50 protein-coding genes, 1 tRNA gene and 2 riboswitches (1 of these 53 running past the window's edge) are annotated in these 57,671 nt (G+C 39.0%); of the genes, 33 read left to right on the top strand and 18 right to left on the bottom strand.

The window, feature by feature from the left end:
- Positions 1-135: 135 nt before the first annotated feature.
- Positions 136-612, bottom strand: a complete 477-nt coding sequence (locus tag PHT93_RS00005) for an Lrp/AsnC ligand binding domain-containing protein (protein ID WP_300238082.1) — start codon at positions 610-612, stop codon at positions 136-138.
- Positions 613-745: 133 nt separating this feature from the next.
- Here PHT93_RS00005 and PHT93_RS00010 point away from each other — a divergent pair, with 133 nt between their 5' ends.
- Positions 746-1,303, top strand: a complete 558-nt coding sequence (locus PHT93_RS00010; protein WP_300238083.1) for a GNAT family N-acetyltransferase — start codon at positions 746-748, stop codon at positions 1,301-1,303.
- Positions 1,304-1,346: 43 nt separating this feature from the next.
- Here the strand turns inward: PHT93_RS00010 and pfkA are convergent, their stop codons facing one another.
- From pfkA to porQ, 4 genes are all read right to left on the bottom strand, one after another.
- The gene (gene pfkA, locus PHT93_RS00015) at positions 1,347-2,327 is read right to left on the bottom strand and encodes a 6-phosphofructokinase (RefSeq protein ID WP_300238084.1); all 981 of its coding nucleotides are present in this window, start codon (positions 2,325-2,327) and stop codon (positions 1,347-1,349) included.
- Between the two features lie 97 nt (positions 2,328-2,424).
- Complete coding sequence (locus tag PHT93_RS00020; RefSeq protein ID WP_300238085.1) at positions 2,425-3,300, bottom strand: 4-hydroxy-3-methylbut-2-enyl diphosphate reductase; 876 nt, start codon at positions 3,298-3,300, stop codon at positions 2,425-2,427.
- A 52-nt stretch (positions 3,301-3,352) separates the two neighbouring features.
- Positions 3,353-4,042 carry a (d)CMP kinase gene (gene cmk, locus PHT93_RS00025; RefSeq protein ID WP_300238086.1) on the bottom strand — a complete coding sequence of 230 codons (690 nt, stop codon included), beginning with the start codon at positions 4,040-4,042 and terminating at the stop codon, positions 3,353-3,355.
- A gap of 400 nt (positions 4,043-4,442) precedes the next feature.
- On the bottom strand, positions 4,443-5,435 hold the full coding sequence (porQ, locus tag PHT93_RS00030; protein WP_300238087.1) for a type IX secretion system protein PorQ: 993 nt from the start codon (positions 5,433-5,435) through the stop codon (positions 4,443-4,445).
- A gap of 226 nt (positions 5,436-5,661) precedes the next feature.
- Here porQ and PHT93_RS00035 point away from each other — a divergent pair, with 226 nt between their 5' ends.
- The 9 genes from PHT93_RS00035 to mnmD all read left to right on the top strand — a co-directional run bounded on the left by PHT93_RS00035 (position 5,662) and on the right by mnmD (position 11,524).
- Positions 5,662-6,354 (top strand): energy transducer TonB, encoded by a 693-nt coding sequence (locus PHT93_RS00035; protein WP_300238088.1) that lies wholly within the window; start codon positions 5,662-5,664, stop codon positions 6,352-6,354.
- Between the two features lie 64 nt (positions 6,355-6,418).
- Positions 6,419-7,393: a polyprenyl synthetase family protein gene (locus PHT93_RS00040; protein ID WP_300238089.1), complete on the top strand. Its 975-nt coding sequence runs from the start codon at positions 6,419-6,421 to the stop codon at positions 7,391-7,393.
- A 3-nt stretch (positions 7,394-7,396) separates the two neighbouring features.
- Positions 7,397-8,185 carry a TatD family hydrolase gene (locus PHT93_RS00045; RefSeq protein WP_300238090.1) on the top strand — a complete coding sequence of 263 codons (789 nt, stop codon included), beginning with the start codon at positions 7,397-7,399 and terminating at the stop codon, positions 8,183-8,185.
- Between the two features lie 123 nt (positions 8,186-8,308).
- Positions 8,309-8,396: transfer RNA gene (locus tag PHT93_RS00050), tRNA-Ser, on the top strand.
- Between the two features lie 67 nt (positions 8,397-8,463).
- A complete protein-coding gene (locus PHT93_RS00055) occupies positions 8,464-9,192 on the top strand; it encodes a MotA/TolQ/ExbB proton channel family protein (RefSeq protein WP_300238091.1) in 729 nt (242 codons plus the stop codon).
- Positions 9,193-9,203: 11 nt separating this feature from the next.
- Positions 9,204-9,680, top strand: coding sequence for a hypothetical protein (locus PHT93_RS00060; protein ID WP_300238092.1), 477 nt, complete (start codon positions 9,204-9,206; stop codon positions 9,678-9,680).
- 13 nt (positions 9,681-9,693) lie between these two features.
- On the top strand, positions 9,694-10,281 hold the full coding sequence (locus PHT93_RS00065) for a biopolymer transporter ExbD (protein WP_300238093.1): 588 nt from the start codon (positions 9,694-9,696) through the stop codon (positions 10,279-10,281).
- A complete protein-coding gene (locus PHT93_RS00070; protein WP_300238094.1) occupies positions 10,281-10,748 on the top strand; it encodes a biopolymer transporter ExbD in 468 nt (155 codons plus the stop codon). Before PHT93_RS00065 ends, PHT93_RS00070 begins: the two co-directional genes overlap by 1 nt.
- A gap of 104 nt (positions 10,749-10,852) precedes the next feature.
- Positions 10,853-11,524, top strand: a complete 672-nt coding sequence (mnmD, locus tag PHT93_RS00075; RefSeq protein WP_300238095.1) for a tRNA (5-methylaminomethyl-2-thiouridine)(34)-methyltransferase MnmD — start codon at positions 10,853-10,855, stop codon at positions 11,522-11,524.
- Positions 11,525-11,532: 8 nt separating this feature from the next.
- Here the strand turns inward: mnmD and trxA are convergent, their stop codons facing one another.
- On the bottom strand, positions 11,533-11,847 hold the full coding sequence (gene trxA / locus PHT93_RS00080; protein ID WP_300238096.1) for a thioredoxin: 315 nt from the start codon (positions 11,845-11,847) through the stop codon (positions 11,533-11,535).
- A 76-nt stretch (positions 11,848-11,923) separates the two neighbouring features.
- On the bottom strand, positions 11,924-15,568 hold the full coding sequence (dnaE, locus tag PHT93_RS00085) for a DNA polymerase III subunit alpha (protein ID WP_300238097.1): 3,645 nt from the start codon (positions 15,566-15,568) through the stop codon (positions 11,924-11,926).
- Positions 15,569-15,667: 99 nt separating this feature from the next.
- Between dnaE and PHT93_RS00090 the strand changes: the two genes are divergently transcribed.
- The 6 genes from PHT93_RS00090 (at position 15,668) to PHT93_RS00115 (ending at position 22,725) form a co-directional block, all read left to right on the top strand.
- Complete coding sequence (locus tag PHT93_RS00090; protein WP_300238098.1) at positions 15,668-16,300, top strand: porin family protein; 633 nt, start codon at positions 15,668-15,670, stop codon at positions 16,298-16,300.
- A gap of 172 nt (positions 16,301-16,472) precedes the next feature.
- Positions 16,473-17,486 (top strand): AraC family transcriptional regulator, encoded by a 1,014-nt coding sequence (locus PHT93_RS00095; protein WP_300238099.1) that lies wholly within the window; start codon positions 16,473-16,475, stop codon positions 17,484-17,486.
- Between the two features lie 99 nt (positions 17,487-17,585).
- The gene (locus tag PHT93_RS00100; RefSeq protein ID WP_300238100.1) at positions 17,586-18,434 is read left to right on the top strand and encodes a ferric reductase-like transmembrane domain-containing protein; all 849 of its coding nucleotides are present in this window, start codon (positions 17,586-17,588) and stop codon (positions 18,432-18,434) included.
- Positions 18,435-18,479: 45 nt separating this feature from the next.
- The gene (locus PHT93_RS00105) at positions 18,480-20,906 is read left to right on the top strand and encodes a TonB-dependent receptor (protein WP_300238101.1); all 2,427 of its coding nucleotides are present in this window, start codon (positions 18,480-18,482) and stop codon (positions 20,904-20,906) included.
- Between the two features lie 62 nt (positions 20,907-20,968).
- Entirely contained in the window at positions 20,969-22,210 is a 1,242-nt protein-coding gene (locus PHT93_RS00110) for a hypothetical protein (protein ID WP_300238102.1), read from the top strand.
- A gap of 101 nt (positions 22,211-22,311) precedes the next feature.
- Positions 22,312-22,725: a hypothetical protein gene (locus PHT93_RS00115; RefSeq protein WP_300238103.1), complete on the top strand. Its 414-nt coding sequence runs from the start codon at positions 22,312-22,314 to the stop codon at positions 22,723-22,725.
- Between the two features lie 27 nt (positions 22,726-22,752).
- Here the strand turns inward: PHT93_RS00115 and PHT93_RS00120 are convergent, their stop codons facing one another.
- Together PHT93_RS00120 and PHT93_RS00125 are read right to left on the bottom strand one after the other, a co-directional pair.
- A complete protein-coding gene (locus tag PHT93_RS00120; protein ID WP_300238104.1) occupies positions 22,753-23,841 on the bottom strand; it encodes a hypothetical protein in 1,089 nt (362 codons plus the stop codon).
- Positions 23,842-23,844: 3 nt separating this feature from the next.
- Positions 23,845-24,957 carry an SPFH domain-containing protein gene (locus PHT93_RS00125; protein ID WP_300238105.1) on the bottom strand — a complete coding sequence of 371 codons (1,113 nt, stop codon included), beginning with the start codon at positions 24,955-24,957 and terminating at the stop codon, positions 23,845-23,847.
- 158 nt (positions 24,958-25,115) lie between these two features.
- Between PHT93_RS00125 and PHT93_RS00130 the strand changes: the two genes are divergently transcribed.
- The 6 genes from PHT93_RS00130 to PHT93_RS00155 all read left to right on the top strand — a co-directional run bounded on the left by PHT93_RS00130 (position 25,116) and on the right by PHT93_RS00155 (position 31,152).
- Positions 25,116-25,253 carry a hypothetical protein gene (locus PHT93_RS00130; RefSeq protein WP_300238106.1) on the top strand — a complete coding sequence of 46 codons (138 nt, stop codon included), beginning with the start codon at positions 25,116-25,118 and terminating at the stop codon, positions 25,251-25,253.
- Positions 25,254-25,703, top strand: a complete 450-nt coding sequence (locus PHT93_RS00135) for a transposase (RefSeq protein WP_300238107.1) — start codon at positions 25,254-25,256, stop codon at positions 25,701-25,703.
- A 54-nt stretch (positions 25,704-25,757) separates the two neighbouring features.
- Positions 25,758-25,873: riboswitch (TPP riboswitch) on the top strand.
- An 84-nt stretch (positions 25,874-25,957) separates the two neighbouring features.
- Positions 25,958-28,156 (top strand): TonB-dependent receptor plug domain-containing protein, encoded by a 2,199-nt coding sequence (locus PHT93_RS00140; RefSeq protein WP_300238108.1) that lies wholly within the window; start codon positions 25,958-25,960, stop codon positions 28,154-28,156.
- 287 nt (positions 28,157-28,443) lie between these two features.
- The gene (locus PHT93_RS00145) at positions 28,444-29,679 is read left to right on the top strand and encodes a DUF4934 domain-containing protein (RefSeq protein WP_300238109.1); all 1,236 of its coding nucleotides are present in this window, start codon (positions 28,444-28,446) and stop codon (positions 29,677-29,679) included.
- A 66-nt stretch (positions 29,680-29,745) separates the two neighbouring features.
- Positions 29,746-29,866: riboswitch (TPP riboswitch) on the top strand.
- A 51-nt stretch (positions 29,867-29,917) separates the two neighbouring features.
- A complete protein-coding gene (gene pnuC, locus PHT93_RS00150) occupies positions 29,918-30,508 on the top strand; it encodes a nicotinamide riboside transporter PnuC (RefSeq protein WP_300238110.1) in 591 nt (196 codons plus the stop codon).
- Complete coding sequence (locus PHT93_RS00155) at positions 30,505-31,152, top strand: thiamine diphosphokinase (RefSeq protein ID WP_300238111.1); 648 nt, start codon at positions 30,505-30,507, stop codon at positions 31,150-31,152. The genes pnuC and PHT93_RS00155 overlap by 4 nt, the downstream gene beginning before the upstream one ends.
- Before the next feature lie 3 nt (positions 31,153-31,155).
- Here PHT93_RS00155 and PHT93_RS00160 read toward each other — a convergent pair whose 3' ends face one another.
- Both PHT93_RS00160 and fldA read right to left on the bottom strand, forming a co-directional pair.
- Complete coding sequence (locus PHT93_RS00160) at positions 31,156-31,464, bottom strand: hypothetical protein (RefSeq protein ID WP_300238112.1); 309 nt, start codon at positions 31,462-31,464, stop codon at positions 31,156-31,158.
- A gap of 151 nt (positions 31,465-31,615) precedes the next feature.
- Entirely contained in the window at positions 31,616-32,122 is a 507-nt protein-coding gene (gene fldA / locus PHT93_RS00165; protein WP_300238113.1) for a flavodoxin FldA, read from the bottom strand.
- A 262-nt stretch (positions 32,123-32,384) separates the two neighbouring features.
- Between fldA and PHT93_RS00170 the strand changes: the two genes are divergently transcribed.
- Genes PHT93_RS00170 through nagA form a run of 6 tightly spaced genes read left to right on the top strand, consistent with a single transcriptional unit; the run spans position 32,385 to position 41,829 of the window.
- Positions 32,385-35,489 carry a SusC/RagA family TonB-linked outer membrane protein gene (locus PHT93_RS00170; RefSeq protein WP_300238114.1) on the top strand — a complete coding sequence of 1,035 codons (3,105 nt, stop codon included), beginning with the start codon at positions 32,385-32,387 and terminating at the stop codon, positions 35,487-35,489.
- 10 nt (positions 35,490-35,499) lie between these two features.
- The gene (locus PHT93_RS00175) at positions 35,500-37,044 is read left to right on the top strand and encodes a SusD/RagB family nutrient-binding outer membrane lipoprotein (RefSeq protein WP_300238115.1); all 1,545 of its coding nucleotides are present in this window, start codon (positions 35,500-35,502) and stop codon (positions 37,042-37,044) included.
- Positions 37,045-37,058: 14 nt separating this feature from the next.
- Positions 37,059-38,510, top strand: coding sequence for a Gfo/Idh/MocA family oxidoreductase (locus PHT93_RS00180; protein ID WP_300238116.1), 1,452 nt, complete (start codon positions 37,059-37,061; stop codon positions 38,508-38,510).
- A 37-nt stretch (positions 38,511-38,547) separates the two neighbouring features.
- Positions 38,548-39,294, top strand: a complete 747-nt coding sequence (locus PHT93_RS00185) for a glucosamine-6-phosphate deaminase (RefSeq protein ID WP_300238117.1) — start codon at positions 38,548-38,550, stop codon at positions 39,292-39,294.
- A 10-nt stretch (positions 39,295-39,304) separates the two neighbouring features.
- Positions 39,305-40,642 carry a sugar MFS transporter gene (locus tag PHT93_RS00190; protein ID WP_300238118.1) on the top strand — a complete coding sequence of 446 codons (1,338 nt, stop codon included), beginning with the start codon at positions 39,305-39,307 and terminating at the stop codon, positions 40,640-40,642.
- Entirely contained in the window at positions 40,642-41,829 is a 1,188-nt protein-coding gene (nagA, locus tag PHT93_RS00195; protein ID WP_300238119.1) for an N-acetylglucosamine-6-phosphate deacetylase, read from the top strand. Before PHT93_RS00190 ends, nagA begins: the two co-directional genes overlap by 1 nt.
- Before the next feature lie 248 nt (positions 41,830-42,077).
- On the opposite strand, the gene PHT93_RS00200 is transcribed toward nagA, so the two are convergent.
- Positions 42,078-43,100: a LacI family DNA-binding transcriptional regulator gene (locus PHT93_RS00200; RefSeq protein WP_300238120.1), complete on the bottom strand. Its 1,023-nt coding sequence runs from the start codon at positions 43,098-43,100 to the stop codon at positions 42,078-42,080.
- Positions 43,101-43,172: 72 nt separating this feature from the next.
- On the opposite strand from PHT93_RS00200, the gene PHT93_RS00205 reads away from it, so the two are divergent.
- Positions 43,173-44,603, top strand: coding sequence for a tagaturonate reductase (locus PHT93_RS00205; RefSeq protein WP_300238121.1), 1,431 nt, complete (start codon positions 43,173-43,175; stop codon positions 44,601-44,603).
- Positions 44,604-44,610: 7 nt separating this feature from the next.
- A complete protein-coding gene (locus tag PHT93_RS00210; protein WP_300238239.1) occupies positions 44,611-46,098 on the top strand; it encodes an altronate dehydratase family protein in 1,488 nt (495 codons plus the stop codon).
- Between the two features lie 3 nt (positions 46,099-46,101).
- Here PHT93_RS00210 and PHT93_RS00215 read toward each other — a convergent pair whose 3' ends face one another.
- From PHT93_RS00215 to rplM, 6 genes are all read right to left on the bottom strand, one after another.
- Positions 46,102-47,298, bottom strand: coding sequence for a hypothetical protein (locus tag PHT93_RS00215; protein WP_300238122.1), 1,197 nt, complete (start codon positions 47,296-47,298; stop codon positions 46,102-46,104).
- Between the two features lie 69 nt (positions 47,299-47,367).
- Positions 47,368-49,239 carry a DUF349 domain-containing protein gene (locus PHT93_RS00220; RefSeq protein ID WP_300238123.1) on the bottom strand — a complete coding sequence of 624 codons (1,872 nt, stop codon included), beginning with the start codon at positions 49,237-49,239 and terminating at the stop codon, positions 47,368-47,370.
- A gap of 512 nt (positions 49,240-49,751) precedes the next feature.
- Entirely contained in the window at positions 49,752-50,576 is an 825-nt protein-coding gene (gene tsf, locus PHT93_RS00225; RefSeq protein WP_300238124.1) for a translation elongation factor Ts, read from the bottom strand.
- 129 nt (positions 50,577-50,705) lie between these two features.
- Positions 50,706-51,545, bottom strand: coding sequence for a 30S ribosomal protein S2 (gene rpsB / locus PHT93_RS00230; RefSeq protein ID WP_300238125.1), 840 nt, complete (start codon positions 51,543-51,545; stop codon positions 50,706-50,708).
- A 137-nt stretch (positions 51,546-51,682) separates the two neighbouring features.
- Positions 51,683-52,069 (bottom strand): 30S ribosomal protein S9, encoded by a 387-nt coding sequence (gene rpsI / locus PHT93_RS00235; RefSeq protein WP_300238126.1) that lies wholly within the window; start codon positions 52,067-52,069, stop codon positions 51,683-51,685.
- A gap of 5 nt (positions 52,070-52,074) precedes the next feature.
- The gene (gene rplM, locus PHT93_RS00240) at positions 52,075-52,530 is read right to left on the bottom strand and encodes a 50S ribosomal protein L13 (protein WP_300238127.1); all 456 of its coding nucleotides are present in this window, start codon (positions 52,528-52,530) and stop codon (positions 52,075-52,077) included.
- A 323-nt stretch (positions 52,531-52,853) separates the two neighbouring features.
- Between rplM and PHT93_RS00245 the strand changes: the two genes are divergently transcribed.
- From PHT93_RS00245 to PHT93_RS00255, 3 genes are all read left to right on the top strand, one after another.
- On the top strand, positions 52,854-55,685 hold the full coding sequence (locus PHT93_RS00245) for a hypothetical protein (RefSeq protein WP_300238128.1): 2,832 nt from the start codon (positions 52,854-52,856) through the stop codon (positions 55,683-55,685).
- 560 nt (positions 55,686-56,245) lie between these two features.
- On the top strand, positions 56,246-56,788 hold the full coding sequence (locus PHT93_RS00250; RefSeq protein ID WP_300238129.1) for an RNA polymerase sigma-70 factor: 543 nt from the start codon (positions 56,246-56,248) through the stop codon (positions 56,786-56,788).
- 68 nt (positions 56,789-56,856) lie between these two features.
- Positions 56,857-57,671 carry the 5' portion of a FecR domain-containing protein gene (locus PHT93_RS00255; RefSeq protein ID WP_300238130.1) on the top strand. Its footprint extends 160 nt past the window's final position, so only the first 815 of its 975 coding nucleotides appear in the window; the start codon lies at positions 56,857-56,859; the stop codon falls past the right edge of the window.

Below are 57,671 nucleotides of genomic sequence, written 5' to 3' on the forward strand. Positions count from 1 at the left end.
AAGTTAAGCCCAATCACGCCGATGGTACTGCGTAAAAGTGGGAGAGTAGGTAGTTGCCGTTTTAAGAAGAGAGCCGGTTCAGTATTAAACTGAATCGGCTCTGCTTGTTTATGGGAGGAAACATGAATATTATTATTATTCTTCATGTTCTTCTAAGTCAATAGGTATTTGTCGCTTAAACGCTTCTTTGAAGGAAATTAGAGATTCAGTTCTTGCTAATCCTAATGGTTGTAATTTGTGGTGAATTACGTTTAGAAGGTGCTGATTATTTTTTGCGTATATTTTAATAAACAAGTCGTATTGACCTGTCGTATAGTGACACTCTACTACTTCAGGAATGTTTTTTAATGCTTCCGTTACTGCAGGGAATTGTCCAGGTGATTTCAAGTACAGTCCTATGTAAGCGCATGTTTCGTACCCGACTTTAGTATTGTCTATTATAAACTCAGAGCCCTTTATAACGCCCATATTCGTGAGCTTTTGGATACGTTGATGTATCGCTGCTCCTGAAACATTACACTCTCGGGCTACTTCCAAAAAAGGCATTCTTGCATTTCCAATAATAAGCTTTAGGATTTTTTCGTCAAGTGCATCTAACTGGTGATGTGCCATAATTATCTATATTTGTATATTAAAATTGTATTTCACACTTCTGCTTGAGGCAAAAGTAATTATAATTCTATGATTTAAATGCGATTTTGATGTTGTTTTGTTATAAATTGAAACTTTTAATAGCGGTTTGTCGATGAATTTATGTGATAGTGTGGCTATATCAATGAGTCTTGACTCACAGAAATATTATTTAGCAAAAGTGCAGAATACGTATATTTCTTCTTTTCCTCAAGTTGAAAGGAGAGACTTTCTGCTTTTTTGTGAACTGTTAGAAAATGAACCATTGTTTAAGCTGTTTGTCATATTAAGAAATGAACAATATTCAGGCTTTATTACTTGCTGGGAATTTCCTGAATTTGTATATGTTGAACATTTTGCGATAGATGAGAGTCAGCGTAGCGGTGGTATAGGCTCAATAGCCATGATGCAATTTCTTGAATTGATTGATAAACCTGTTGTCTTGGAGGTTGAAAAAGTTATAGATGATCTGACTGCGAGGAGAGTGCGGTTTTATGAAGCATTAGGCTTTACAATGCATCCAGACTTATACAAACAACCTCCTTACAGAGGGGGGGATTCCTGGTTTGATATGAAGCTAATGAGTATTGGATCTTTCGATTTATCAAGCAAATATGAATCTGTCAAAGATTGTATCTATACACATGTATATAATGTAAAAAAGCTTGACTGATACATACCAATCAAGCTTTTTTCCCTTTGTTAAAGGCGTATTTTTAGATAGACGAAACCCGAAGGGTATTTAATAATTCCCTGTTAATCGGTTTGTCATTTTTTATTGCTTTGGCAAATGGAACATAGATAATCTGATCATTCTGGATACCGATCATAACATTTCTTTGATCATCCAATAGAGCATCAATAGCTGCCACTCCCATTCTTGTTGCCAATATACGATCTTGTGCACTTGGCGAACCTCCACGTTGTAAATGGCCAAGGATCGTTACTCGAACATCAAATTGAGGATATTCCTTCTTTGTCCGTTCGGCAATGCCGATAGCACCTCCTGTAATTTCACTTTCGGCAACCAGCACAATACTACTGTTTTTTGACTTGCGAAATCCATTTTCGATCATTTCAGCCAACTGATCCTTCTCTAAGGATGTTTCCGGAATGATTGCAGCTTCTGCTCCTGAAGCAATAGCACCGTTTAACGCAAGAAAACCCGCATCGCGCCCCATTACTTCGATAAAGAAAAGACGATCGTGCGACGTAGCCGTATCTCTTATCTTATCCACACACTCCATGATCGTATTTAATGCGGTATCATATCCGATTGTAATATCAGTACCGTATAAATCATTGTCGATAGTGCCCGGTAAACCAACTATCGGATAATTAAATTCCTTAGCAAAAATACGAGCACCAGTCAGCGTTCCGTCCCCACCAATAACAATTAAAGCATCAACGTTCTCTTCCAGAAGCTTATCATAAGCCTGTTTTCGCCCTTCCGGTGTCTTAAATTCCATGCAGCGGGCTGTCTTTAATATTGTTCCCCCGCGTTGTATGATGTTACTTACATTTTGAGTCTTGAACTCTTGGATCTCTCCTGTAATAAGGCCTTTATATCCCCTGTAAATTCCTTTTACCTGTATGCCATTGTAAATGGCTGAGCGAGTGACCGCACGAATGGCGGCATTCATTCCGGGTGCATCTCCACCCGATGTCAAAATACCAACACATTTAACCGTAGACATTCTGTTATTCTTTATGATTAGTTAATATTAGTGACAAAAATAGCATTATTTACTGAATCTGCTTACTCATTCCGCGAATCTTATGCAGAGTTTTATCTCATTGTAACATGTTTAACTTACGAACCCTGTCGGCTACAGCTTCCATTTGCCATTTAGGAGTGGACGTAGCTCCACAAACGCCTACACGTTTTATTCCCGGAGGCAGCGGGTCTTTAATTTCATCAGCATCCGAGACAAACAAGGTGTTTGGATTTGCCCTTTTGCATTCTTCAAATAATACTTTTCCGTTTGAACTTTTTTTTCCGGCAACAAAGTATATCCAATCGTGATCAGAGGCAAACTGCTTAATGTTCGGCATACGATTGGTTACCTGTCTGCATATTGTATCGTAAAAAGTGAATTTTGCTTCGTCTGAAATAGTAGAACGGATTCGTTCGATGATTCCATGAAAACCGTCCAACGGTTTCGTCGTTTGGGAGAATAAATAAATATCCCGGTTGAAATCTAAGGTTGAAATGTCCTCAATCTTTTCAACAACAATAGCGCTTCCTTCCGTCTGCCCCACTAACCCGTTTACTTCGGCATGCCCCTTTTTCCCATAAATGACTATTTGAGCATTCTGCGTTCGGGTTTCTATATAGCATTTGTGGATTCGTTGTTGTAACCGTAAAACAACCGGACAGGTGGCGTCAATAATCGTAATATTATTTTCCTTCGCTATCTGGTATGTTGATGGAGGCTCACCGTGAGCACGCAGTAAAACCTTCTTACCCTGAAGTTTGCTTAGATCCTCATGTATAATAGAATGCAAACCATCGGCTTTTAATCTTTCAACCTCTTGGTTGTTGTGGACAATGTCCCCTAAACAATATAAATTATCTTTTGTTTTCTCCAGTTCCTTCTCTGCACTTTTTATCGCATTAACTACACCAAAACAAAAACCGGAACCGCTGTCTATCTCTACTTCTATCATAATTTCCTTTTCTTAGTTCAGTCCGGAAAAAGATAAAATGAAAAAATCTATTTTACTCACCGACTGCTTTTTTATATTGAACAAGTAGCCAGGCCTTTTGTTCAGCTATTGTCATCTCCGAATTATCCAGCACGATAGCATCGGGAGCTTGTTTCAACGGACTTTCCTTGCGTGTAGAATCTATATGATCTCTCGTTTTGACATTTTCTAACACTTCTTCAAAAGAAACCTTTTCTCCTTTCGATTTAAGTTCGTCCACCCTTCGTTGAGCTCTTATTTCCGGACTGGCTGTTACAAAAATTTTCAGTTCGGCATTTGGGAATACAACAGTTCCAATGTCTCGTCCATCCATAACGATCCCTTTTTCTTTTCCCATTTTTTGCTGAAGAGCTACTAATGCATGTCGTACGAATCCGATTGTGGCAATTGGACTTACCCAATTAGCGACTTCCATCTTCCTTATTTCAGTCTCAACATTTATTTCGTTCAGATAAGTTTCCGGCTTGCCGGTATTCGGATTATTCTTAAAGCCAATTTTTATTTTATCAATTTCCGACTTTAGTCGTTCCCCATCAATTTTATTGTCGGCGATTATTCCATTTTCGAGACTATATAAAGTTACCGCCCGATACATTGCTCCAGTATCTATATATGTATAACCAATTTCTTTGGCCAGATCTTTAGCCATTGTACTTTTCCCACAAGACGAGAAACCATCGATAGCAATTACAATTTTTTTCATTATATCTGAATTATTCGTAAAAAAGAGGAATTTTGAGGCTTATTTAACCCGTCAAAAACGTCTTTTTTTATCGTTTGAAAATCAATGTAAAAAACAACGCAAAAATATAAAGGATATATTTCCAAAAATATCCTTTATTTTTCTAATTATATCCTTTATATTTTTTTATTCATTCTAATGATTCAAAATTAAGAGCCTGTTTAAATTTTTATAGGATATTTCTTGAGGGCTTGTTTCGGTCTTCTTTCGTCTTCTTTTTTGCTTATCTGCATCTCCGCATTCAATCACATAGCCCGCTATGCTCATTCATGCGGATATACAACTAAACAAAAAATAAAACGAAATAAGCCACGAATAAAAATTTAAACAGGCTCTTAGCTTTTTGCCAATGACTTTTGTACTATTTAAAGTCATCAAGCGTAGTCGAAACACTCACCATGAGCGAAGTTGCTGATGGATGATAACGGGCAACTGATGCAGATACGTCAAACTTATTGATCTTGACTCCTCCCCCAAAAGAGAAACCTCCCAGTTTGTTTCCACTTTCTAAAGACATGTCTTGATTTGTCTTAGGATTAAATCCAATACCTAACCAGAAATTATCGGAAGGAACATAATCAACACCAAAGACAAAATGTCGGGTCAATGTCTTAAAGAAAGAATCCTTATTGTCCGTGTTTACTTTATCAATATAGTCAATCTCCCACTTGTTTAAATACATGGCCGTAACAGATAGACGAAGCGGAGCATTCTGCATCTTTTTTGAGAAACCGAGTTGAATATCCCAGGGAAGACTTTCTCGCTCTTCGTTGTAACTCTTAAGTTGTGCCCCCATGTTTTTTAAAGCAAAGCCAAACGAAAATCCTTTGTCAAAATCATAATAACTAAGTCCCGCATCCGCACATAACGCAAATGCAGAGTAACGTTCAAAAGTCGAATAAAGAAACTTAATTGCAATACCTCCACGCCATTTGTCGGATAAATCATGAGCATATAAACCTGTGATATTGATATCTTTTGCAGAAAAAGTTCCTTCATCTGTATTCTCCGTTGATTTTTGCTTAAAATTCCCGTAACTGATGAAACTGGCTCCGATTCCCCACGCCCCTTTATCTCCCTTTGCTTTTGTGTAGGCAACACTACCTATATTAATATCTGAAATATAGTTCATATAATTAAGATTCAGCATCCCATCCATTTCGCTGCCTAAAAGACCCGGATTATGAAAGATCAAGGAGGGGTCTCTTTCAATAAGAGAAACCGTATTTCCTCCTAAAGCATTCGCTCTGGATGACGTTGGATAATGTAAAAAGCTGAAGACTTCTTCCCCCTGCTGAGCTGAAATAGGGAGCGAAAGTGAAGTAAGTATTAATACAAATAAAATATGTTTCATAATTTCTGAAAAGCTATGCAAATATACATATTATAATATAAGGTATAATTTATGCCCTATCCAGTAAACGGGGAAAATGCTAAAAAGTTGTTGTAGATAAAGCATTAAAAAGAGGGGAAGCTCCTTAAAAAAACAAAATTGTGCAATATTTTATCCATTTATTAAGGTTGGAATGAAATAAGTTGTATTTTTGTCATATTGGAAAACACATAAAACATTATACTGTATGGAAATAAAAAAATCGAAAAAAGCAAGCCTGGAAGGAAGTAAAGGAATCGGACTTCTCATGGGTATAATTGTAGGCCTAGCTGCAATGTTTGTCGGTTTTGAATGGGGGACCAGCGATATTGATGTCGTGAAGGTCGAAGGAATTACCGACGTGATTGCAGAAGAAATGGTCGAAATTACCAGACCGGAAGAAACCCCTCCCCCTCCTCCTCCCCCCCCCCCTGCTCCGGTTGCATCTGAAGTTTTGGAAGTTGTTGAAGACGACGTTGAGTTAGAACAACAAGATATTCTAACAACCGAAGATGATGCGAGTCAGGCTCAGGTGCAAACATATGTTGCTCCTGCAGTAGTTGAGGAGGAAGAAGAGTCTTCGCAGCAAATCTTTACAGTAGTGGAAGATATGCCAAAATTCCCAGGTGGTGATGCCGAATTACTTCAGTTCTTAGCAAAGGGTATCAAATATCCGGTTATTGCTCAGGAAAACGGAATTCAAGGAAGAGTAATCTGCTCATTCGTGGTGAATCGTGACGGTTCTGTTGTTGACGCAGAAGTTGTAAGAGGTGTTGACCCATCTTTGGATAAAGAGGCTTTGCGTGTGATTAATACCATGCCGAAATGGACTCCGGGAAAACAAAGAGGTAAGCCTGTACGTGTGAAATATACTGTGCCGGTGACGTTTAGATTACAATAGTAAAATGATATAAAAGGCTGCTTTAAGCAGCCTTTTTTGTTTGTTCCTTTTTTATTTGAAAAGAATGAAGTCCTTAGATTTTATATTAAAGAAAACAGAAGAAGAATTAGCTTCAATAGCTTTTACGGGAACTCCGGAGTCTTTATTTAAACCAATAGAATATATTCTTTCATTAGGAGGAAAAAGAATTAGACCTGCACTTGCGTTTGTGGGGTGTAATATTTATTCCGATAATATAGACTCTGTAATCAAACCGGCTCTCGGGATAGAGGTGTTTCATAACTTTACCTTGCTTCATGATGATTTGATGGATGAAGCCGATAAACGAAGAAACAAACCAACTGTGCATAAGCGTTGGAATCCGAACACGGCTATCTTGTCAGGTGATGCCATGTTGATAGCATCCTATAAATTGATAGGAGAGACAGATCCTGTTTATTTGCCGGATGTATTGTCTTTATTTACCGAAACGGCTTTAGCTATTTGCGGAGGACAACAATATGATATGGAGTTTGAAGAACGTCTTGATGTTACTGAAGAAGAATACATTCGGATGATCGAAATGAAAACCGGAGTTCTGCTTGCTTGTGCATTAAAGACCGGAGCACTAATTGGTGGTGCTTCCCAAGAAGATGCTGATGCATTATATGAATATGGTATAGATCTTGGCGTTGCATTTCAACTACAGGACGATCTGTTAGATGTTTACGGAGACGTAGAAACATTTGGTAAAAATATCGGAGGAGATATCATTTGTAATAAAAAAACATTCCTTTTAATAAATGCTCTTTCCTTAGCTAATGAGGATCAGAAAACTGAAATCTTAGACTGGTTGCAAATGAAAGATTGCGATCATAAGAAAAAAATAGTTTATTTTACTTCTCTTTATGAAGAGTTGGGCGTGAAAGCTCTTACTGAGCAACGGATTGCTTACTACTATGAAAAAGCAAAAACCTCTCTTCTTGGTCTAAGCGCACCAAATGAAAGGCTTGTGATTCTGAAAGAAATAAGTGATAAACTCATGAGTAGAAAAGTCTGACCCATGCTGATAGATACACATTGCCATATATATCTGGAAGAGTTTGATGAAGATCGTGATTCTTTGATCGAAGCTTCCCGTGAATCAGGGATTAAGGCTTTGTTATTGCCCAATATCGACTGTTCGTCCGTAGATCGCCTTCGACAAGTTGTTGAGAAATATCCCGAATTCTGCTATCCGATGATGGGGTTGCATCCGACCAGTGTTGGCTCAGATTATGTGGCAGAACTAAATTCGATCCAATCATTTTTATCTAAAAACCAGTACTGTGGAATAGGAGAAATCGGCATTGATCTATATTGGGATAAAACCTTTGTAAAAGAACAGATTGAGGCTTTTGAAGAACAATTACGTTGGAGTGCAGACTGTTCACTGCCGGTTTCTATTCATACTCGCAATGCTTTTCCTGAAGTGTTTGAGAGCATTCATAAGGTTGGTTACGAAAAATTGAAAGGGGTTTTTCATAGCTTCTCCGGTTCGGAAGAAGACGCAAAAGAAATACGCTCTTTTAAGAGTTTCAAATTGGGTATAAACGGAATGGTGACTTACAAAAACTCGTCTTTACCGGATGTGTTGCGAAATGCGACAACCATAGATGATATAGTCTTGGAAACGGATGCCCCTTATTTACCTCCGGTACCTTATAGAGGGAAGCGGAATTTGCCGGTATATATACGTGAAACAGCATTAAAAGTGGCTGAAATATATGATCTTCCGATGGAGGAATTAGAAATAAAAATTAAAAAAAACACAGAACAATTGTTTTCTGTAATTCTGGATAAAACAAAATGAGTAGTAAAGAGGGCTAACTACAAATTAATTTAAACAGAATAGTGTATATATGGAGCAAAAACCATAGATTTGTGGTCTGAAAAATTTGGAAGTGGTTTTTTTTTCGTATTTTGCGCTCGTTTTGGAGAGGTGCTCGAGTGGTTGAAGAGGCACGCCTGGAAAGCGTGTATACGCCTAAAGCGTATCGCGGGTTCGAATCCCGCTTTCTCCGCGATAATATTGAATAATTATTAAAAACTGAAAAAATAAAAATTATTAATCTTAAAATTAAACACACAATGAGAAATTTATTTGCAAAAGCATTCTTGGCTTTATGCGCCTTAGGAACTTCTACTGTAGCATTTGCGCAAGAAGCGGCTGTTGAGGGTGGTATGCATCAAGCTCTTAAAGTTAAGTTTATTGAAGGTAGTGCGGACTTTATGAGTTTAGTTGCTATCACATTAGTATTAGGTTTGGCTTTCTGTTTGGAAAGAATTATCTATCTGAACCTGTCTGATACAAATTCCGATAAACTATTACAAGGGATTGAAGATGCTCTTGACAAGGGAGATGTTGAAGGAGCAAAAGCTATTGCTCGTGACACAAGAGGTCCTATTGCTTCAATTGCATACCAAGGTTTGATGAGAATTGATCAAGGTATTGATGTAGTTGAAAAATCAATTGTCTCTTATGGTGGTGTTCAAGGTGGTTTGTTGGAGAAAAATCTTTCTTGGATTACTCTTTTCATCGCTATGGCTCCTTCTTTGGGATTCTTGGGAACAGTAGTAGGTATGGTTATGGCATTTGATAAAATTGAACAAGTAGGTGATATCAGCCCGACGGTTGTTGCCGGTGGTATGAAAGTGGCTTTGATTACTACTATCTTTGGTCTTATTGTTGCTTTGATTCTTCAAGTATTCTATAACTATTTGTTGAGTAAACTGGAAGGTATCCTGAACAAGATGGAAGATGCTTCAATCACATTAATAGACTTAGTTCTTAAATACAACTTAAAAACAAAAAAATAACAAAGACTATTATGGCTGTTACTAAAATTAGAAAAATATCTAGCTGGTCTTTGTTGGCTTGTACCGTTATCACTTTGGTGGTATTAGGTATGTTCTTCTTCGGTGGAAGTGATGAGCCGTACAAAGGTGAGTATTGGGCTCCTACCTATCTCGGAATGTTCCTTAATTGGATGTATATTCTGTTTGGAGTTTGCGCTGTCTCTACTTTGTTATTTGGTATCTGGCAGTTTTCGACAAGCTTTAAAGCAAATCCAAAAGGTGGGCTGATGGGCTTGGTTGTTATCGTATTGTTTTTCGGACTATTATTTATAACATACACAATGGGTAGCGATACTCCTGTAAATGTTTTAAACTCAGAAGCTCAGGCGTATAATGTTCCTTTCTGGTTAAAACTTACAGATATGTGGTTGTACACAACTTACACATTGGTCGCATTGGTAGTTCTTTCCATTTTTTCTGGTAGTTTGAAAAAAGTATTTAATAAATAAAAGAGATAAGATAATGGCAAAGAAAAGAAAAACACCAGGTATTAATGGTACTTCTTCGGCCGATATCGCATTCATGTTGCTTTTATTCTTCTTGTTGACGTCTTCGATGGATACAGACAAAGGGTTGCCCAGGCTACTCCCTCCACCTGTTCCAAAGGATCAAGTCGATGATGATGTGAAAATTAAGAAGAGAAATATTTTGGTTGTACTTATTAATAGTCAGAATCAAATTCTCTGTAATAATGAGTTTATTGATATTAAGCAACTGAAAGATAAGGTGAAAGACTTCGTTTTGAATCCGTATAATGATGAACATAAACCGGAAAAGGTTGAGATTGATGTTCCATTCTTCGGTAATATGATGGTTACAAAGAACCACGTTATTTCTTTACAGAATGACCGTGGAACGCAGTATCAATCATATATTGACGTTCAAAATGAATTGGCTGCGGCATATAATGAATTGAGAAATGATTTATCTCAAAAGAAGTTTGGAAAGCTTTTTATGGACTTAGACGACGAACAGAAAAAAGCTGTTCAAAAAGTTTATCCTCAAAAGATTTCAGAAGCTGAACCTAAAAATTATGGAGGTGCTAAATAATGGGAAAATTTAATAAAGCAGGTGGTAGAGAAATGCCCGAACTGAATACTTCGTCATTACCTGACTTGGTATTTGCTTTCTTGTTCTTCATTATGATGGTAACTACCATGAGAGAAGTAACTTTGAAAGTGCAATTTAGAGCTCCTCAAGCAACAGAACTTCAAAAACTGGAAAAGAAATCACTTATTACATTCCTGTATGTAGGTGAGCCTATGCCAGAATTTCGTGAACAGATGGGTACTGCTACCCGTCTTCAGTTGAATGATCAATTCGCTGAGATATCAGAAATTAAAGATTATATTGCGCAGGAGAAATCTAGTATGAAAGAGGAAGATGCTCCATTTATGACTGTTTCTATCAAAGCTGATAAGGAGACGGAGATGGGTGTGATTACAGATGTGAAGCAAGCTCTTCGTGAGGCTTATGCTTTAAAGATCAGTTACTCTGCCTCTCAGAAAGTGAATTAATGGATATATCCTTTTGTAAGAAATAGTATATTTCTATAAATATTGGAAAGATCGTTTCGAGGTTAAGCTTGAAACGATCTTTTTTCTTAATACAAAACGGTGAGATGAACAGGGGAGATAATATACGAAGAGAGTTGCAAATAACAGCAGATGGAAGCCATACGCTTTTTCTGCCTGAAATGAACGAACATTATCATTCGATAAATGGTGCAGTTCAGGAATCGTTGCATGTGTTTATTGAAGCAGGTCTCCGACATCTTAAAAAGAATAGTATTCGAATTCTTGAGATAGGTTTTGGAACCGGACTAAACGCTTTTCTTACGTTGCAAGAAACGTTTGCTAATTCTTCTCTTAAAATAGATTATTACTCTATTGAGCGTTTTCCCCTTGATGAAGAGCTTGTTAAGCAGTTAAATTATGCGGAGTCTCAAACTGATTTGTTCCTGAGTCTGCACGATGCTAAGTGGGGTGTGCTGGAAGAAATAACCGACCGTTTTTCATTGTTTAAAATACAAGGTGATAGCAATAGTTGTGAACTTCCGGACGGTATTGATTTGGTCTATTTTGATGCCTTTGCACCGGATAAACAACCGGAGATGTGGAATCAGGATATTTTCAATAAATTGTATTCTAAAACAAACGGGAATGGGCTTCTAGCTACTTATTGCGCTAAAGGAACTGTAAGGCGTATGATAAAAGAGGCCGGATATTCTGTTGAAAGAATACCCGGCCCTCCAGGAAAGCGCGAAATGCTCCGTGCTCAAAAAATATCGTAAGCGGTTACTTATAACAAAGCGTCTATTTTTTTCGCTAAAGCTGCCTTGTTTGTTGCACCGACTTGTTTATCTACTACTTCGCCGTTCTTAATGAAAAGAATCGTTGGGATATTTCTAATTCCGAATTTGGAAACCACATCGTCATTGCTGTCAACGTCCATTTTTCCAATCGTTACCTTGCCTTCATATTCGCTTGCCAACTCTTCAATGATTGGACCTACCATACGACAAGGGCCACACCATTCTGCCCAAAAATCAATTACTACCGGCTTTCCTTCACTTACTAACTGGTCAAAATTTGCATCTGTGATTTCTAGTGCCATACCTTTTCTCTTTAATTTTAAATTAGTTTATTTTTATTTGAATCAAAAGTACAAAATTGTTTTACGCCGGACAATGCTAATCGTTAATTTTAAAATCAATATTATCATTGTTTGCAAGAAAATCAATCAGTTCTCGGGTGACAGATAAACGAACATTCTGAGAGAATAAACTGAGGTTAATATTGTTCTCGCCATCTACAACTTTAAAGTATAACATACTTTGTCCGGGATTGTTTTTTATTAATACGGCAAGCTCATTAATAATCTCCTCATTTAGATCATGAATTGGCAGAGTTATGCTGATTTTCTCGATTAATTTGTCCTTTTCATCCTGTAATAAACGTATCGTTCCAATCCTGAAATCTAATACGGATTCATTGAATTTCCGCGATTCAACACGTCCGGTGATCAAAAGATACATGCCAATACGAGCATATTTGCTATACTCAATATAGTCGTTTCCAAATAGCGGTATTTCACCGCTTCCCGTGAAGTCTTCAATTTTCAGGATGCCATATGACTTACCGGTTTTAGTTAACCCCTCACGGAATCCGGTAACGATACCTCCTAATAATATCTCACGCCCTTTCAGACTGTCTTTTTCATTTAGTTCAGAAGCTCCTGTGTTGCATACGTAGGTCAGGATAATGCGATATTCATCCAAAGGATGAGCAGACAAATAAATACCTACTAATTCTTTTTCCTTGTTTAGGCGTTCCAGGTCGCTCCATGATTCTGCTTGTGGTACATCGGGCTTCGCTATTTCGACAGAATTGTCATCGCCAAATAATGAGTTGGCAGTAGCCATTTTGTCAATTTGGAATTTGTTTCCGTAACGAACTAAGATGTCAAGAAAAGTTTCATCTTTTGAGTTCGCAAAGAATTGCTCCCTTCGAATACCGAAATTGTCAAAGGCTCCCCCAAGCGCAAGACCTTCCATGTTTTTCTTATTACATGCCGTCAGGTTAACGCGTTCAACAAAATCATAAATGTTTTTGTAGGCACCATTCTTTTTGCGCTCGTCTATTATGTTCATCACAGCGGCTTCCCCAACTCCTTTGATCGCACCTAAACCAAATCGAATATCTCCATTTTTGTTGACGCTGAATTTCAGAATAGATTCATTTACATCAGGACCGAGTACCTGAATGCTCATCGCACGACATTCGTCCATGAATTTGGTGATGTCCGTGATGTTCGAAAGACTTCGACTCAAAACGGCAGCCATGTATTCTGACGGATAATTAGCCTTCAGGAAAGCTGTTTGGTAGGCAACCCAGGAATAACAAGTAGCATGACTTTTATTGAATGCATAGGATGCAAATTTTTCCCAGTCAGACCATATCTTTTCCAATGTTTTTTCATCGTGACCATTGGCTTTACCTCCGGAAAGGAACTTGGCTTTCAATTCATTCATTTTGTCGATCAACTTTTTTCCCATCGCTTTACGTAAAGCATCACTTTCACCACGGGTAAAGTTGGCTAACAAACGAGAAAGAAGCATGACCTGTTCCTGATAGACCGTAATGCCATATGTGTCTTTCAGATACCGCTCCATGATTGGAATGTCGTATTTTATCTCTTCTTTTCCATGCTTACGGGCAACAAAAGAAGGAATATAATCCATAGGTCCCGGACGATAAAGGGCGTTCATTGCAATCAGGTCTTCGAATTTTGATGGCTGAAGCTCCCGCAAATACTTTTGCATACCGGCAGACTCGAATTGGAATGTTCCGGTTGTTTTACCCAGACAATATAGCTCAAATGTTTTCGTATCTTCAAGACTTATCTTGTCAATATTTATAGACTCTCCACGAGTCAGACGGATGTTTTCAACCGCTTCTTTTATAATAGAAAGCGTTTTTAATCCAAGAAAATCCATCTTGATCAGTCCTGTTTCTTCAATAACAGAGCCTTCGTATTGAGTAACCAACATTTCCTCACCAGTATCCTTATCCTTAGCCGTACTGACCGGTACTACATCCGAAATATCGTATTTCCCAATGATAACACCACAAGCATGCACCCCTGTGTTTCTGACATTACCTTCCAGCATCTGAGCGTATTTTAAGGTGTCACGTGCTAATGGATCATGCCCTGTAGCTGCATCTTTCAGCTCGGGAACATACTGGATTGCATCTTTCAGTTTAAACTTCTTCATATCCGGAATCTTATCCGGTACTAACTTGGCTAAACGGTTTGATTCGGATAGTGGTAATTTTTGTACACGAGCCACGTCCTTAATCGCTGATTTAGTCGCCATCGTACCATACGTAATGATATGAGCTACTTTCTCCTTACCATATTTTTCCGTTACCCAACGTAGCACTTCACCGCGCCCGTCATCATCAAAGTCCGTGTCGATATCAGGCAGTGAAATACGATCCGGGTTCAGAAAACGTTCGAACAGGAGGTCGTATTTTATCGGGTCGATATCCGTAATATCCAGACAATATGCAACAGCAGAACCTGCAGCAGAACCACGCCCAGGTCCGACTGATACCCCCATCTCTTTAGCCGCACGAATAAAGTCTTGTACAATTAAGAAATAGCCGGGAAATCCCATTCCCTTAACTGTTCCTAACTCAAAATCCAAACGCTCTATAACCTCTTCAGATAACGGCTCCCCATATTTTCGTTTAGCCCCTTCGTAGGTGAGATGACGCAAATATTCGTCTTCGTTGTGAAATCCTTCAGGAAGGGGAAAGTCGGGCATTAATGGATCATTGTCTATAGAATAGAATTCAACCTTATCCGCTATTTCTATCGTATTACGCAAAGCTTCAGGAATATCTGCAAATATGGTGTTCATTTCAGATGTGGACTTCATCCATTCCTGTTTTGAATACATCATACGTGTCGGATCATCCAGATCCTTACCTGTGCTTAAACAGATCAAACGGTCATGCGCTTCTGCATCCTCTTCATTGGCAAAGTGAACATCATTAGTTGCGATCAGTTTAACATCGAGCTTCTTGCCGAGTTCAATTAAAACTTTATTCACTTCTTGTTGTTTGGGAAATGTCGTTTGATCTGCATTGGCTGCATGCGTTTCATGACGCTGCATCTCTAAATAATAATCCTCGCCAAAAAGTTTTTTGAACCACAATATAGATTCTTCAGCCTTATCTAACCTGTCCTTCATGATATGTTGAGGAATCTCACCTCCCAGACAGGCAGAGCTGATTATTAGTCCTTCATGGTACTTCTCTAACAGCTCTTTGTCGATGCGTGGACGACCATAAAAACCTTCTGTCCAGGATATGGAAACCATCTTGATCAGGTTTTTATACCCTTTTAGATTCTTTGCCAGCACAATAAGATGCCATCCGCTAAGATCCTCTTTTGTGTTTTTGTTATGTCGTCCGTTTCTCGCACAATAACATTCGCAACCAATAATCGGTTTGAATAATTGCGCTTTATGTTCTTTAATTTCTTCCTCTAATTTTTTAATCTCAGCTAATGTTTCATCAGACGGATTCTCTTGTTCACGTAAAGCGGTAATTTTCTTTTGACACGACTTAATCGTTCCCTGCGTCTTGCTGTTCTTCTTTTTTACTTTGTTGTAAAACTCTTTTATTCCAAACATGTTGCCATGATCGGTTACGGCAATAGCCGGCATTTTGTCTTTTATCGCTTTATCTAAAAGCGTATCGATAGAAGTCTGTCCGTCTAACAGAGAGTATTGAGTATGAAGATGTAAATGTACGAATGGTTCCATTATTAAATAGAAATAATATGTAAATTGCTTATAAAGGTACGAAAAAGCTTAAATGTCCGGACGAAAAACGTATATTTGTCTCACATAAAAATGCAATCTATGAGTTTAATACGCAAGATATTTACTCTGGTATTTCTTCTTTTGTTGGTCATACCGGCCTTTTCGCAAATCACTTACGGCGTGCGTGGTGGTTTGTCTTATTCTGCCTTAATTCAAAAAATAGAACACGAGAATAAAGCCGGAACTAAAGCCGGATTCAGTATAGGAGGATTTGCAGATATTCCCTTTTATCGTCGCTTTTCGTTTCGTCCGGAACTCTCTTTCGTTAATCAAGGAGGTTCATTTTATTCACGTATTGACAATGAAATAGCAACGATTAAAAATAAGTACAACTATTATTCCATACAGATGCCACTTAATATTGCTTATAATATCCCTATTTCAGGAGTGAAAATGGCGGTGATGATGGGACCAACAGTTGATTATTCTTTGTTTGGCACGCATTCGGCTGAGGGGGTAAGAAAAGACCTTGTTTTCGGTAAAGATGAAATCGGCGAACTGAAAAAATGGGATATAGGAGTTAATATGGGCTTGGTCGTAAAGTACGAACAAGTGCTTTTCTCCATTAATGCTGTTTGTGGAACCTTTGATCGTCGTGCAGTTAAACGTGAAGGAGAGTCTCGCCTGTTCCAGAATAATGTAACATTCTCATTCGGATACATATTCCCTTAATTTGTTTTTCTCCAGTCTATACGATAGATTTTATAAATATCAGTAAAAGTAGGTAACCCAATAACCTATTTATCCCTATTTCTCGGGATTGTATCGTCTTGTTAAGCACTATAATTTTGTTGTTTTAATTCCACAGTCATACAAAAGGTGTGTCTTTATACATCTTAAGAAAATGGCTATTGGTATAATTAACTCAACACAAAAGATGTGTAATACTAACTATATAAATACAGACTATTTGAGTAAATCAGCTTTTACACAGAGATATGTAAAAGAAGAAATTATGCTGGTAAACAAATTAAATGCAAATGGGGAGATAAAAAGAAATTCAATAGATGGAATCTCTGTGAGTTTCTCCCAACTGAATCAGAAGGAGGTTGTGGACTATCAGGTTCATGCAGAAGAAGAACATTTAGAGATATTTTTCGAGTTAAACGGTTCAAAAAGTTATGAAGCAAATGATAGGCGTGAAAGAGGACTTGAAACTTTAAATGGACGATATAGTTTCTTTTATTATCCTGTAATTGACGGAACTTTAACATTTGTTCCCCAGAAACAACAATTCAAAGCTGTGGATATTGACTTAACAATAAGCTTTATCAACCGATTGTTTTGCGGAGATTTAGAGATAATGGGGCATTTCGGAAAGAATATAATTAACAAAAAGGATAGTGTTTTTGCCAGAAATGAGACGATTACCCCCAGAATGATGTTAATATTACAAGAACTTTCCGAAAATGAACTTACAGGGATATTGAAAAAAGCATATATCGAATCGAAGACTATCGAGTTATTGCTTTTAATAATCAAACAACAAGAGGACAATTCGTGTGATTATTCTTTACCGTTTCTGTCCAAGGAGGATGTAGAAAAACTTTATTATGCCCGTGAAATAATTTCCGATAATATAGAAAATCCCTACTCGATAAGGGAATTAGCTCGAATAACAGGGCTTAACGAGTTTAAACTGAAGAAAGGATTCCGGGAGAAGTTCAATACAACGGTGTTCAATTATCTTTTTGAGATAAGAATGAATCATGGAAAAAGTATCATTTTGGATGAGGATAAGAGTATAGGTGAAGTTGCACTTATTGTAGGATATAAGAACCCGGCACATTTTACAACTGCATTTAGACGGTATTTCGGCTTTTCACCAAGTGAATTGAGGAAAGGCAAGATATCGTAGTAAAGAAATCCTTTTAGCGTAATTAGTAATCCTTCACGCGTAATTCCGATTCTGTTATTACGAATAGCTTTGCCGAGCTAATTCAGTAAGTAAAGGATTATGATAAAATTATTATTAGAACTCATCGACTATATCTCCCAGGGGTTGCATTTCGTTTTTGACTATGCCGAATTTTTGAGTTGTCTGGCTGTATGGACTCTCGTTTTTGTCTTGCTGTCCAAATCAATAAAGAAACATGCAAAGTCTTATTACTGGTTTTTCGGTACAATCGCTTTTCTCAGTTTGTTTCAGTCACTAAACTGGATCTTTCATTTTACCGAATATAATTTATTCACAACACCGGTTCTTGGAAAAGTATTAGTATCCAATATCCATTTAGTTGAATTCGGATTCCCCTTGTTAGTCATTATTATGTATGTCGGCGCATTATCTCCCAAGCAAGCTTGGGTCAAAAAATTGTTAAGCATACGAAAAGAAATGTCTATCATTTCCGGCTTTCCAGTACTGTTACATTCATTAGTCAGGATAACAGCTAATTTCACGGATGCGATAAGATTCTTCTCGGATAAAGCTGCTTATATGGAGAAAAACGAATGGGCAATAAACGAAACCGGACTCAGTATTACTAATTCGGGGTATTTGTTGGGTATTGTGATGTTTGTGCTGTTCCTGATCTTATGGATTACCTCGTTTGGTTCCGTTCATAAAAAACTCGGAGCGCGCAAATGGAAACAAATCCAAAAATGGTCTTATTTGTTGTACGGTCTTCTTTTCTTGCACTCCATCCTGCTCCATACCGGTTGGTTAATAAACCCGCTCAGAGGAGGAGGCAATAATGAGTATATAATCAAAGAAGTGATTGCTATTTGTTCAACGATTCTTGTGTTTGGTTCTTATCTGTTTCTCCGTATAAGAAAAGCCAGGAAATCGCGCCTGAGTCGTCAATAACTTTGCTTCAAATGCTACTAACTCAACCATAAACTTTAAAAGAAGATGACTCATATTTTTAAAATAACATTCGGGATATTCATCGTGTTGATTGGAATACCGGTATTCGCATATGCCCAAAACGGTTCGACTCTCATCACGGGTAACTTAAAGAATAAGGAAGGCGCTGCTATTGAATATGCCAGTATCTCTGTAGAAGGAACAAATATTTTCTCTTATTCAGATAATCAAGGTGCCTTCGAATTAAGCCTTGAGGAAGGAAGTTATACTATTCAGATTCAATGTCTCGGTTACTCTACATTAGAAAAGAAGATTACTGTTTCTAAAAGAAAAAAAATCCCGTTGGGTGATGTTATTCTCGAAACTTCGGCTGTTTCTTTGGATGAGGTTGTTGTTTCAGGTAACTCCGTTGCCCATAATATAAGCGTTGCTCCGATAAAAGCGACAGTGATAGAGACAAAAGAGATCAAACAAAGGCCTGTAACCATAACTGAAATGTTGAATCGTACAACAGGAATCCGGGTAAGACAATCCGGAGGATTAGGTTCTTTCACAAATGTCATGATGAACGGTTTTCAGGGAAATTCTGTAAGGATTTTTAAGGACGGCATCCCCTTAGACTATCTTCAGGGTGGAATCGGGTTAAATAATATTCCCGTCAATATACTTAGTCGGGTTGAAGTTTATAAAGGTGTGCTGCCGGCTGATCTGAGTGCAGATGCTTTGGGAGGTGCGATTAATTTAGTATCCCAGAAAAGAGAAAACAAACAAGTGGCCTTTTCTTATGAGATAGCGTCTTTTAATACGCACCAAGCGACGTTGAATGTGTCGGTTACCAGTCCGGATAAACGTTTTTTTGTCGGAGGTGATGCCTTCTTCAATTATTCGGATAATAATTATAAAGTTATTGCTCCTGTTGTGGACGAAGAAACAGCGAATATTGTGCCCACCAAACTGCCGTTATTTCATAATGCCTATAAGCATTATTTTACGGAAGTATATGCTGGTGTAGCGAATACGGTTTGGGCGGATGAAATTCGTTTTTCGATGAGTCTGTTTTCTATACAGCGTGATAATCAATTTGCCTCCTTAATGGAGAAGCCGTTTGGTGCGGTGTTGTCCAAAAGGAATGCTTATTTTGTACCGACCATTCATTATACGAAGTCGCTTTTGGACAGTAAACTGAATGTAGATCAGTTTGCTTCCTATAGCATTGTAAATACGGCTCAGATTGATACGTTAAGGGGGCGTTACGACTGGTATGGAAAATATCATCCGGCTATTGACGATAACACTATCGGAGAATCGAGCGCGACTTTGTCGGATATGAAAATGCGGAGTTTTGTCAGTCGGACTAATCTTGCGTACCGACTTAATGAACATCATCGGTTTGTCTTAAATGCAGTTGTGCAATCATCTTCCCAAAAAGGAAGCGATATTTACGGTACCACTATTCAGGATTCGGATGGACGGGAAATCGATTTGTTGAGCCTTCCTTCCGACTATTCCAAACTGATTGGCGCATTGGGGTATCAGTCTGATTTCTTTGATAAAAGATTGCATCAGAACACACAAATTAAATATTATGCCAGTTGGGCATCCGGAAGATCTGTCAATTTAAGTACAGGTCGGTTGAATGAGGATATATTAGACAATTCCAATAGTCAATGGGGTATTTCTACAGCTTTGAAATGGGAATTGAATTCCCGATCATTTATTCGCGCGTCTGGTGAAGTAGCTACCCGATTACCTGAACAACGGGAGATTTTTGGTGATGCCTCTTTTCTTTTGCCCAACTTTGACTTGAAGCCAGAACGCAGTACCAATATTAATTTAGGTTACGCAATAAATAAACCCGAATCTTTCTCTTTTGAATTTAATGGATTTTACCGGTTAACGGAAAATCTGATTTCGAAAGAACTAACGGGGCTGCTGTTTTCTCAAAACGTAAACGTGGAAAAGGTAAACGGTCTGGGACTTGAATTGGATGCGACGGCCTTTCTTTTCCCATGGTTACGCTGGAATGGAAATACGACATATCAGAACTTCAGACTACGTCACCTGAACGACCCGTCTGTAAAATACTTAGAGGGAGCCAGACTGCCTAATATTCCTTTCTTTTTTGCAAATACCGGATTAAGGGCTTCCTTTAATCACGTATTTATGCAGAAAGACAGAGTAGAGCTTTTTTACCACTATTCCTATGTGCATAAATATTTTCTCCGGTACATCCCCAAAGATGCAGAGCCGGATGGCTTTCTGGGGCTTTTCGGCGAATCAAAAGTGAACACAAAGGATATTATCCCTTCACAAAATCTTCATTCATTCGGTTTCTCTTGGTCACCGGCAACAGACAGTCAATGGATGTTCGGTGGTGAAATAAAAAACATCTTTAATACAGCTGTTTATGATAATTTCAGGATACAGAATGCCGGAAGAAGCGCTCACCTGAAAGTTAGTTTTAAGTTGTAGAAAAACTCCATTTGCAGATATTAATAATCACTATAATACATAGTTCTAAAAATTAGTTTAGTATGATAAATTTAAAAACAATCTCAGTCGCTATAGCATCGATATGCTTGTTGGTTTCTTGTTCAAAAGATGATCCGGATATTATTGATAATCCCGATCAGGGTAATAAATATGTACTGCTGACGGCGGAAGGTATTGCCGATGGTGCAGGTTATTATGCTGTTTATGACAAATTGCCTTCGGGAGATGTAAAGAACACAGCCGGATACTCACTACAAGCCCGGAGTTACGGTGGTTTCAGAACCTATAAACACTGGATATTTAACAGAGCCAGTCTGTTGGGAGAAACAGGCGTTCTTCGTTTTAGTGTAGGCGAAGATGGTACATTGAAAGAAGATGGTTTTATTAAATGTGATGCCTCTGCGCAATTAGTTGTTGCCGATGATAATAACGGGTTCTATTTTGATCCGGGAAGAGGTAAAACCAGAATACAAAAATTTAACCCTACAACCATGCAGAGAACGGGAGAAATTGATTTGTCAAGTGTTGTGAATAAAGAAATAAGCACTAATATCTATACCGGAAATCAGACTTTGGCTGTTAAAGAAGGCAAACTCTTTGCTAACATAACCTATTCTCCCGAAGGATCATCCGGACATAACGATAATCTACAGCACTACACGATGGCCGTAATTGATGTTGCTACAGGAAACATAGAAAAAACGATTGTTCTTGATTTCCTGGAAGTGTATAATCAGGGGCATAGTCCATCTGAATATCCGGCATGGACATTGGGTGGAGATGGTAATCTTTATTTTTTGTCCACAGGTTGGGATTTGGTTGACGGAGCATATAGTCTTAATCCTTCGCGCATCTTCAGAATTAAAAAGGGAGAAACTGATTTTGATAGAAACTGGAACATAAAACCTTCTGATTTAAACTCAAAACTTACCACAGGGGTTATGTGGTCAATCGGCTTTTATAAAGAAAAATTATATGTAGAAGCTTCCAATACGGATCTTACTAATATGGGAGATTTTAGTAAAGTGACTGGCTATGATATCTATTCCGTCGATCTTAATAGTAAAAATAGTACCAAGTTGGAAAGTGTTCCTACTACAATCTTCGGACATTCTGCCGGTACGTTTTATCCTACAAAAGATCAATTATTTGTTCGTGTTGTGAATAAAGAAATTGGATATAATGGTCTTTATGTCATCAATGAAGACGGAGAAACGGCTTCTCCCGCTTTCAATGTTGTTGAGGGAGGTCAGCCTATGGGATTTACCGAATTACATGATTGAGATCAATCTTTGTCGGATTTAGAGAGATCAGTCAATCCTATTACTTATCAAGGGATTGGCTGGTCTAACCAGTATATTAACAACAATAAAACAAAAATATCATGGAGTCGAGAGTTAAAATTATTTTCTATTGGCAGTTAATCGGAATCTGTTATATCCTGCATAACTTATTGCATCTTTCGGAAATCTATTATGGGAAAGAAATGCTTATCTTAGACGCGAATGGAGTCACTCCGATGGGAGCCCAAATCTTTACCATATTGGTATCAACTATGCCATTTATTCTTGCCGTATTAAGTCTGAATGTGTTTAACAAAGGGTTTCTTTGGGCATCATTTGTGTGGAGTGTTTTACTTGCATGCTTAAATACGCTTCATTTAGCGGAAACTTTGAGCAGCGATGTCTTGGATTTTTCTCAAATAGTCTTGTTGCTTTTTGTCCTTGTTGTTAATCTACTGCTGTCTGTCGCCTTGTGGAAGTCCGTTAGAGAACAAAAACACAAGGCTGTTGCATAAAAAACTGGGTAGGAGTAGTCCTTTCTTTTACTGACTATTTAGCAACATAATAAACAGAATCAACGCAGCAACTCCGGCGATGATTGCTAATGCGATCTTTGCCGGGCTGTATGGTCTGTCTCCTGTGACACGTCCTGTTCTTGCGTTCAGGAAAAAATGGTATAGTTTGTTTTTATATACATAAGATGACATATAAACAGGCAGGAGGATCAGTTTGAACTTAATGTCACTTATCTGGGTGTTTTTGGCTGTTATTCGCTGATCATCACCTCCGATATCTCTACGTATGGCATATTCAATTTCAGCATTTATTTTTTGTTTGGCCAGTTCGTAACCGTTATTCATATTCATAACGTATTTTTCGGTAATGAATCCGCTGAGAAAACGATTATCCGCTTCAACCATATTCATCGTGTCCCAGTTGCTGATCTTATTCATGATATCGCGCGATATCATCCCCGAAGCAGGCACCATAACGTCGTCAAAGAAAATGGAGACATGTCCATCACAATAATACCAGTTTGTACGAGTGACCGTGCGTCTGTTCTTTCCGCTACCTACAGTAGTGGTATAATGAACTCCTTTTTGTCCCGAATAATCTGTTTCCGTTTGGGCATCATAAGTCCAGCAAGGAATATATACACCTTGTAACTGATTGGTCTGTAATGCTTGTCTCTTTAGTTTGTTCGGTGCAAACCAAAGCCGTTTTAACCACGTGTCCAAATGTTTAGACGTATCCTTACCTGCTATTTTAAACGGTAAGAGATAAGACGGCTGTATCAAACGTTCCTCGTGAGCGTCCGATTCAATTAACGGAGTTGTGCAATAAGGACAGGTTGTGGATTTTACACTTTCACTGAACGTAGATTCCGCACCACATTTCCGACAACTGATAATTTTTGTTGTTTTTGTGTTCAGCTGCTCAAAATTGTCTGCGTATTGTTCAAAATCAAGTTCCTGAACAATATCTACTGTTTTTGCATTAATGGGGGTGTCAGCCCCACAATAATCGCAATGTAAAAAATCCGTGCCCGGTTTATATTTTAGGGCAGCCCCACAATTCATACATTGGTATGTGTCGCTGCCCGATTGTATATTTTCGGAAGTTTCAGACATCGTTTAATCCTGTTTTGGTAGAGGAGGAGGGGTTGCTGCAAACAAATCCTGAAGGTCGGCCTGGTCTCCTGCTTGCTCCCATCCTGCCAAACCTTGTTTCCATACAAGTGTTTCACGTGTGAGCTGTTGACTAACGACTAACTCCGCTAATTTAGCCTTGTCGTGCGGCCCTTGTTGTTTCCCGTCAATAGCAACATAATAATTACCTACACCTGGAATAGGAGGAGGGGTAGCTTGTGTGTTCTGATTGGTTGCTTGCATCTGGTTTGTCATCGCCTGCGTCATCTGACTGGCCATTGCCATTCCGGCACCCAAACCCATGCCCATTCCGGCTGTGCCCGAAGGATTCTCGGCCGACGCTTCCATCGCCTTGGCAGCTTTCAGCTTCATTAATTTATCCAGGTCAATTCTCTCCAAACGGCTAAGCTCGAATATCTCTTTCTTGATTTCGTCAGGCATTGAAATATTCTCGATCAGGAACTTGGTAACGTCCATCCCGTAAGCCGTAAAATCGTCTTGCATGTATCCGAAGATTGCCTCAGACAACTCGTTCAGGTTCGATGCGTAATTTTCGATAGGCAAATTTGTTTCCCCTACCGCATCTGAAAAACGGGTAACTATAATACTCTTAAGCTGTTCCTGTATATTGGCTGTTGTAAAAGACTGGTTTGTCCCTACAATCTCACGGATAAACACCGGAGCATCAGTTATCTTAAATGAATACATTCCGAAAGCACGTATTTCTACCATTCCGAAGCGACTGTCATTTAATATAATCGCATTCTTCGTGCCCCATTTCTGGTCAATGAAATTCTTTGTGTTTACAAAATAAACTTCAGCCTTAAACGGGCTGTTGAATCCATATTTCCACCCCTTCAGTGTGCTGAGGATCGGTAGATTCTGCGTGTTTAACGTATAGGTTCCCGGAGTGAACGTATCTGCAATCTGTCCTTCATTGACGAAGACTGCCATCTGGCTTTCCCGAACAACTAATTTCGCATTATTCTTAATTTCGTTGTTATGTCGTTCAAAACGGTAAACGATCGTATCCTGCGTATTGTCTAAAAACTCGACAATATCAATTAATTCACCTTTTAATTTATCCCAAATACCCATATCCTGCTGTTTTAATGGTTATTGATTATTTCGTTCAAATATAAAAATTATATTAGAATAATCATACGACAGTAAAAACAATAAATGAAAATAAAGAACTGAATTTTTAATTTATATTTTTGCCGTTCACATATTCAAAACCAAACCCAACCGGAACTATGGAAAAATATCAGAACAAATACCGAATTGCATCATCACGTGCACAATGGTGGAATTACGCAAACGCCGGAGCCTATTTCATTACAATATGTACCCATCACCGGGAAAAATATTTTGGCACTATCACGGAAGGCTAAATGAAATTATCTCCAATCGGCATTATCGCCAACATTCTCTGGTACGAAATAAAAAACCACGCCCCCAATATCCAATTAGACCAATTTGTCGTAATGCCCAACCATATTCACGGCATATTAATATTACCCCCCAATGATAACAACGGGGTTGTTGCCGTAGTAGAGGCAAGGCATGCCTTGCCTCTACGTAATGAAAATAATATATCCGGTAATTGTAATTTTGAATACGGGCAACAACGATTTCGTAATCCCGGCAAAAATACCGTATCATCCATTATAGGTGGATACAAATCTGCGGTAACCAAACATGCACATCGTCTTGGCTTTGAATTCGCGTGGCAAACACGCTTCCACGATCATATTGTCCGAAATGAAGAATCCTTCAAACGTATAGCTAAATATATTGCTGAAAATCCAGCGAAATGGGGCGATGATCAATTCCATCAATGACTAAGGAGTGCTTTCCCGTTTGGTTTATTCCTGTATTTTGTATTACTTTGCGTCTTGAATACAAAGGGGTGCTTGATGCCGTTCTTGGAAGAACGGACAACAGGCTGAGATGATACCCATATTACCTGATGCGGATAATGCCGCCGAAGGGAAATCTAACGAAATGCGGCCGCTTTCGTTATCCGGTAAATTCTTCAATACTAACACTCCTATCCTATTCACAAGTAGAATTTTTAAAATTAAAAGTCGAAAGGATGAAAAGTATATTTTTTATTGCTGCCCTATTGGGGAGCGCAACTTTTGCGAATGCGGAAACAGATCCGGTGGATTCGCTTATCGTTTCACAAAACGTATCATTAGATGAAGTAGTGGTCTCCGCCACGAAAGTAAACAAAGCTACACCGGTAGCTTATTCAGACCTCTCAAAACAAGAATTAAAACAGCGTAATGACGGACAAGGAATACCTTATCTGATCTCTCTGTCGCCTTCTGTTATCATGACTTCAGATGCCGGTAACGGAGTGGGATATAGCGGTTTTAGGGTTCGTGGAACGGATGCCAGCCGTATTAATATTACGCTGAATGGGGTACCTGTTAACGAGGCAGAATCTCATACTGTATTCTGGGTGAATATGCCGGATATCGCATCTTCGGTTGAAAATTTGCAGATTCAACGTGGGGTGGGAACATCAATGAATGGAGGCGCTGCCTTCGGTGCTACGGTGGCTATGCAAACTGAAAATCCCAGCCAAAAGCCATATATGGAATATTCCGTATCAGCAGGATCATTCGGTACAGTTCGTAATACAATAAAAGGAGGTACCGGACTGTTGAAAGATCATTTCGTTTTTGATGCGCGCTATTCTAAAGTACGGAGTGACGGATTTATCTCTCGTGCAAGTGCCGATATGAGTTCCTATTTTGTTTCCGGAGCCTATTATGGCGACAATACATTGATTAAGTTTCAGACTTTCGGAAGTGCGGAAAAAACATATCAGGCATGGAATGGGGTGCCTTCTTCTATGTTGGAAACAAACCGGACGTATAATCCTTGTGGAGAATATGTGGATGAAAATGATGTAACTCAGTACTACAATAACCAAACAGATAACTATTGGCAACATCATTACCATCTGATGGGTACACAACGCCTGAATGATCATTGGACAATGAACCTTACCCTGCATTATACGGATGGGAACGGGTATTATGAAGATTATAAGGCCGGTGCAAAATATAAATCCTATAAACTTCCGGTCTATACGAATCCTGCGGGTGAAGAAGTGGCAAAAACTGATCTTGTCCGTCGTAAATGGTTGGATAATGATTTTTACGGAGCAATCTATAACGCTAATTATCGTGCAGAAAACCTTACGTTTACTTTTGGTGCTGCCGCCAATCGGTATGACGGGGATCACTTCGGACGGGTTATCTGGGCAAGGGCTGCCAATGCGTTGCCGAAGCCGGACTATGAATATTATCTGAACAGAGGGCTTAAGACAGATTATAATACCTTTGTGAAGTTGAACTACCAGTTTTTGCCTGTGTTAACCGGATTCTTGGATTTGCAATATAGAGGCATCGATTATTCAATCAAGGGGAGCGATGATAAAGCAGGTGACAACGTGAATGTCTCCAAGCATTGGGATTTCTTTAATCCGAAAGTAGGTCTTAATTTCAATAAAGGAGGACATGCAGCCTTTGCTTCTTTCTCGGTTGCCAACCGTGAACCAAGCCGTGACAATTTTACGGAAGCCGGAGAAAATGAACAACCGGTACATGAAACATTATATGATTACGAAGCCGGATACACCTATCACCATCCGCAGTTCAATGTAGGTGTCAACCTCTATTACATGGATTACAACAACCAACTGATCCTCTCCGGAAAGATCAGCGAGATCGGAGAAGCTCTCACTACAAATATCAAAGATAGTTATCGGGCAGGTATTGAGCTGATTGGAGGAGTTAAGCTGGCCTCTTGGTTAAACTGGAGCGGAAACGCAACTTTCAGCCGTAACAAGGTGCGTAACTTCACCGAATTTGTGGATGATTGGGATACGGGTGAACAACGAAGCAAATACTTAGGAACGACTAATATCTCCTTTTCTCCGGACGTTATTGCAAATAGTATCTTCGATTTGAGCTACAAAGGGTTTAGTGCCAGCTTTATTTCACAATATGTTGGCCGTCAGTACATGGATAACTCTTCCTCCAAAGATCGTTCAATAGATGATTACTTTATCAATAGCCTGAGGCTTGGTTATACGTTTAAACCCCGTTTCGTAAAAGAAATATCTTTGGATGTAACGGTAAACAACCTCTTTAATGAAAAATACGAAACCAACGGCTGGGTATATTCCTATTATAGTGGTGGTGAACGAGGCAAACAAGATGGTTATTTCACACAAGCCGGAACCAATGCAATGGCGCGTGTAAGTCTCCGGTTTTGATAACTCACAAATGTTTATAGAATAAAGAAAAAAATATAAAGGATATAATTGCAAAAATATCCTTTATATTTCCAAAAATATCCTTTATATTTTTGCCCTGTTTTATACTTTGATTTTCAACGGTAAAAAACAGGGCGTTTTTGGCAAAAAAACTCTCCTTTTCCCGGGTTTTTCCCTGTATTTTTCTGATTTGTTAAAAAATAAAACTACTTTCATTAGTTGTGTAACTAAAATATTTAGTTTCTTTGTGTCTGATACTCTGTATCTGAATTAATAACACAATAAATATGACTAAAATTTGGTTTTATATTGCCTGTTTGGCTTGCTTTATGATAGCTTGTTTAGACAACAAACAAGCAGAGGTGAAGGGGGTAACAACGATTGATGTAGCCGGAGCAATGGAAAACCCGGTTGAACTTAAACTGTCTGAACTTGTTAAGGACGTGCGTTATATCCCGTTAGAAACCACAGACTCCTGTCTTATTGGAAATCATCCGAATCTATTATTATTAAATCATCAGATTGCGGTTTATACCAATAAAGACTGTCTTCTGTTTAATAAAAGCAATGGGAAGTTTATTTGTAAAGTAGGACATCGCGGGGACGATCCGGAAGCATATACCTCTCCCCAGCCAATTTATAATGGCGTAGATGGTTTGCTCTATTTCAGGCGTTCACCTGCAGCAATGCAAAAATATGACCTGCAGGGAAACTATAAAGGGAAGATTGAACTCCCATCTACCCCTGCATCGCCAAGTGACGTTTTGTTTACTGATTCCTTTAATGTGGGGTTTTATAACAGTTTGGCGCAACAATATAATGCACGCTTACTTGTTTTCTTTGACAATAACGGAACAGAAATTGATACAATCCCTGCATTATCACCTGTATTGCCGGAAAAAAAGATGGCAGATATTGCCAATATATCTATCATGAAACGAGGATTAGCCGGGTTCCTTTTGACTCATTTTAAAGATGGTGGAGTATCGGCAGGTATTAGCGGCATTCCTTTTTTATGGGAACAAGATGGACTGGTCCGATTAAAAGAGAACTTTAATGATACTGTTTATACCGTTACGCGTGAAAAATTAATTCCATCCATCGTTTTTTCTACCGGAAAATGGAGCTGGGGCCCGGAAGCACGTACCGATCCGGAAGATAGCGAATCACGTTTACTAATGACTACCGTCTTCGAAACAGATCAGTTTGTCTTTTTCCAGTGCACGCGTAGTGCCTATAGCGATAAGCCCATTGTCTATAATGGGGTGTATGACAGGAATACCGGACTGACCCGCATATGTGAAGAGGATAAAAACTTCACCGACGACCTGACTAATTTCCTGCCTTTCAGTCCCAAGACATGTAGCGCTAAAGGGGAGTTCGGTTCTATAATCGGATCAGACAAAATCATGGAATGGTTCGAAGAACATCCAGAAGAAGTCAAAAACGAAAAAATAGCCGCACTAAAGTCAATCACAGAAGAATCTAATCCGGTAGTAGCTATTACTGTTCCAAAGGAATAAGTTTTTTAGCGGTTATTCTTTTTACTAAATATTGCAAACTTCCCCCTTTTTCTTTTTCTTTGTATATTGAATACAGAGGGGTGCTGACTGCTTATTCTGAAAAAAAAGAATAAGCAGTTTGGCTGAGATAATACCCATATAACCTGATGCGGATAATGCCGACGAAGGGATTGTGTGTTTTTGTTTTTCTCCCTTTTTATTCACTTGGATTATGAACATCTTCTTGAAAAGTGAATACATGGAACATGCATTAGAGATTTTTGGAGTAGTTACCGGGTTGCTTTATCTTTGGTTGGAGATAAGACAGCATAAGGTGATGTGGATTGTGGGCTTTGTCTCTTCGTTGGCCTACGTTTTTGTTTTTTTCTTCTCGAAAATTTATGCCATGATGGCGTTGAACGTATATTATGTCGTGATCAGCGTTTATGGTTTTCTGTTGTGGTCGAAACAGCGAAGTGAGACAACGGAAGAAAAAAATGTTCAACAGGAAACGATTATTTACCGTCATTTAGATCTTTCGGTCGGTTTGCTTTGTGGGCTTGCTGCTGTTCTTTTCTTTGGTCTGCTTTATTTTGTGTTAGACATGTTTACTGATTCGCCCGTCGCTTTGGGTGATGGGTTTGTGACGGCACTAAGTATTGTTGCGACCTGGATGCTTGCAAAGCGTATTTTGGAACATTGGATTTGTTGGGTAGTGGTGAATGTCGTTTCTTCTTATCTTTATTTTACACAAGCTTTGTATCCTACAATGTTTTTGTTCTTTTGCTATGCGGTATTAGCTGTCGTTGGTTATCTTAACTGGAAAAAGAAAGGAGTTTTAACCGTATGAAAACTGATTTTGATTGTGTTGTAGTGGCCAACGGACTATTCCCGACTACTGAAGATGCGCTTGCACTATTGAGGAATGCTTCTTTTGTAATTGCTTGTGACGGAGCCGCTCAAAAACTTTTTGAAGATGGTTATCGAATAGATGCGATTGTGGGGGATCTGGATAGTATGCCCCATGATATTATAAAAAAATACACCCCGAATATCCATCATCTGACAGAACAAATGACAAATGATTTGACTAAGTCTGTTCATTATGCTCACGAGAAAGGATATAAACATTTATTAATTCTGGGGGCAACAGGACTTCGTGAGGATCATACGATTGGAAATGTAAGTTTACTGACGAACTACATCAATTGGTTTGATTCCGTTCAGATGATGTCTGATTTTGGTGTCTTTATTCCGTTGAAAGCAAGTTCGACTTTATCTTCTGAACCCGGTCAGCAAATATCCATATTTGCTGTTACACCCCAAATAGAAATAACGACAACGGGATTACGCTGGGATGTAACCGATAGACGTTTTGAATGTTGGTGGCAAGGTACACTAAACGAAGCAATAGGAACTGAGTTTACTCTCTCTTTTAAAGGAGACGGAAGAGTAGTTGTCTATAAAGCCCTCGTTGACTACAAAAGACGTTGAGTTTTACTCTTTGCCGGTGCTGGGAAGAGGAATAATTTCTCTATACCATTCTTCTAACTTGTTGTTTACTAAAACGAACATATAAAATTCGTCTCCTTTTATATCCCGATAGGATAGAACTTCAACCTGCCGCCCTTCTTCTATTCGTTTCTCCGCAATCGTATAGGCGTTTCCAAGAATGTGTGTAACTTCCTTCTTGGACATACCTAATTCTAATTTCTCCATTTTTCCGCTTGTCATATACATAACCGAAAGTGAAGAGCAGGAAAATAAAGATAAAAGGACTAAAACTAATGATAGTATTGTTTTCATATGGCAACGTTTTTATTCAGAAGATCAATTAATATTGCCAATGTACTAATCTTTATGAGATGGTATGTTGTTCAGGTTCTTAATAAACATGAAAAAACTTAGTTTGTGGAGAAGATAAAAAAAGCGGGTAATCATTACCCGCTTTAGTTTCTTATAATACTTCGCTTTTGAGCTGTTCTACCCAAGCATCAATACGTCCATCAGTTTCTCCGTCTTCATTCAATTCATCTAACGCAAGACCAACAAACTTACCGTCTTTCACTGCCGTAGAATCATCAAATGTGTAACCATCTGTTGATACTGCACCGGCGAATGTACAACCAGTACCTTGTAAACCGTCATAGATAGTACCAATAGCATCACAGAACGTATCACTAAATGAAGCCGAATCACCAGCTCCGAAAAGAACAACCGTCTTTCCTGACAGATCCGCTTTTTTCAGCTTACCTAAGAAATCTTCCCAGTCATCCTGCAGGTCACCAGCACCCCAGGTAGAAGAACCTAACACTAAAACTTCATAAGGAGCAACTGCGTCAGCAACAATTTCTCCAACATTAAACACATCTGATGAATCAACACCTAACTTACCGGCAATGCGTTGAGCCAAATCCTCAACCGTGCCCGTAGAAGAACCATAAAATATACCTGTTTTTTTCATAAACCAATTTAATTACTAATAATGTACATAATCAACAATCAATAATCAAACAAAGTTCAGATAATACCGATTTTCGAACAATACCTATATATGCGTATTTTCATTGTGTAAACCAACATATATAGGTATATAGTTTTCGGCAACGCTTCCGGTAACGTTATCGCTTTTTTATTTGAGATTTTCCTGTTTTTTGAAATGAAGAAATGTTTTCTTTGGGTCAAAATATATGTTAGGAAAGTTTTAATCTTAAAAATCTAGTTACATGAAAAAGAGAAAATCAATGGCTAAACAGTTATTGTTATTAGGCTTGTTTTCGATGTTTTTTTTCTTGCCGGATGCTTTCTCGCAAGAAATGAAGCGACAGTCCGGAACAATCTTTGATCAAACGACAAAAGAGACTCTTCCTGGTGTGAATCTTCTTATTAAAGGAACACAAAAGGGGGCTACCACAGATTTTGATGGAAAATATTCTTTGGAATTAAAAAAAGGAGAAACGATTATCGTATCTTACTTAGGTTATAAAACTAAAGAGCTTATTTCTGGGCAAGATGATTTAACTAAGATCTATCTTGAGTCTTCTACGCATGAATTAGGAGAGGTGGTCGTTACAGCCTTAGGTATTGAGCGTAACACACGTACTTTATCTTATGCTACGCAAAAACTGGCTGGAGGTGATGTTTCGGATATCCGTGATAATAGTTCAAATGTATTAAGTAGTTTGTCCGGAAAAGTTTCAGGTGCTGTGATTACTACAGCAGCAACGGGCCCAGGTGCTGCTGCCAGAGTTGTGTTGCGCGGGAATCGTTCAATAAGTGGAAATAATAATGCATTGATTGTTGTTGATGGAATCCCATTTGATAATAGTTCTACGGGACAAGCTACCGGAACAACAGGAAGCTATGGGGCAAGTGATGGCGCGGCCAATATAAACCCTGATGATATTGAATCTATCAATGTGTTGAAGGGGCCATCAGCAGCCGCTCTGTATGGTAGTCGTGCAGCTAATGGTGCGATCATCATAACGACTAAACAGGGAAAGGAAGGTCGTTTTACCTTAGATTATAATGGTGGAGTCAGTTTTGACCAACCCAATTTGTTGATGAATTTTCAAAATACTTATGGAAGAGGTAACGGGGGTGTAGCCTCAGCAACTGCTGGGGAAAGTTGGGGAGAAAAAACACAAACTTATTCAGATAATGTAAAAAACTTTTTTGAGACAGCTACTTCTTTCAATAATTCAGTGAGCCTTTATGGTGGAACAAAAGAACTTCAGGGGTTTGCTTCCTATACGAATAATAAAGTAGAGGGTATTGTTCCAGGCAATGATCTGAAGAGGAACACATTGAATGTACGTGTGAATACAAATTTTATTCCTCGGTTGACAACAGATACTAAGATTACATACGTAAATCAAAAAATTGGGAATAGGCCACGATTAGGGGATGCAGGTGTGCCATTGGAGGCCTATATAATGCCGCGTGATATGAGTAGTGAAGAGTTGAAGGATTTCGAGGATATCAATCCAACAAATGGACAACCGATACGCAAGTATTGGACTACTTCGTCTATTTACGACAACCCTTATTGGAATGTTAACAGAACATCAGTTGATGAAGAACGTAATAGGATTTCTGTATTAGGTTCTGCAAAATATCAATTGTTTGATTGGTTGAGTGTAATGGGGCGTGTAAGTTATGATCGTTATGATGATATGCAAACCGGAGCTTTCTATGATGGTACAGTTTCTTTAGGTGATGTGAAAGCAGGAGGAAAATATTATGAAACAACTACTCAATATTGGGAAAGGAACTTTGACCTTCTTGTTTCTGGAGAACATTCGATCAATGGTATTTTTGATATAAACTATAACTTGGGGACAAGTTCCCTTAAACGCTCATTTAACACATTGCGTAATATGGCAAACGGATTGACAATTCCAAATCAGTTCAGTTTAGCTTTTGCAACCACACCCACGTTTGAAAAACTACTTTATACTGAAACTTCAAGGAATGAATATCAACGAATGTTGAACTCGGTATACGGCAATCTGCAGTTTGGCTATAATCGCTATCTGTATCTTGATGTTACAGCTCGTAATGACTGGTCTTCTACCCTCCCTTCGCCACATAGCTATTTCTATCCTTCAGTTGGTTTGTCTGCCGTTCTTAGTGATATAATTAAAATGCCGGAATGGATCAGTTTTGGTAAGGTTCGCGCTACCTATGCTCAAGTAGGTAATGATGCAGATCCCTACTTGCTTAATCAGAAATATAAATTTGCTTTAGGAGCAGGACAAGGTTTTATTTCAAGAGATACAAATAAAGCGATAAATGATCTGAAACCTGAAAAAACGAATTCTTATGAGTTAGGCTTAGAATGGAAATTTATTGAAAACCGCCTGACAGTAGATATGGCTTTCTATAAAAGTAATACAAAAAATCAACTTCTTTATGTTGGATTGCCAATGGCCAGCGGATATAACAAACGTTATATAAATGCAGGAAATATAGAAAATAAGGGTTTTGAAATACAAATAGGTGCGCGTCCTATTATGACTGATGATTTTTCTTGGCAAACAGGTATTAACTTCTCTACTAATAGTAACAAGATTATAGAGTTGGCACCAAATACTACACAAGTGAACCTGACTGATAATACAAAATATGCAACAGTAATCGTGAAAGAAGGAAGTTCATATGGAGATCTATATGGTTACAAATGGAAAGTTGATGAAAAAACAGGGAAACATGTTGTAGATGTTAATGGTCTTCCTGTTGTTGAATCAAATCAATTACTTGGTAATTTCAATCCTGATTGTATGATCGGATGGTCTAACTCGTTCAGTTATAAAAACTTTAGAATGTCTTTCCTTGTTGATGGCCGTATTGGAGGTGATTTGGTCTCCGGAACTGATGCTTATCTGGCAGCTTACGGTCTTGCTGATTTTACAGAAGAATGGCGCGAAGGCGGCCTCGTTCTTGATGCTGTTACTGCAGATGGAACACAAAACGCAACGGTCATTTCTGCTCAACAACTATGGACTAAAGTATCTCAAAACGGACGTGACGCCTGGGGCGAATTTTTCACTTATGATATGACAAATTTCCGTTTGCGTGAACTGTCCCTGGGTTATGACTTTGATGTAAGTAATATCTCATTTATTAAAACGGCGCAGGTGTCTTTGACTGGAAGAAATCTGTTTTTCTTTTATCGTGGAAAAGCAAAACTAAAAATACCTGGAATTAAAGAACGCACGATTCCTATTGATCCGGATGCTGCTTTAGGAGCCGGAAATTACCAAGGTGTAGAACTTGGCCTTCCACCCGCAACCCGATCTTTTGGCTTGAATGTGAAATTAACCTTCTAATTACAACGTCATGAAAAAATATATATTATATAGTTTGTTTACCGCTATAACATTAAATAGTTGTACCGGAGATTTTGAAGAAATGAATGTTGACCCGAATAACCTGACAGAGGTGGGGAAACGCGAGATGCCCTTTATGTTTGCAAAGGCACAGTCTTCGTCTGCCTTGAACCGTAGTTTTTATCAGACGGTTCAGAATCTTGGGGCAGACCTTTATTCGCAGTATTTCGCACTAACGAGTACCTCGTTTGCTACCGACCGTTATGTTTTGACTCCCGATTGGCAGAGACGCTTTTGGACTGTTGTTTATGTTGATACAGCACCTCAATTAAAATCAATATTGGAAAATGCTGATCCTAATTCCGGAGAGCAAGCTTTAGCTAATATTCTGTGGGTATATGCTTTTCATCGTTTAACAGACCATTTTGGCCCAATTCCATATTTTGACGCCGCAGAGCCACAAGATGTGATTCCTTATGATTCCATGGACAAAATATACGATGATTTTTTTAAACGTTTGGATACAGCGGTGACAGATCTAAAAGGATTATCTTCCGGAACTACCGTCTTTAAAGGGTATGAAATCATGTATGATGGTAATGTGGATAATTGGATTCGTTTTGCAAATACACTGCGCTTGAGGTTAGCATTACGTATTTCAAATATAGACCCGGATCGAGCTAAGACTGAAGCAGAGGCAGCTGTAGCTTCAGGAGTTCTTACTGATAATTCGCAAAACGCATTTTTGCAAAAGGTTCAATCAGGAAATGATACGAATGGTTTGGCTCAGGTTGCTGCCTGGAATGAGTTTGCAATGAGTTCGACAATTGCATCTTATCTGAAAGGGTATGAAGATCCGCGTCTGAGCGTTTATTTTCAACCGTCTATTAAAACGGGTGAATATAATAGTATAAGAAATGGTCTGTCTCCTACTTCTCTTGGAGAAAGCCGGAATACTCCATCATATAATTCTAATGTCGGAACCTATTGGGCTGTAAAAAAAGAAGACAATACATTCTCTCCAAATCTTACCGCTTCTTTTCATATTATGTGTTGTGCTGAAGCTTATTTTTTGCGAGCTGAAGGTGCTTTGAATGGTTGGAACATGGATGGAACAGCAAAAGAACTTTACGAAGAAGGGATTCGTAAGAGCTTTGAACAATGGGAAATAGAGAACTCGGCGGATGAATATATTAATTCGTCCAAATTGCCTGTTGCTCCGGGTGATAGTGACAGCTCTCCTGCAGTTTCAACTACTCCTGTAAAGTGGGCTCAAAGTATAAATCAACAACGTGAACAAATCGGAACACAAAAATGGTTGGCCATATTTCCTAACGGTATGGAGGCCTGGACGGAATACAGAAGGTCTGGTTATCCAGTGATGTATCCTGTTGTACAATCTGATAATTCATTATTACCACAAGGTACATTCATAAATCGCCTTCCTTATCCTCTTACTGAACAGGCAAATAATGCAGAAGAGTTAGAAAAAGGTCGTAAATTGTTGGGCGGTCCTGATGATGTGACTACAAAATTGTGGTGGGATATTGACTAATAAAAAAAATATACATGAAAACAAATCGTAGAGGCTTTTTGAAGATGGCGGGATTGGCCGGTGCGGGAGTGATGACCGGTTGTTCTCCGAGTTCGGGGAGTCGTGAGATAAGTGCTGAAACTGTTACGTATGCCTTGGATACAATCCGGCAGCAGGCAGAAAGAAAGTATAGCCAGACATTTAATATGTCTGGTTATTGTGCTCCCAAATTAGATGTTGTCCGTATTGGGTTTATTGGTGTTGGGAATCGTGGTTCTGCTGCGGTGGAACGTATAAGCCGGATTGATGGAGTAAGCATAGTGGCTATTGGTGATGTGCAGCCGGATAAAGCGGAAGCGGCTAAAAAACGGATTAAATCTCCGGGTCATGAGGCAACATTATATACAGCGGATGATGAAGCCTGGATGGAACTGTGCAGGCGTGATGATATTGATCTTGTTTATATTGCCAGTCATTGGGCTATGCATGCTCCGATGGCTTTATATGCAATGGAACAAGGTAAGCATGTTGCTTTAGAAATACCTGCAGCAACGACTGTTGAGGATTGCTGGAAGTTGGTCGAAACGTCTGAGCGTACAAAAAAACATTGCGTGATTCTGGAAAACTGTTGTTATGATTTCTTTGAGTTGCTGACATTAAACATGGCTCGTCAAGGTTTCTTCGGAGACATTGTGCATTGTGAAGGTGCTTATATACATGATATTATGGAGAGCCTCTTTGAGAAAGAAAAACGGTACGACTACTGGCGTCTGAAAGAAAACGCAAAACGAAACGGTAGCCTTTATCCTACACACGGGCTTGGGCCGGTTTGTCAATTAATGAATGTTAACAGAGGAAATAAGATGGAGTATATGACTTCCATGTCATCGGCTGATTTTATGTTGAATAAGAAAGCAAAAGAATTAGCCGGGTCTAATGACTATTTTACTCAGTTTGTAGATAATCCGTTTCGGGGAAATATGAATACGACTTGTATAAAAACACAGACGGGCAGTACGATTATGCTTCAACATGACGTAACATCTCCTCGTCCGTATTCGCGCATCCATTTGGTCAGCGGAACAAAGGCTTTTGCCCAGAAATATCCCTTACCCGGTAAAATCGCGACCGGACACGACGGATTTATGTCTGAGGAGGAATATGCAAAAGTTGAAAAACAATATACGCCGGCTATTGTGGCAAAGATCGGTGACCTGGCCAAACAAATAGGTGGACATGGGGGCATGGATTTCATGATGGACTGGCGTTTGATTGATTGTCTCCGAAATGGTCTGCCGATGGATATGGACGTTTATGATGCTGCGGCATGGAGTGTGATAGGCCCACTTAGTGAGTGGTCTGTGGCTAATCGTTCTGCGGCAATAGATATTCCGGATTTTACCTGTGGATCCTGGAAGACAAATATTCCTCATGATATAGAATTACAGACAGGAGGTACAACCGGAGTACTAAATCAGGATAACTAATTAATTCACATAACAGAACAACAAAAAATATTGGATCGTGGAGATAAACGTATTGAAAGACAAGTTTGAACTTGGGAGAGAAGCCGGTCGTTATGCTGCGGCTATTATTCGTAAAACAATAGCAGAGAAAGGATCGGCAAATATTATTCTGGCTACAGGTATGAGTCAGTTTGAAACATTAGAGCAATTGGTCGAAGAAAAGGAGCTCGATTGGTCTAAAGTACGCATGTTTCATTTAGATGAATATATTGCTCTTCCTGAATCGCATAAAGCAAGTTTCCGAAAATATCTGAAGGAACGCTTTGTGGAAAAAGTAAAGGGATTGTTAGAGGTTAATCTAATCAATGGTGAATCTCCTGATCCGGAAGAAGAATGTAAAAGATTAGGTGAAATTATTGCAAAATATCCTATTGATCTGGCCTTCGTCGGGGTTGGAGAAAATGGACATTTAGCTTTTAATGATCCTCCTGCAGACTTTGAAAGAGAAGATGCTTATCTTGTTGTAAACCTTGATGACAAATGTCGTGCGCAACAGATTGGGGAAGGATGGTTCTCTTCAATCGATGAGGTTCCCAAACAAGCAATAAGTATGTCTATTCGCCAGATGATGAAAGCAAAACACATCGTTTGTGCTTGTCCGGACAGTCGCAAAGCCGAAGCAGTCAGAAAATGTCTAACACTACCTGTCAGCAACCTACATCCGGCCAGTATCTTGCAAAACCATCCCGATTGCACTTTCTTTTTAGATGAATCCTCAGCAGCTTTGTTGAAAGAGAAATCCTAAATTCGTAAAGATGAGTAATGAGATAAAAAAAATAGATGTAGCATCACTTACCAATCGAAATACATATATTTCGATTGGTATTATTGGCCTGATGTTTTTCATCTTCGGCTTTGTTTCCTGGATCAATGCTATTTTGATTCCTTATTTTAAGATATCTTGCGAACTAACCAATTTCCAGTCTTATTTAGTTGCATTCTCTTTCTATATATCTTATTTCATCATGTCTATTCCTTCCTCGCTGATTTTGAAAAAAGTGGGATTTAAAAAAGGGATGATGTTTGGTTTCTGGATTATGGCCTTGGGCGCATTTTTATTTATCCCGGCAGCTTATACGCGTACTTATTCTATATTTCTGACGGGTCTGTTTACACTGGGTACAGGTCTTGCTATTTTGCAGACAGCCGCCAATCCTTATATAACGATACTCGGTCCAAAAGAAAGAGCCGCACAGCGGATCAGTATTATGGGCATATGTAATAAAGGAGCGGGAATATTAGCCCCTTTGGCTTTCTCTGCGGCAATACTTCGCCCTACAGATAGTGCTTTGTTTGAGGCAATTCCGTTAATGGATGAAGCTACCCGGGCAATTGCTTTGGATGAATTAATAATGCGTGTTGTAGTTCCTTATACAATTGTCGGTATAGTCCTTTTCTTCATTGGGGTATTTATTCGTTATTCACCATTACCCGAGCTGGATACGGAACATGAAAGTGAAGAACTAAGCAAAGCTAATTCGTCAAAACACAGTGTTTTCCAATTTCCTCATTTAGTATTGGGGGCAGTGGCTATCTTTCTGCATGTTGGAACTCAGGTGATTGCGATTGATACGATAATAGGTTATGCAACCTCAATGAAAATGAATCTGTTGGAAGCGAAAGTTTTTCCTTCTTATACGCTTACTGCGGCAATTTGTGGTTATCTTGCGGGTATTATATTGATCCCGAAGATAATCAAACAGACGAAGATGTTGCAGGCTTGTACAATGATAGGCCTTGTGTTGACATTATGCATTGTGTTGGTTCACGGTCATGTAAATTGGCTGAATCATGAGGCTGATATATCGATCTGGTTTATTGTCTGTCTTGGAGCTCCGAATGCTCTGATCTGGGCAGGTATATGGCCTTTGGCGTTAGATGGTTTAGGGCGATACACAAAAGATGGTTCAGGTTTGCTGATTATGGGGCTATGTGGAAATGCGATTTTACCGCTTATTTACGGAGCTTTGGCAGATTCTCTCGATGTAAGGATGGCATACTGGGTATTATTCCCATGCTATTTATATTTAGTCTATTATGCATTTAAGGGACATAAAATCAGATCCTGGTCACTTAAAGAATTTGTAAAATAATGAATCGTCTTAAAATTTACAACGGGCAACTTATTACACCGTATCGTTTGATTTCAAATGGTACGGTGTTGGTTGATGAAAATGGGGTCATAACTGCTGTTGAAGAAGGTGATGTTCAAGCATCAGCTGAGGTTGAGATTGATGCAGCAGGAAAATTTGTTTCTCCGGGCTTCATCGATCTGCATGTACATGGCGGAGGTGGCGCGGATTTTATGGATGGAAATGTGGAGGCCTTTTTGCAGGTTGCTAAAACGCATGCCACTTATGGTACGACAGCCTTGGTGCCAACTACGTTGACAAGCGAAAATGAGGATTTGATAGAAACGTTTCACATTTATGAAGAGGCATTCGTGCAAAATCGTGAAGGAGCACACTTCCTTGGATTACATTTAGAGGGACCTTATTTTTCCATGGGACAACGAGGCGCACAGGATCCACGTTATATACGTAATCCTAAACCGGAAGAATATACCGGAATATTGGAACGATACGGACATCTGATTGCCCGTTGGAGTGCAGCGCCTGAATTGCCGGGAGCCATAGAGTTCGCGCAATGTTTGAAGGAATACGGTATCTTACCTGCAATAGCACATACAGATGCTGTATATGAAGATGTGATTAAGGCTTTCGAAAATGGATATACGTTGGCAACTCATCTGTATTCCGGGATGTCGGGCGTGACGCGCCGTAACGCGCATCGTTATGCCGGAGTTATTGAAAGTGCTTTTCTGATTGATGAGATGGATGTGGAGGTGATTGCGGATGGTATTCATTTACCCGCTCCATTTCTAAAGTTGATTTATAAAATTAAGGGATCGGAACATATCGCTCTGGTGACCGATGCTATGCGAGGCGCGGGAATGCCCGAAGGGGATAGTATTCTGGGAGGCTTGCGTAATGGACTGAAAGTCGTTATTGAAGGAGGCGTTGCCAAGTTGCCGGACAGAACATCCTTTGCCGGAAGTGTTGCAACGACTGATCGTCTGATTCGTTCAATGATACAGTTAGCCGATGTTCCTTTGCTTGAAGCTGTGAAAATGCTCACGTTAAATCCTGCCCGTATTATGGGAATAGGAGATAAAAAAGGGACTTTGCAGAAAGGTAAAGATGCAGATATTATTCTTTTTGATAACAATATAACAATAGAAAAAACGATCGTAGAAGGTCGGGTTATTTATAGTAAATAACGTTTCGTTCTTTGAAAAACTGTGTTGACCTGGATTATTCATGAAATTTTAGTTTTGATCATGCATTGTATCGGGATCAATAGATATTATTCATTGTTGAGGCGCCTGGTAATGAAAGTTGAGGCGCTTGGTAATGAAAGTTGAAGCGCTTGGAAACGAAAGTTGAGGCGCCTTAAAATTTTGGAAACTACTATTGATGTGAATGAAATACCGTATTCAATCTAATTTTTCACCTGAATAAAAGAGGTTTAGAGCGTTTCCCGTTTGCTGGAGTCTCGAACAATGAGTGTGCTGGGTAATATGATTTCCCGGGGGAGTATCTTTTTGTTGGCAATGTGTTTGATTAATAGTTCGCAACTCTCTTTGCCGATTTCGAATGCAGGTTCTTCTATTGTGCTGAGAGAAGGTTCGATAATTGTTGATATAGGGTCGTTGGTAAAACCTATTACCCCTATTTGTTTGCCTACATGATATCCTTCTTTCTTTAATGTGATGATGGCCCCCACCGCTTTTCGGTCGTTAACCGCAAAGATTGCGTCAGGCTGTTCTTGTAATTTAAAGAGTTCGTGTGTGTCTTCTTCACCGCATTGCTGAGAGAATCCGGAATAAATGATCCATTCCTGGCGAATGGGTAAATTGTGCTTCTTTAAAGCTTCAAGATAACCGCTCAGACGATTTTGCGTAAAGCTCAAATGCTTATTACCTGCAATATGGGCAATTCTCGTGTATCCGTTATTTATGAGATGTTTAGTTGCATCGAAAGCTCCCTGGAAGTCGTCTTGCATCACTTTTGTAGCATCAATGTTTTCAGGAACCCGATCAAAGAAGACAACCGAAATGCCATCATCGATAAGCGATTGAAAATGATCTACCATAGAAGAGTTGGAAGAAATAGAAACCAACAGTCCGTCAAGACTTGTGATTGCAAGATTTTCAATCATGCTTTGTTCTCTCTCGGCATTGTCATTTGTGACCAAGAGTATCAGATTGTAGCCGTTTGTATAGGCCGTCTCCTGTATTCCTGAAATAACGGTAGAGAAATAGTAGTTGGTGATAAATGGAATAACAACACCAATATTGCGCGTATTACCTGACGCTAATGCGGAGGCATGCATATTGGGCTTGTACTTTAATTGATTGGCGACTTCCAGCACTCTCTTACGGGTTTCGGGATTTACATCGTATGTGTCCCTGAGTGCCCTTGACACAGTTGAAACTGAAATATTGAGAATCTCTGCAATGTCTTTGATTCTAAGAGGTCGTTTCTTCATGGAATGGGATTTTTCTTATATTACAAAGATAATGTTTTGAACTAATTGAATGGTATATAAAAGTTTATAAAAATGAAAGCATTAAATAATCAAACGGTCGGGAGAATTGTAAGACCGGTGAAGATTTTACAATTCGGAGAAGGAAATTTTTTGCGTGCCTTTGTTGACTGGATGATCCAGAAAGCGAATGATTGTGGTGTCATGAATCATGGCGTTGTTGCAGTCCAACCTATAGCAAAAGGAATGGCTTCACAGTTCAAACAACAAGATAGCTTATATCATGTGTACCTTGAAGGAATAAAAAACAAACAGCCGATAAAAGAGGTGACTCTTGTGGATTGTATCCAGGATGTAATAAATCCCTACGAAGACTATAGTGCCTACGAGGCGTTGTTTCTGAGTGAAGAACTGGAGATTATTATATCCAATACGACAGAAGCGGGGATAAGGTATGAAGAAGGAGATGATATTAACGCTTGCCCTCCTCAATCTTTTCCGACTAAGATGACGGCCTTGCTTTATCAACGTTTTCAGAAATACAAAGGAGCAACAGATAAAGGATTGCATATCGTATGTTGTGAGTTGATTGAGAATAACGGTTCTACGTTGAAACAGTATATCATTAAACATGCAAAACAGAATAATTTGTCTGCTTTCATTGAGTGGGTTAATGAGTCCTGTTTCTTTTATGATACGTTAGTCGATCGTATTGTAACGGGCTTCCCCAAAAACACGATCAATGAAATTAAGCGTGAATTAGGTTATGACGATAATCTGGTGGTCGTAGGAGAATATTTCCACGTGTGGGCTATCGGAGGAAATCCTGCCATTAAAGAGAAATTACCGTTAGACAAAGCAGGATTAAACGTGTTGTTCTTAGAGGATATAACAGAATTCAGAAAAAAGAAAGTCCGCATACTGAATGGCGCTCATACGGCTATGGTGCCTGTGGCTTTATTGATGGGACTGGAAACCGTAAAAGATGCTTTTACGCATCCGTTAATAGAGACCTATATTCGAAAGATGGTTTCGGAAGAAGTCCTTCCCACACTTGATGGAGACAGACAAGCATTGGATGATTTTGCATCCAGTATTTTGGAGCGATTTTATAATCCCTACATAAGACATTATCTGAAAGATATATCCCTTAATTCTTTGTCCAAATGGGAAACACGTAATTTTCCTGTATTGAAAGACACGTATGCCGGAGACAGGACTCTGGCACAAAGAACGGCCTTCTCTTTCGCTGCATTATTAGTGCTTTATAGTGGTGCGGAAGCTTCGGATTTTACACCAAATGATACACCAGAATTTGTTGAATTTATCCGTTCTTCTTTTAATCGGTCGGATATAGAGACTTGGGTTTCGGGAATTGTCGGACACCCCGAAATGTGGGAAAATGAGTTGTCTCAGGCTGAGGGTTTTATTCCGTTTGTTACTTCTTCCGTAACTGATATATTATCTTTAGGAATCGAAAAAGCATTAGAAAAATATGGCAGGTGAAATGACGATGAATAAATACATAAGAATTAATCCGTCAGACAATGTTTGTGTGGCTTTAGAATCTCTCCCTGAAGGCTTACAGTTAAAGCTCGGTGATGAGGTAATTATTCTAAAAGAACGGATAGAAACCGGACATAAGTTCGCGATTCAGTCGATCAAACAAGGAGAGGATATTATCAAATATGGTTATCCTATCGGACATGCACTTCAGGATATTGCTGCCGGTTGCCATGTGCATACGCATAATCTGAAAACAAACCTGAAGGATGATTTGAAATATACGTATAGTCCGATAAAAATCACTCCTGCCTATAGAAAAGTTGAGCAAACAATACAGGGGTATCTACGTTATAATGGAGAAATGGGTATCCGGAATGAATTATGGATTGTGCCTACTGTCGGGTGCGTAAATGGACAGGCACAAGCTATTATTGATCGCGTTAAAAAAGAACTTGACGTTAGTCACATTGATGATATTCGCGTATATACTCATAACTACGGTTGTTCTCAGTTAGGAAGTGACCATGAGAATACCCAAAAAGCATTGGCCGCTTTGGCAAAACATCCGAATGCAGGAGGAGTACTTGTCTTTAGTTTGGGCTGCGAAAATAATCAACAGTCTGCATTCAAAGAGGCTATGGGAGAATGGGATGAAGAACGGGTCCGATTTCTTATTGCCCAACAGGTTGAAGACGAGATTGAAGTCGGTTTTGAGTTGATGAAGGAGTTAGTTGAGCGAATGAGGCAAGATAAACGCGAGGAATTGCCTTTGTCAAAACTAAAAGTCGGGTTGAAATGTGGGGGTAGTGATGGTTTCTCCGGTATCACGGCAAATCCGCTGGTAGGACAATTCTCCGATTGGTTGATTGCACAAGGAGGGACAACGATCCTGACTGAAGTTCCCGAAATGTTCGGAGCCGAAACAATTTTGATGAATCGTGCCAAGAGCGAGGCGGTATTTAATAAAACGGTTTTACTGATAAATAATTTTAAGAACTATTTCAGGCAATACGATCAGCCTATTTATGAAAATCCTTCTCCGGGGAATAAAGCCGGTGGAATCAGTACGCTTGAAGACAAATCACTTGGCTGTACTCAAAAAGGAGGTAATTCCGAAGTTGTTGACGTGCTTGATTATGCAGAATCGGTCGTAAAATGTGGACTTAATCTGTTGAATGCTCCGGGTAATGATTTAGTGGCGGCATCTGCTTTGGCATTGTCCGGTTGTCAGTTAGTACTCTTTACAACAGGAAGAGGAACTCCATTTGGCAGTTTTGTTCCTACGATGAAGATATCGACCAACACGAAACTGTTTGAATTTAAGAAGAATTGGATCGATTTTAATGCCGGAACCCTTCTTGAAGGAGACGATATGGATACGGTATTGAGTCGTTTGATTGATTATATAATCGCTGTTTCAAATGGTAAACATCTTAATCATGAAAAGACAGGTTTTAAGGAATTAGCCATATTTAAGTCAGGAGTAACTCTTTGATCTTTACTCGTTACTGTTTCCAATATTTAAATAAGCGCGATAAAATGTTTGATGAGTAACCGGACAAAGAGAGAGATATCCTTTCTCTATTCTACCGTCAGAGATCTGTAACGGGTGCTCTGCCTGCGTTTTATGGTGTGTTTCCAATGCCGCTCCAGGAGTTTTCTCAAACGTTATGTGAAAACTTCCTGTAGCACTTGGACTTATATAACGATCAAAAAGTTTTAATGCAACCAATCCCATGGTAAAACGCATATTGACTTCTACGCAAGGGTGTATAGCCGTTTGTCCGTTTTTCTGGTATAACATCATATCTACTCCTAAATAACCTTCGTAGGTCTTACTATAGACCGCTTGGAGGGAGTTTATGACAGCTTCTTTAGTTTGTTCAAGTAGTGCTTTGTCTATGTGTTTTCCCAACTCCTGGTGTAAAATCTCCTGTGATGCCAATAAATTACCACAATAAGCCCCTTTATCCTCAGTTCTAAAAACAGAGAGACCTTCGTAACGAACCGTTCCTCTACCATCAGAATAGAACTCCATAGCAAAATCGAGTGTTTTGTCTAACCCTTTCTCTAAACAGATAAAACCTTGTCTATGGAGGGCTCCTTTTATCCAGTTTCTTTCTGCGTTCGTAAGCACTTCCTTTCTCAGCCATAGAATCCCTCTCCCCGATGACGAGAATGGCGTTTTAACGACGATTGGGAGAGGATTATTTTTTATGTATTCCTCTATGGATTCAATTGAAGAATGAACAACCGGAGGTTGAGGTAGCCCACAAGCATGTAATTGTTTGGAAAGCATCAGATGGCATTGGATTGTACCTTGTCTGCCGGTCAGATTTTTTAATTGCGGTTTCCATTCGGGAATAGCTATTGTTAAATTGTCTTCTGCCTTTAATTTGTGTAGAAAATGTATGATATGGGGAGATATCCCCCAAGGAACGGCCTTGTAGCTGTCCGGGTACGTTGCCGTAGAAGAATAAGGAGTTGCAAACGGAGTGTCTCCAGGCAAAGATTTCATAAACTCAATGTTTATTTCTTTACCAACGTAAACTAAGTCAGTCGGATCAGCATACCATAGAGGAAGGTACGCCAAATCATGTGTCATCTGAGCAACATTTGTCGGAGCCGTATAATTGAGCGTTCCAAGTAATACCGCTGTTTCGTGTCCCGGATTAAATAAGTGAAAGGCTGGCATTGTGATAATATCGATAAAAATAAAGCCGTCTGTTATCAGGCGGCTTTATCAAATTATTTTAGATAAGTTTTATTCGAGATTCTCGTCTATTGTATCAATCTTCTTAACGATGAGTTCCATTTCTTCTTTTAGCTTTTCAATCTTGCGTTCCATATCTTTTAAAAGACCGCTGCCACCTTTTGAAGAAACGCTAAGGAATCCCATGTTGTTTTCATAGGTTTGAAGCTCATTCTTCATCCTGTCATAAGTTCGCATCAGTTTTTCCCGTTCATTGTATAGACGACCTCTGCCTCGTTCACCACCGGCTATGTCGGAAATGTTTTCTTTAAACGTCTGCATTCTACGGTCGTTTCTATCTACATTTAGTCGCTCAAACTGTTTGTCAACGGCCTCATGGTATTCTTTATATATTTTGTCTTTATCTCTGAAAGGAACAAAGCCAATAGCACTCCATTCACCCATGTATTCTTTAAGTTTAGCCAGAGCTTCATCGTGAGACAACGATTCGTCTATCGAGCCAATCTTTTCAATAACTTCTTTCTTTGCAACTAAGTTAACCTGTTCTATACTTCTTTGTGAAGAAACATTCTTGTTTTTTTGTTCGAAGAAATAATCGCAGGCGGTAATAAAACGTTTCCATATCGTGTCGGAATGTTTTCTTGCTACCGGCCCGATCGTTTTCCATTCTTTCTGAAGTGCAATCATAAGATCAGTTGTTGCTTTCCAATCCTGGCTATCCTTTAATGCTTCAACCTTTTCACATAATTCTTTCTTCAGTTCCATATTCTTCTCCATTTCCTCCTTGATCCCTTTATAGAATTCACTTTTATTCTTAAAGTAGGTATCACATGCCGCACGGAAACGTTCGAAAATCTTTACGTTGTGTTTTTTTGGTGCAAAACCAATTGTTTTCCACTTTTCCTGTAGAGCAATAATTTCTTTGTTTTTTTCTTCCCAATCTTTAAAGGTGAGAAGTTTAGCATAATCGATCGCTTCTATTTCTTCACAGATAGCCGTCTTAGCCTCAAGGTTGTCTTGCTCTTTACCTTTCAGTTCCTCAAAATGTTGTTGATGGCGTTTGTTTATTATTGTGGACGCAGCTTTGAATCGTCCCCATATTTCTTCTCTGAATTCTCTTGCAACAGGTCCTATTTCACGCCACTGTTGATGTAGTTTTTGTAATTGATGAAATGCTGAAACAACATCGGGTTCCTCTTCCAATTTCTCAACAGCTTCGCATAATGCCGTTTTCAACTCCAGATTTTTCTTGAAATCATAATCCCGGAACTGATTGTTTATCTTAATGATGTCATAAAACTTCTCACTGTATGTCTGGTAATTGCGCCAAAGATCATTTGCCACTTCCTGAGGTACAGCTTTAACTTCCTTCCAGCGTTGTTGGATGTCTTTGAATTCGTTATATAGTTTATTGAAATCATCCTGACTTTCGGTCAGTGCTTTCAACTGATCTATTAATTGAAGTTTGAGTGCATGATTAGCCGCTTTCATGCGTTCTTCTTCTGCGACTAACGTTGCTCTCTTCTCCTTATAAGTCGCTAATAGCTCTTTAATCTTGGTTTCAGTTTCATCTTCAGGAGCAACAAAATCTTTTTCATCTCCACCTTCCTCTATAAACGTGTTTTTCAGGTTCTCTACTTCACTTCTCTTGATTTTATAGAAAGCCTGTTTCAGTGAGTCTATCTCGTTGCGTGCAGCATCCTCAACATGCTCCACTAACTCACTAAGTTTTGAAATAATCTCATCTTTTGACAACTTTCCTGTTACAGCATGAGACGATTGGTCTTCTGCGTTAGGCTCCTCAGCTTCAGTGTTTGATTTAATTGTTTCCTCAACTGCATTTTCTGGTGTTACTTCTGGTGTTGTCGTTTCTTCCAATTTGTTGTCATCAATTGGCAGATTAGTCTCAAGAGTGTCTTTCATATTCATTCACGTTTAATGAGGAGAAGATATTTCTCCTAAATTATTTGACACAAATTAAGCTAATTATTTTCGTTTTACATCATTTGAAGCTAAATATTTATAAATTAAACGTGAAACAAATCAACTTTTCTCTCTTTTTTATAGAAAAAGATAATTAATGAAAGACAAAATCCTTTTACTATTTTATCGAGGGAGTGCAAATATTCAGACCTTAATTCTGCTTTTTCGTAATGAAAGGCTTTGAAGAACAGTCTATCTTTGTATTAGTAATTAGTTAAAACGATTTGTTAGTTTAAAGAAATGAGGATTAAACCTGCTATGAAAAAGCGTTTTTCGAGAATGTAAATTTAATTTATCGGTTTATAAACCAGATTAAACCTGTAGCCTGCGTTGATTGTGAAATTGGCGCAGGTTTTTTGTGTCGTAAAATTCTTAGATGTCCAATAAAAGAGACAGCCTGAAAGCATATACGCTTTCAGGCTGTCTCTTTATATAGTAAGAATCCTTCTTAATTAGTCAACATTCAGTGAAACACGTTTAAATGCAACTACAGTAAGATCTTTGTTCTGTTTTTGTAAATACTGTTCGATTGTTAATTTCGAATCTTTTACGAACTCTTGTTGAAGTAGAGTATTTTCTTTGAAGTACTTCTGAAGTGCACCTTGTGCAATTCTGTCTAACAAGTTTTCTGGTTTGCCAGCTTCGCGAGCTTTGTCGCGAGCGATTTCCAATTCCTGATCGATCGTTTTTTGACAAACTTCTTCGGCGCGTACAGCAACCGGATTCATTGCGGCAACCTGCATAGCTATGTCGCGCGCTACTTGATGTTCAACAGCTTGGTTGAATGCTACAATAGTTGCCAGTTTATTTCCCGGGTGGATATAAGATACTGTCGAAACCCCTGATGTGAATTCATAAAACCCAAGTTCCATTTTTTCACCGGTAACGCCAATACGATCAGTTATATGTTCTTGAATTGAGCGTCCATCAGCCAAAGGAGCAGCAAGGAGTTCTTCCAATGAAGCCGGTTTCTTAGCAACTGCAACATCCAGAATGTCTTGTGTTAATGCAACAAACTGATCGTTTTTAGCAACAAAATCTGTTTCGCATTTTAATGCTACGATAGCGGCAAAGTCTCCGCTTTCTTTAGCTAAAACACAACCTTCAGCTGCTTCACGATCTGAACGTTTTGCTGCAACTGCCTGTCCTTTTTTACGAATAATTTCCATTGCCTTGTCAAAATCGCCATTTGCTTCTTCCAAAGCTTTCTTGCAATCCATCATACCCGCTCCACTCATTTTACGTAGATGGGAGATATCAGCCATTGTAACTGCCATAATATATTTTTTTTAATGATTTGTTTAAATAGAACTTTTTTACCGGATAAAAAAGATGTGTCAACTTGCTGTTTAACGAATAATCATTAATTGCAACGCTGACACACCGTATTCATTGTAAGAATATATTTATTCTTCGATCTCTTTAGCTACTTTACCGATTACCTGTGCGTTCAACGCTTCATCATCTTCTTTCTTAGTACGCTCTTTCTTTACTGTTGCTTTCGCTTTACGTTCTCTTTTTGGAGCTTCTTCAGCAGCTTCAGTGTCAATTTTTTCAGCTTTGCGTTCTTGCAAACCTTCGTTCATTGCTTCAGTAATAGCAGTAAGAATGATTTCTACTGATTTAGATGCATCATCATTTGCAGGAATTACATAGTCAATGTTATTTGGGTTTGAATTCGTATCAACCATTCCAAAAACCGGAATGCCCAAACGATTTGCTTCACGTACTGCAATATGTTCTTTCATCACGTCAACAACGAATAATGCTGAAGGCAGACGAGTAAGATCTATGATAGAGCCTAATGTTTTTTCCAATTTCGCACGTTGACGAGTAATCTGAAGTTTTTCTCTTTTAGAAAGATTATTGAATGTGCCGTCTTTTGTCATCTTGTCGATGGTTGTCATCTTCTTGATTGCTTTACGGATAGTAGGGAAGTTTGTCAACATTCCACCCGGCCAGCGTTCGATAACGTAAGGCATACCAATCGCACCCGCTTTGTCAGCGATGATTTGTTTAGCTTGTTTTTTAGTTGCAACGAAAAGTACTTTCTTTCCTGATTTTGCAAATTGTTTCAGGATTTCAGCTGTTTCGTCAACTTTAGCAACTGTTTTATGTAGGTCAATGATATGAATACCATTACGCTCCATGAAAATATAAGGAGCCATTGCCGGATTCCACTTTCTTTTTAAGTGTCCGAAGTGAACACCAGCTTCTAATAATTGATCAAAATTAACTCTTGACATTTTTTTCTTTTTAATTCGTTTACTTTCTGTGTTTAACATTCAATCATTGGGTAGTTCCCCGACATGAACACATGCAAAAGAAATCCCATTAATTTAGATACTAAACGCTTTCTTTATGATACAAGTAAAAACTTGCATTAACGTTTACTGAACTGGAATCTCTTACGAGCTTTTGGTTGTCCAGGTTTCTTACGTTCTACAACGCGAGGATCACGTGTTACGAAGCCTTCTGCTCTAAGAGCTGGTTTGTCTTCAGGATTGATTTTAACCAACGCGCGGGCAATTGCCAAACGAGCTGCTTCAGACTGACCTTTGAAACCACCACCACCAAGATTGATTTTGATATCATATTTCTCAGTTGCTTCCAGTTTTGATAAAGGTTGCTTTACGATAAACTGAAGAATGGTAGAAGGAAAGTAATTTGCAAGATCACGTTTGTTGATGGTTATCTTTCCCGTACCTTCGCTTACGAATACGCGTGCCACTGCGGCTTTACGTCTTCCTATTGCATTTACTACTTCCATTGTTTTTATTTAAGTGAATTTATATCGATTAACTTAGGTTGCTGAGCCTCATGAGGATGTTCGTTTCCTGCATATACATGAAGGTTCTTAAGCAATTTTGCTCCCAGACGATTCTTCGGCAACATACCTTTCACTACTTTCAAGAACAAGCGATCTTCTCCTTTCTTTACTAAAGAGGCAGGAGTCTCTTTGCGTTGTCCACCCGGATATCCGGTATATCTCAAATAAATACGATCGTTCCATTTGTTTCCTGTAAGAACGACTTTGTCTGCATTGATAATAATCACATTATCACCACAATCAACATGAGGAGTGAAATTAGGTTTGTATTTACCGCGCAAAAGTTTTGCTACTTTTGAGCCGATACGTCCTAAGGACTGACCTGTCGCATCGACAATCACCCATTCTTTGTTTACAGTTGCCTTGTTTGCAGAAATGGTCTTATAACTTAAAGTATCCACTGCTAAAAAATAATTTAATTAATAACTAAAAAACAAATTCAGCCCATTGTATCTAAGGACACATAAAGTACAATGTGCTAAAAACTAAACTCTTAGGCTAAACTTAGATAATATTCGGCTTGCAAAGGTAGGGGTTTTATTCAAAAAACAAAAGAAATCATCTCTAAATTTGTAATTTAAAGTGAGTTCTGATCGTCTCTAAATCCGCTTTACATTATATTTGCATCGAATGTCAAATGATTATGTAAAAAATACTTAGGATGAAACAGTCTTTTGTCGCCCGATATTGTTTTTGTTTATTTCTATTGTTTGTCCCTTTTAAAATGGTCGCTCAATTTGTAAATTATGGTACTGATCCGGCTTCTTTAAAATGGAAACAAGTCAGAACCAATCATTATAAATTAATCTATCCGGACGGCAATGATTCCATAGCTTACAATTATGCTCGTTTTCTTGAAACGGTATATCCGTACGAAACGAAAACAATAGGACATGCTATAAAACGTCATTTTCCTGTTATTCTTCATCCGGGGAATATGCTGTCTAACGGGATGGTCGCCTATGCGCCAAGAAGAATGGAGATGCTATCCACACCTTCACCTACTTTATATGGACAAAGATGGGATAGACAATTGGTTATACATGAATCGCGTCATGTCTTGCAAACGGATAAATTAATGCAAGGTGTTTTCAGACCCTTTTATTATCTGTTCGGCGAACAAGTGTCGGGAATTTCTTCTTTTGCTGTGCCTTCCTGGTTTTTTGAAGGAGATGCCGTTGCTACGGAAACGGCTATGTCCAAGAGCGGACGTGGACGACTTCCGGAGTTTCATATGCCCTTTAGAGCGCAGATGATTGGGGGGCGCTTTTTCTCTTTTGATAAATGGTATATGGGGTCTTATAAAGATTATACGTCTTCTTTTTATGGATTGGGGTATCATATGACCTCTTATGCGCGTTATGCTTACGGTGAGGATGTCTGGGATAAAGTTACTTATCGCTTCCCTCGTCGCTTTTTTTCTGTTCCTCCTTTTTCGAACGCTTTAAAGCATTATACGGGAAGCAATACAAGTCGTTTGTTTAAAGATACATACACCTTCCTGAATAAAGAATGGACGCGTCAGGATAGTCTTTACTATCGTTCCGGATTTGAAGAGATGCGACAGGTCTTATCACCGGAACCGAAGCTATACACTTCGTACCGATATCCAGTTGCGATTGACAAGGAAACGATTCTTGCTTTGAAAAGCGGTTTGCAGGATATAAACGCTTTAGTACAGATCAGGGATGGAAATGAAAGGAGGCTTACTTATTTAGGTTCGATCAACGGCCGGTTGATCTATTCACAAAATAAAGTGTACTGGACAGAATATGTTTACGGTCTCCGTTGGACGCACCGGAATTATTCCGTGTTGAAATGTTTTGATATGCAAACCGGTAAGACGAACGTATTAACAGAAGACGACCGTTTGCTGGCTCCCGCGCTTGATCCTGCGGGGAAGAAGATGGCTGTTTCCCGTCCGAATACCGACGGACACAATGAGGTCTTGATTATGACGTTAGCGTCCGGAAAGATTACTGCTGAATTTGATGTGCCTGAAAACGCTTTTGTAAAGGATATGGTGTTTACGGGAGATAATCGTTTGGCTGTGTTAGTGGTGGGCGACCAAGGGACAAGTTTGCTTGAACTGGATTGTGCCGCATCGCGTTGGAAAGAATTGTTAGGTCCCGTTTCCGTAAATATTTCATCGTTATGTTGGAAAGAGGGGGATCTCTACTTTGAATCAGGGGCAGACGGAACAAATAATATCTATTGTATGGAGATAGCTTCCGGAAAATTAGAACAAATTACCAATGTCCGGTTCGGCGCCTTTAATCCGTCATTATCCGAAGATGGGAAAACACTTTTATTTGCCGATTACGAACCCAAAGGCTATCGCGTCGCTTCTGTGGAGATCGAAAAGCTAAACAAAATTCCGACTGATCTGGATAATCCGTATCGTTTCGAATTGGCTGAAACAATTGCTTCTCAGGAAAACTTTAATCTGGATACGGTAGAATTAAAAGATATTCCGTTTGATCCGAAACCATACAGGAAAGTGCTGAACTTGTTTGGCGTCCATAGTTGGGCTCCGTTTTATTATGATGTGATGGATGTGGTAAACATGTCGGGTGACGACTTCACGTCGGTCGTAAAACCGGGTGCGATGATCATATCTCAAAACGCGCTTAATACGATGATAATGCAGGCCGGTTGGTATTATGATGAGAGTGAACATCATGGGAAAGTCGGATTAACCTATATGGGGTGGCTACCGGTGATCGATATGACGGTCGATTATGGAGGAAAGACCTTTGATCTCTCCTGGAAGAAAGATGAAGAAGGAAAAGTGTATGGCGTTTATGAACGTGCGGATAGACAACGCATAGAAGCAGAAGCACGCGTCTATATTCCTTTTAACCTGACCCGCAATTATATGATCCGGGGTTTTCAGCCATCCGTTACTTATTTTTACACAAACGATAAATACCAGCAATACAAGAGCGGAAGATATGGCAACTTCCAGTATCTGCTGTCCGAACTGCGTTACTATAATTACCGGGCGATGGCATCCCGCGATATCTATCCCCGCTTAGGATATCAGATACGTTTACAGCATTTATTCAGTCCGTTCAATACGGAAAACTACGGTCACATGTATGCCGCAAGACTAACGGCTTATTTGCCGGGCGTGAGAATAAACGATGGTCTGATGCTTCGCTTCGGATATCAATATCAGGATATGGACGGAAAAGCCCTGTTTTTTCCAAAACGCCTGTTGGAAGAACCGCGCGGATACGATTACATATACCAGACACGGCAAATGTTTTCCGCGAAAGCCGACTATGCCTTCAGTATCTTTTGCCCCGACTTCAGTATCGGCAATCTGGCCTACCTCAAACGTTTCAGAAGTAACCTGTTTTATGACTTCACTGCAAACCAGATCAACAAAGACCAAAAAAAATGGAATACCTACAATGCGGTCGGAGCCGACTTCATCCTGGATTGCAACCTCTTCAGACTAAACTTCCCCGTTGGTCTCGGTGTTCGCATAACAGCTCCGCTGGATTACGGCTCAACACAAGTAGAAAGTCTGTTCTCCATGTCGTTCTAAACAAGGAAATCAAAAAATGCGATTGTAAGAAAAATAGCCTGAAAAATTAAAAAATGTAAGCCGCTTTCTTATTCGACGTTTAAGCCCCCTTCTTCTCAAAAACGACTCTGGGCTTCGCCTGGATGTGAGACTGCTCAAAAGGGTCGAGAAGCAGCTTTAACGCCGTCTTTGTTTTGCGTTCATCGGAAAATCTCACCTAAAAACCAGAAAAGAAAGACATATCCTGAAGCCTTTAAAAATACATACTATTATTTTTTTTCATATAAAGGATATTTTTGAAATTATATCCTTTATGTTTTGACGCTAAAACGGCTAAAATTGGTCTATATCGAATCTTTTTTGGTCTTATTCTATCTTTTTTGAGCGTGGAAACAAGATCCCGGTTTTTTCAACAGTAAGAAAAAGAGTTGAAAAAGTTATAAATTGTTAGAATAGCTCATTTCTGTTCAGTCGCACATTTATCATTACCTAAAGAGTATGAATGGTTACTGATTATCGGTTTTATTTTTGTTGGCTTCAAAAATATGTTTTTCCTTTGTTAGAAGTAAAAGAGTGGTTGGATGGAATTTAAGTCTTTCTATATAACATGGTATTCTCGGGTGAAGTTTTTTGCTTGTGAATATGTCTTTTCTGAAGAGGATGCGGAGAATATAACACAGGATGTTTTCGCCGATCTTTATCAGAAAAAGATAATAGAAGACGATCGTATAAACCTTGTCGCTTATTTATTTACTTCTGTTAAGAATAAATGTATAGATCACCTGCGTCGGAAACTATTAGAACAGGAAGCGAAAGAAAACCTGCAAAAAGAATTTGATTTATCTCTTCGCATGAAGTATGATTCTTTGGACGCTTTTGATGTGGAATGGAAGTCAGAACAACAGATAGGAACGCTTATTGAAAACGCTTTGAATACACTGCCGGAACGCTGCCGTGAGATTTTTATAAAAAGTAAAATTGAAGGAAAAAAACAGCGGGAAATTGCTGAAGAGCTTGGAATTTCCATAAAAACGGTTGAAAACCAGATTACGATCGCTTACAAAAAGATGAGGGAAGAATTAAAAAATTGCCTGCCCCTTCTTTTGTTTCTTTTCTCGAACTGAAAAAATAATGGTTTTCTTTAGGGGGATTGCTTTCGCTGTTCGTTAACTTATACAAAGAAACGAATACTGTGGATGAACGTATTATTAAATATTGTCAGGGTAAGCTAAACAAAGATGAAGAAGCTGAGTTGTTGAAAGAGGCTTATAGTGACTCGTCTTTAAAATCTCGAATCATAGAGTATCAGCATTTACATAGTTTAATCGGTTTGCAGAATGCTGCGGCTAACAGGCGGGCAGGAGAGGATAAATACATGGAATTCCGGCAACGCATGGATCGTTGGAAAATACGGCGACTTGCCCTTAAATGGGGGCGCTATGCTGCCGTTCTGGTTCTTGCCGTATTATCTTCCTGGTTTTTGTCGTATAATTTCTATCAGTCAAAAAGTCCTGAATTTGTAGCTGCGCAGCAAGAACTGAATGTACCGGCCGGACAACGCGCTGAATTGACTTTACCGGATGGAACGAAGGTTTGGTTGAATGCCCGTTCCCGTCTTACTTATCCTTCGGTTTTTACCGGTGAGAGAAAAGTATTTCTTTCCGGAGAAGGCTTTTTTAGTGTGACGAAAAATGCAAAAATGCCCTTTATCGTTTCAACACAAACAATTGATGTGAAAGCATTGGGGACAGAGTTTAATGTGTGTAGTTATCCTGAAATGGAGCGTACGGAGGTGTATCTGCAAGAAGGTTCTGTAAAAACATATTTTCCGGAATTCGAATCCAAAGGTTTGGTCTTATCCCCCGGACAATTTTTGGTACAAGCAGGAAATACATTCAACTTAAGAAAGATGGATGTGGAAACATTGTTGTGGAAGGATGGAATCTATGTCTTTAAAAAACAGAAATTAGCAAACATAATAGAAAAATTAGAATTGTATTTTGATGT

The organism is Massilibacteroides sp., assembly GCF_028705895.1.
Classification (GTDB): Bacteria; Bacteroidota; Bacteroidia; order Bacteroidales; family Tannerellaceae; genus Massilibacteroides.

Coding starts and splice junctions, on each gene's coding strand:
- PHT93_RS00140 (WP_300238108.1), top strand. CDS start 25,958: ATGAAAAGTATATTTTTTATTGCTGCCCTATTGGGGAGCGCAACTTTT.
- PHT93_RS00155 (WP_300238111.1), top strand. CDS start 30,505: ATGAAAACTGATTTTGATTGTGTTGTAGTGGCCAACGGACTATTCCCG.
- PHT93_RS00055 (WP_300238091.1), top strand. CDS start 8,464: ATGAGAAATTTATTTGCAAAAGCATTCTTGGCTTTATGCGCCTTAGGA.
- PHT93_RS00095 (WP_300238099.1), top strand. CDS start 16,473: ATGGCTATTGGTATAATTAACTCAACACAAAAGATGTGTAATACTAAC.
- trxA (WP_300238096.1), bottom strand. CDS start 11,847: ATGGCACTAGAAATCACAGATGCAAATTTTGACCAGTTAGTAAGTGAA.
- PHT93_RS00220 (WP_300238123.1), bottom strand. CDS start 49,239: ATGAAAGACACTCTTGAGACTAATCTGCCAATTGATGACAACAAATTG.
- PHT93_RS00090 (WP_300238098.1), top strand. CDS start 15,668: ATGAGTTTAATACGCAAGATATTTACTCTGGTATTTCTTCTTTTGTTG.
- pfkA (WP_300238084.1), bottom strand. CDS start 2,327: ATGTCTACGGTTAAATGTGTTGGTATTTTGACATCGGGTGGAGATGCA.
- PHT93_RS00100 (WP_300238100.1), top strand. CDS start 17,586: ATGATAAAATTATTATTAGAACTCATCGACTATATCTCCCAGGGGTTG.
- PHT93_RS00045 (WP_300238090.1), top strand. CDS start 7,397: ATGCTGATAGATACACATTGCCATATATATCTGGAAGAGTTTGATGAA.
- PHT93_RS00180 (WP_300238116.1), top strand. CDS start 37,059: ATGAAAACAAATCGTAGAGGCTTTTTGAAGATGGCGGGATTGGCCGGT.
- PHT93_RS00020 (WP_300238085.1), bottom strand. CDS start 3,300: ATGATAGAAGTAGAGATAGACAGCGGTTCCGGTTTTTGTTTTGGTGTA.
- PHT93_RS00010 (WP_300238083.1), top strand. CDS start 746: ATGAATTTATGTGATAGTGTGGCTATATCAATGAGTCTTGACTCACAG.
- PHT93_RS00120 (WP_300238104.1), bottom strand. CDS start 23,841: ATGTCTGAAACTTCCGAAAATATACAATCGGGCAGCGACACATACCAA.
- mnmD (WP_300238095.1), top strand. CDS start 10,853: ATGAACAGGGGAGATAATATACGAAGAGAGTTGCAAATAACAGCAGAT.
- PHT93_RS00190 (WP_300238118.1), top strand. CDS start 39,305: ATGAGTAATGAGATAAAAAAAATAGATGTAGCATCACTTACCAATCGA.
- PHT93_RS00115 (WP_300238103.1), top strand. CDS start 22,312: ATGGAGTCGAGAGTTAAAATTATTTTCTATTGGCAGTTAATCGGAATC.
- PHT93_RS00170 (WP_300238114.1), top strand. CDS start 32,385: ATGAAAAAGAGAAAATCAATGGCTAAACAGTTATTGTTATTAGGCTTG.
- PHT93_RS00005 (WP_300238082.1), bottom strand. CDS start 612: ATGGCACATCACCAGTTAGATGCACTTGACGAAAAAATCCTAAAGCTT.
- PHT93_RS00205 (WP_300238121.1), top strand. CDS start 43,173: ATGAAAGCATTAAATAATCAAACGGTCGGGAGAATTGTAAGACCGGTG.
- tsf (WP_300238124.1), bottom strand. CDS start 50,576: ATGGCAGTTACAATGGCTGATATCTCCCATCTACGTAAAATGAGTGGA.
- dnaE (WP_300238097.1), bottom strand. CDS start 15,568: ATGGAACCATTCGTACATTTACATCTTCATACTCAATACTCTCTGTTA.
- PHT93_RS00035 (WP_300238088.1), top strand. CDS start 5,662: ATGGAAATAAAAAAATCGAAAAAAGCAAGCCTGGAAGGAAGTAAAGGA.
- porQ (WP_300238087.1), bottom strand. CDS start 5,435: ATGAAACATATTTTATTTGTATTAATACTTACTTCACTTTCGCTCCCT.
- fldA (WP_300238113.1), bottom strand. CDS start 32,122: ATGAAAAAAACAGGTATATTTTATGGTTCTTCTACGGGCACGGTTGAG.
- PHT93_RS00130 (WP_300238106.1), top strand. CDS start 25,116: ATGGAAAAATATCAGAACAAATACCGAATTGCATCATCACGTGCACAA.
- PHT93_RS00040 (WP_300238089.1), top strand. CDS start 6,419: ATGAAGTCCTTAGATTTTATATTAAAGAAAACAGAAGAAGAATTAGCT.
- PHT93_RS00245 (WP_300238128.1), top strand. CDS start 52,854: ATGGTCGCTCAATTTGTAAATTATGGTACTGATCCGGCTTCTTTAAAA.
- PHT93_RS00110 (WP_300238102.1), top strand. CDS start 20,969: ATGATAAATTTAAAAACAATCTCAGTCGCTATAGCATCGATATGCTTG.
- PHT93_RS00125 (WP_300238105.1), bottom strand. CDS start 24,957: ATGGGTATTTGGGATAAATTAAAAGGTGAATTAATTGATATTGTCGAG.
- PHT93_RS00070 (WP_300238094.1), top strand. CDS start 10,281: ATGGGAAAATTTAATAAAGCAGGTGGTAGAGAAATGCCCGAACTGAAT.
- PHT93_RS00210 (WP_300238239.1), top strand. CDS start 44,611: ATGAATAAATACATAAGAATTAATCCGTCAGACAATGTTTGTGTGGCT.
- pnuC (WP_300238110.1), top strand. CDS start 29,918: ATGGAACATGCATTAGAGATTTTTGGAGTAGTTACCGGGTTGCTTTAT.
- rpsB (WP_300238125.1), bottom strand. CDS start 51,545: ATGTCAAGAGTTAATTTTGATCAATTATTAGAAGCTGGTGTTCACTTC.
- nagA (WP_300238119.1), top strand. CDS start 40,642: ATGAATCGTCTTAAAATTTACAACGGGCAACTTATTACACCGTATCGT.
- PHT93_RS00160 (WP_300238112.1), bottom strand. CDS start 31,464: ATGAAAACAATACTATCATTAGTTTTAGTCCTTTTATCTTTATTTTCC.
- PHT93_RS00215 (WP_300238122.1), bottom strand. CDS start 47,298: ATGCCAGCCTTTCACTTATTTAATCCGGGACACGAAACAGCGGTATTA.
- PHT93_RS00060 (WP_300238092.1), top strand. CDS start 9,204: ATGGCTGTTACTAAAATTAGAAAAATATCTAGCTGGTCTTTGTTGGCT.
- PHT93_RS00200 (WP_300238120.1), bottom strand. CDS start 43,100: ATGAAGAAACGACCTCTTAGAATCAAAGACATTGCAGAGATTCTCAAT.
- rpsI (WP_300238126.1), bottom strand. CDS start 52,069: ATGGAAGTAGTAAATGCAATAGGAAGACGTAAAGCCGCAGTGGCACGC.
- PHT93_RS00145 (WP_300238109.1), top strand. CDS start 28,444: ATGACTAAAATTTGGTTTTATATTGCCTGTTTGGCTTGCTTTATGATA.
- PHT93_RS00065 (WP_300238093.1), top strand. CDS start 9,694: ATGGCAAAGAAAAGAAAAACACCAGGTATTAATGGTACTTCTTCGGCC.
- PHT93_RS00135 (WP_300238107.1), top strand. CDS start 25,254: ATGAAATTATCTCCAATCGGCATTATCGCCAACATTCTCTGGTACGAA.
- PHT93_RS00175 (WP_300238115.1), top strand. CDS start 35,500: ATGAAAAAATATATATTATATAGTTTGTTTACCGCTATAACATTAAAT.
- PHT93_RS00250 (WP_300238129.1), top strand. CDS start 56,246: ATGGAATTTAAGTCTTTCTATATAACATGGTATTCTCGGGTGAAGTTT.
- PHT93_RS00105 (WP_300238101.1), top strand. CDS start 18,480: ATGACTCATATTTTTAAAATAACATTCGGGATATTCATCGTGTTGATT.
- cmk (WP_300238086.1), bottom strand. CDS start 4,042: ATGAAAAAAATTGTAATTGCTATCGATGGTTTCTCGTCTTGTGGGAAA.